Genomic DNA, 57,671 nt, shown 5'->3' on the forward strand with positions numbered 1-57,671 from the left:
CCACGGCGCGGACGATCACGCGCTCCTCGTTGAACGCGGGGATCATCACCGTGACGAACCGCGATGGATCGATCGCGGGGAACACGGTCTTCAACTCGCGGCGGGCCTGGATCAGTGCGAGCGCCGACAGGGCCAGCGCGCGGATGATGCCGATCGTGATCGCGATGCCGAAGATCCAGCGTAGCGCGACGACGATACCGCCGAGCGTGCTGAACAGCGCGAGATCGGCGACCGCGGCGACGCGGTCGCTCGACGAGATCACGGGCATCGACTGGTTGCGCGACAGCCCGGCAAGCGTCGAGACGGGGACGAAACTGTAGCCCTCCGCGCGCAACCGCTCGATGATGATCGGGAGTGCGGCGACCGTTTGGGCGCGGTTGCCGCCAGCGTCGTGGAGCAGGATGACGTTGCCGCTGCGCTCGGGATTGCCTGCCTCGACGCCGGCGATGGTGCGGTCGATGATCGCCTGCACGCCGGGGCGCTTCCAGTCGTCGGGATCGACGTGGAGGCCGACGGAGATGTAGCCGCGCTGTTGCGCTTCGAGTGCGGGCAGGATTTCGTCCGCGGTGCTCGGCTCGGCATCGCCGAAATAGGGCGCGCGGAAGAGCCGGAGCGAGCGCCCGGTGAACGCCTGGAACAGCCGCTGCGTGGTGTTGAGCTCGTACTTCACCTGCCGCGTCGACACGTTGGCGAGGTTCGGATGCGTATAGGTGTGGCTGCCGATCTCATGGCCTTCGTCGACCATGCGCTGAAGAAGCGGCCGCTCGGTCAGCGCGTTCTCGCCGATCACGAAGAATGTCGCCGGTGCATGCTCGCGCTTCAGGATGTCGAGGATCTGCGGCGTCCATTCGGGATCGGGGCCGTCGTCGAACGTGAGCGCGAGCTGCTTCGGGCGATAGCCGGTTCGTGCTACGACATAGGGCGACGGCATCCGTTTGAAGACGACGTCGGCGATCGTGCCGTCCTTGGCAGGCACCGCGTTGCGAATGCCGGTGACGGGCTCGGCGGCGATCTTCAGGATCTCGCCGCTGCCCTCGATATCGACGTTGGTACCGGCCGGCATCGCGTCGATCGCGGCTGGCGGGGGCAGCTTGCGGTGGTTGCGCCCCCAGATCGACCAGAGGCCTGGATCCTCGGAGCCGAGACGCCACAGCGCGACGCTGCCGAGACCCGCCTTTTGCAGGAACGCGATCTGGTTGTAGGCCGATGCCGCGTCGAGCAGCCAGACCTGATGCTGCGTGCCGCCTTCCGAATAGGCGAAGCTGCTGTTGCCGCTGGTCTTGTCGAAGGTCGGGACGGTGCCCGAATCGGCCGCCGCCTGCCACGCTTCCTCGACGTCGAGCGCATCGCCGTTGCCGCTGTCCGCGCCCGCGTGCCAGTCATAGGCATAGGAGCCGATCGCGACGACCAGCTTCGACGGGGGAATGCCGCGCGCCGCGTCGGCGACCATGTGCGCGAACCAGCGCTGTGACGCGATCGGCCCCGCCGCGCCGCTCGTCTCGTGCTCGTCATACGCCATCAGGAAGATCTTGTCGGTCACCTTGGCATAGGTGGGCAGATCCCAGTCGGGGTTGGCGACCGGCGCCGCGATCGCGACGACCCAGCCGCGGGACGCGAACCGCGCGCGCGTTTCGGCGAGGAAGGCGCGATAATTCGGTTGCGCCGATGCGGGCAGGTCCTCGAAATCGTAGAACACGCCGCCGGCATGGTTCGCGCCGAGGAACGGGACGAGCTTGTCGAGGAAAGCCGCGCGTGCCTTCGGATCGGCGAACAGAGCTGCGCTGCCTGCGCCGTCCCAGTTCCCGTCGACCGCGTTCTGCACCATCGGCAGGATCATCGGGCGGTGCACCGCCTTGTTGAGGATGTCGCGCCCGGCCTGGTCGCGGAACACCGTGATGTGATGATCCTTGCCGGTGATCGAGACCCAGCCGGGGATCAGCCAGTCGAGTTGTTCGACGTGCCGCGCGAGGCTGGCCGTGCTCGCGTCGTCCCACGGCGCGTGGAAGGCGATCGCGAGCGGTGGACTGGCGCCATTGCCGACGCCGGGCTTGGCGGCGCTCGTCCCGAACAGCTGCTTGGCGTAGTAATCGAGGTCGCGCCGGGTCTCGCGAAGGATGCCGCCACGCGGCGCCGGCAGCTTGTGGAGCGCAGGGTGCTCGGGCTCGATCGGCAGCAGCGGCGCGGTCGGCACCGCGCCGATAGAGACCGCGAACACCGCGATCGACAACAGCAGCAACGCGATGAACGCGGCGACGCCAAAGGTGAACCGCCGACGCCGGCGGCCGCTTGCATCATAGAATACGGGATTGAGCGACATGAGGAGGGTATCAACCGGCGGAAGGAAAACGGCAAATTGCTATTTCACGTCGCTACAGCGCGTTACCGGGGGACGCTGCTGAAAAATGCGTCACGCGTGGTTTCGGGATGCGCCCGTCATTCTTTCTGCATCCCCTCCCGCATGCGGGAGGGGACCGAGGGGTGGGCGCCCGGCCCGGACGCACGCTGCGCTTGGCGATAGCGCGAGCCCACCCCTAACCCCTCCCGCCTGTGGGAAGGGAAGTCAGATCAGCGGAACTTGCCGCTGAGCGATACGCCGATGATCCGCGGTTCGTTGAACACCGCCGCCATGTAGTTCTCAATCACGCCCTTGAGGTTCTTCTCGCCGGTGATGTTACGGGCGAACACAGCCAGTTCATACGCATCGCCCGGCGCCGCGTAACCGATCTTCAGGCCACCCTCGAAGTTGCCGTTCGCGGTGAACTCCTTGGTCTTGTACAGCACGAACTGCGTATAGCCCTGGATGTTGAAGTCGCCCGCGATGAACGCGCGACCGCCATTGCCGAGCGGCTGGTCGTAGCGCGCAGTGAGGTCGACGTTATACTCCGGTGCGTTCGGCAGCGGCTCGCCGTCGATCTTGACCAGATACGTCGTCCCGAACGCGCCGGGCACTGCGCGGGGCACGCGCGACGGCGTGCAGACCACGACGTTGTTGAGCGCGCAGACCTGCACCTCGGTCGTCTTGTCGCGGATCGCGCTGTGCAGCAGGCTCAGGCCTGCACCCAGGGTAAGGTTCGGGACCGGCTTCCAGTTCGCCTCGGCTTCCATGCCATAGGCCTCGGCCTTGTTGCCGTTGAACAGGATGCCGTTGCCGTTGAGATCGTTGCCGTTGAGCTGGATGTCGTTGACGCGGTAGCCGAACACCGTCGCGTTGAGGCTCAGCGTGTTGTCGAGCAGACGCGTCTTGATCCCCGTCTCCCACGACAGGATCGTCTCCGAGTTCGCCGTCGAGAAGTCGGAGTTGAACACCGCCGAACGCCCCTGGATCGTCGGTCCGCGGAAGCCTTGGGCGATGCGCGAATACAGGCTGACGTCGGGGTTCGCCTGATACAGGATGCTCGCATCCCAGCTCGGCTTGGTCGACTTCAGCGTGACGTCGCGACGACCGCGATACGTTACGGCACCATTGGCTTGGTCCGCCGTCTTCAGCAGTTCGGTACGCTTCTTATCATCGGTGATCCGGCCGCCAAGCGTCACGGTCAGCTTGTCCATCAGCTCATAGCTGACCTGGCCGAAGCCCGCCCATGAGGTGTTCACATCATGCAGCCGCACCCAGTTGTTCGGGTTGCGCGCCGTGCCCGTGAGGAAAAACGCGCGCTGGTAGAAATCGGTGATGTCACGATTGTCGAAATACAAGCCACCGATCTGCCAGTTGAACCGCCCACCGGGGGTGCCCGCGACGCGCAGTTCTTGCGACCACTGATCGAGATCACGGATCTGGCCCTGCGACTGACCAAAGCCGTTGGCGACACCGCGGACTGGGAAGTTCGCAGCAGCCCCGCCGTCGGTGTCGCCGCGGCTGAACCCGGACGTGGTCTCGTACGCGGTGATCGAGGTCAGCGTGGCCGGACCGAAGTCGTAGGACCCGCGCGCCGAGCCGCCATAGGTGTTGTAGCTCTGCGGGTTGTCGTTCCCCTCGTCGAGCGACACGGTGTTGCGCGGCTCGGCCGACACGTCGTTCGACCCCTTCTTCAGCGCGCCGCGGTGGAACAGCGTCGAGGTACCGTCATACCAGCGAGCATGACCCGACAGGTCCAGCGTGAAGCGCTCGCCCGGCGTCAGCGCGAGCTGCACGCGAACGTTGCGATCGTCGAAGCCGCCCATCGCGTCCTTGCGCGGCGTCGCGGTATTGTCGGCACTGACGCCGGTAAAGGCGTTATCGACATAGTTCTCGCGGTGCTGGATCAGTGTCGACAGGCGGATCGACAACAGGTCCTTGATCAGCGGACCACCGACACCGGCGTCCAGGCTGACGCTGTTGTACGAGCCGACCGAGACCGAGGCGCGGCTCTCGAAATCGTTGGTCGGTTTGTTGGTGTCGAACTTGATGATGCCGGCGGTGGTGTTGCGCCCGAACAGCGACCCCTGCGGCCCGCGCAGCACTTCGACCTGCCGGACGTCGAACACCGGGTTCGACTTCAGCACGACATGCTCGAGGATCACGTCGTCCTGGATGATCGTCACCGGCTGCGAGGCGCCGAGGTAGAAATCGATGTTGCCGAGACCACGGATGTAGAAGCGCGGGAAGATGCGGCCGGTGGTCGATTCGACATACAGGCCGGGCACGCGACCCGACAGCGCGAGCAGCGTGTCATCGCCGCCGGCAGTGTAGGCGCGCAGCGCATCGCCCGAAGCGACGCCGACCGACAGCGGCACCTTCTGGAGGTTCTCGGAGCGACGCTCGGCGGTAACGACGATATCGCCGAGACCTTCCGCCGGAGCAGCCTGCTCCTGGACGGGCGCCGCATCCTGCGCGAACGCCGCCGAACCCACCAGCACCGAACCACACGCGACGCCGAGCATCAGCGCCGACTTAACGACCGAAATCTTCACGATGATATTCCCCAATCGTGCGGCGCCGTCCCTGACGACCGGCCGCACATCCCAATACGCAACGCCGCTACGCGCCATCGACCGCCCTCCCCGGACGGCACGACGACGCCTCGCGACGCTCACTCCCCGATCGGGCGGTTAGGCCGGGATTGTGTTAGGATGATGACAGTTGGTTGCAGCGTTTTGGGGCTGGCGCCGGTTTGCAACATGATGCGATATTTTTGCCGATGGCGACGGAGCGAAACCCTTCTCCGTCATGCCAGCGAAAGCTGGTATCTCCCGGTTCGAGCCGGACGCGCACCCCGGGGATACCCCAGCGTTCGCTGGGGTGGCGGCGATTGGCGATTGTCTATCCAGCGGAAGCAAAAGCATGTTTCCCCGCGAAGGCGGGGACCCAGACTGGGCTCCCGCCTTCGCGGGAGAACACGGAAGAGCGGATTGTCGTTCGAACGCTCTCATAGTCGTGCCGCGGCAAAGCCGCGTCGTCGGAGGACACGGCCGAGTACGAGCTCGGCCGGTCTTCGTCCGGCTTGGCGCTAGCCTCAGCTAAGCGCTGCGCCGCTCAGCTTTGTGCACCTACGCGTCGTCGCCCATCCTCAGCGCCGCGATGAACGCCTCCTGCGGGATGCTGACCGAGCCATACTCGCGCATCTTCAGCTTGCCCTTCTTCTGCTTTTCCAGAAGTTTCTTCTTGCGGCTCGCATCGCCGCCATAGCATTTCGCGGTCACGTCCTTGCGCATCGCGCTGATCGTCTCGCGCGCAATGACCTTGCCGCCGATCGCCGCCTGGATCGGGATCTTGAACAGATGGCGCGGGATCAGCTCCTTCAAGCGCTCGACCATGCCACGGCCGCGCACTTCGGCGGTGCCGCGGTGGACGATCATGCTCAGCGCGTCGACCGGCTCCTCGTTGACGAGGATGCCCATCTTGACGAGATCGCCCTCGCGGTAGCCGATCTGGTGATAATCGAAGCTCGCATAGCCCTTCGACATCGACTTCAGCCGATCGTAGAAATCGAACACGACCTCGTTCAGCGGCAGCTCGTAGGTCGCCTGCGCACGACCGCCGACATAGGTCAGGTTCTTCTGGATACCGCGGCGGTCCTGGCAGAGTTTCAGGACGCTGCCGAGATACTCGTCGGGGACGTAGATCGTCGCTTCGATCCACGGCTCGCTGATCGTCGCGATCTTGTTCGGCTCGGGCATGTCGGCGGGGTTGTGCAGCTCGATATGCGTCGTGCCGGACGGATCGGGGTGGGTCAGCTCGATCTCGTATACGACGGACGGCGCGGTGGTGATCAGGTCCAGATCATATTCGCGCGTCAGCCGCTCCTGGATGATCTCCAGATGCAGCAGCCCGAGGAAGCCGCAGCGGAAGCCGAAGCCCAGTGCCGCCGACGTCTCCATCTCGAACGAGAAGCTCGCATCGTTGAGGCGCAGCTTCGAGATGCTCTCGCGCAGCTTCTCGAACTCGGCGGCATCGACCGGGAACATCCCGCAGAACACGACCGGCTGGACTTCCTTGAAACCCGCGAGCGCTTCGAGCGCAGGCCGCTTCGCATCGGTGATCGTGTCGCCGACGCGAGTCTGCGCGACCTCTTTGATCTGCGCGGTGATGAAGCCCATCTCGCCGGTGCCGAGCTCGGTCAGCTGCTCGATCTTCGGGCGGAAACAGCCAACCCGGTCGACCAGGTGCATCGTCCCCGTCTGCATGAACTTGATCTGCTGGCCCTTTTTCAGGACCCCGTCGATCACGCGGACAAGAATGACGACGCCGAGGTACGGATCGTACCAGCTGTCGACGAGCATCGCCTTCAGCGGCGCCTCCGGGTCGCCGCTGGGTGGCGGGATCTTGGTGACGATCGCCTCGAGGATCTCGACGATGCCGATCCCCGACTTCGCCGACGCGAGCACCGCCTCGGACGCGTCGATGCCGATCACGTCCTCGATTTCCTTGCGGACCTTCTCGGGCTCGGCGGCGGGCAGATCGATCTTGTTGATCACCGGCACGATCTCGTGGTCGTGCTCGATCGACTGGTACACGTTGGCAAGCGTCTGCGCCTCGACGCCCTGCGCGGCATCGACCACCAGCAGCGCGCCTTCGCACGCGGCGAGGCTGCGGCTCACTTCATAGGCGAAGTCGACATGGCCCGGCGTGTCCATCAGGTTGAGGACGTAATCGAGGCCGTCCTTGGCGTGATACGCAAGGCGCACGGTCTGCGCCTTGATCGTGATCCCGCGCTCCTTCTCGATGTCCATGTTGTCGAGCACCTGCTCGGACATTTCGCGCGCGGTCAGGCCACCAGTTTCCTGGATCAGCCGGTCGGCGAGCGTCGACTTGCCATGGTCGATATGGGCGATGATGGAAAAATTGCGGATGCGGTCGAGCGGAGTCATGGCGCGCTCCTAGCAGCGACGCCGCGTGCGCGATAGATCGCCGCGACAACCGTTCGACGAGGGCCGTTCGACCAGGGCCGTTCGATCAGGGCAGTTCGATCAGGACGATAATTGTCTTGAACGTTCGGGATGTCGCGGCTAGGGCGCTCACCGGCAATGTTGTCGGGGCGTGGCGCAGTCTGGTAGCGCACTGGTCTCGGGGTCCAGGGGTCGTAGGTTCGAATCCTATCGCCCCGACCATTGCCGATTTCACGGTACTTACCGTGTTTTCCCCGAATTTGAGATGCGAGGCGATCGGCTCCCCGATCGCAGCTTCGCCTGGCAGCGCGATTACGCGTCGGCTAGAATGCGCCGGCAATCCGCCTCTGCAGCGATAGAGCCGGGCTGGCGATCGTCTCCGGCATGCCCTGCGCAGTATCCAGTAACGCTACTCGGCGATGGAGGTCGGCGCTCGACTCGATCAGTCCGCGCGCGCGCCCCGGCAGCAGATCAAGCAGGATGTCGTCGGTGACCGGTGCGTCGCCCAGTCGCCGCATCGGATCGAGCGCGTCGGATGCGCGAAGCTCGCCGCTCTGGACCGCACGCTGGGTGAGCAACCATGCGATGATGTGCATCAGCCGGGTCGTCACCTTCAATGATTCGCAGCTGAAACTCACGCGGATCAATGGATCGAGTGCCTCGCGCTCCATCCTCCCCACCTCGTCGAAATACGCGCGAGCCTCGTCGGCCAGCAACATCGCCTCGCTGTAAAGCGTGTCGGTCAAGCGGCGCTGCATCCGCAATTCGTGTCCGGCCTGGGTCATCGATCGACCAGATGCCATACCGCCTTATGCTCGCCCAGTAGGGTAAACACGCTGGTAACCACGATCTGTCCCGAAACGGGCAAATCGATCGAATTTCGTGCTAATCCAGCGAGTTCAGGCGATGATGTCCGGGATCAGTAGGTCCTCCAGCGACGCGATCTCGTCACGCAGACGAAGTTTGCGCTTCTTGAGGCGAGCCATCAGCAACTGGTCATGCGTCGGTACCATCGCGAGCGCGGCGATCGCGTCATCAAGATCGCGATGCTCGATCCGCATCCCGTCGAGTCGAACTCTGGTTTGTGCGTCTTCCACTCGTCCCCCGGTTCAAGCCGCCGTATTCAGCGTCCTTAGCAAATGCGGCGCGGTGCGCGAGCAAGAAACCGACACACGAAACTGCCAAGGGCCGGTCCGCGTGCTCCGGGGGGAACACCATCCGTCCGTCGCGCCAAATCGCTCATTCAATCGATTTGGTCGGTTTCCGATGAAGACATTTTCGTGACGGAGTGGTTTACTCAGTCCCCCAACCCGAATGCAGGAGGTATCCCACCGTGCAGACGACGCATCAGACAGCTCTGGAAACCAAGCACGCCGTGCTCGATCGGCGGATCGCCGATGAGACTCACCGGCCCATGCCCGATGCGACCATTCTCGCCGGGCTGAAGAAACAGAAGCTGCGACTGAAAGAAGAGATCGTCAGCCTGTAACGACGGCGTACGGCTCCCCGGATCCAGTCCGGGGGGCCACAGCCTGTCGGTGTCAGCCCCACCCACTTCGCCCTGCCCCGATGTATTCCAGCGCTCCGCCTTCGCTCCGAGCGAGGCGATACGATGCGACAGTTCAGAAAATTACCGGCCTAAGCGCCACTTACCGGTTTGCGCGCCAGTTTCGGATCGATTGGCGAATCGAGCGCGATGCCGATCCTGCCCGCGGTGCACCAGGCTACTTTGCCCGTCACATCACCGATACCGCGCAGTTCGAGCGCCACCGGCGTGCCGACCTCGGCCACCTTTGCCAGTTCGACCATGAGCCCGCCCTCGGACAGGTTCCTAACCCGCACCTCGCGAAGCCGCGTTTCGCTACCCAGGCGCATGAGCGCGGTAAGGAACAGGCTGTCGCGCGTTCCCGCCCGCTTGCTCGGCGCGTCGTCGGTCACTGTACCGCCCCGTCCGATTGCATCGAAACTGATCGTCGCATGATTGGCGCCTATCCACGCCCCTGAAGCGCAGCCCTTCGCTGCACCACGTTGGCCGTTCGTCCGGTCCATAGCCTGGAAAGCCGGCGCCTGAACAGCGCCCGACGTCAGTCCTCGCGCGAGACCTTTTCGTTACGCTCGTGGCGTTCCTGCGCCTCGACCGTCATGGTCGCGATCGGCCGCGCCTCCAGCCGTGCCAAGCTGATCGGCTCGCCGGTCACTTCGCAATAGCCGTATTCACCCTCGTCGATCCGGCGAATCGCCGCCTCGATCTTCGACACCAACTTGCGCTGACGATCGCGGGTGCGCAGTTCGATCGACCAGTCGGTCTCGCTCGACGCGCGATCGGTCAGATCGGCCTCGCGCAAGGAGTCCATCTGCAACTGCGACAGTGTTTCCAGCGACTCCCGCAGGATCGCTTCCTTCCAGGCCTGAAGCTTGCGCCGGAAATACGCCTGCTGCCTCAAGCTCATAAAGGGTTCGTCGGCATCGGGCCGATAGCCTTCGTCGTCGCTGTCGTTAGCGGCGTTTCGATTGGTAGTCCCGGTATCGTCCATACGATTCATTACGGTCGCCATACCACTCTCCCTCTGGCTCCGTCGTATCAGCCTCGCTGATTTCCGGGAGCCGCCCCCAAATGGTGAATGCGCCTATAGTCACACGCGATGGCAACCACAAGCGACAGGACTTGCGCATTCGATTGCGGATCTGACATTTAGTTGCGGGGAGCGCCAAAACGATTTCGCGGGCTTCGACCGAACCGGATCTGTCGACTGGCCCGGCCGCGGCCAACATTGTGTCCCAGCCCGGCACGTTAAGGCTAAGCCGACTGCCCGCGGCTCGGTAAATCGTCATTTAACCATGCCGAATATGGTTAACACACTTGCACTTAACGGTTTGTTTTGCAGTTAGTCGGATAGCGGTAATCCAATGCTGCAGACGGGGATCCGGCAACACGAGGGTGCCGGCAACGAGAAAGAAACGATATGTCGGTGCGGATGGCCTTGGCCAAATTGTGCGCGTGCGCATGCGGGGGTGCCCTGATCGGTGGTGGCGCCGTGCATGTCGCCGAACGCCCGGCGCGAACCGCGAACGCCAAGCGCGTTCTCGTCAAGAGAATCGCTCGCCCCCAGATCGCCGCCGTATCGCGACCACGCGTCCGCCGGGTCACCACGACCACGCGGACGACCTGCGCCCCAACCGTCGTGACCGTCGCCAATGCGGCACCGCCGGTGCCGGTCGGTGACGGCTATCTCGGTGGCGGCGGCGCAGGTCCATTCGGTGGCAGTAGCGGTGGCGGCGTTCCCGTCGTGGTCGGCGGCAGCGGCGGCTTCTTCGGAGGCGGTTTCGGCGGGGGCTTTGGTGGTGGCTTCGGCGGCAGCGGCGGCTCGGGCGGCAGCGTCGTGATCTCGTCGACGTCGAGCGGTGGATCGACCTCGACCGGCGGGTCGTCTACGAGCACCGGCGGGTCTTCGACCAGCGCCGGCGGATCGTCGACCAGCACGGGTGGCTCCTCCACGAGCACGGGCGGCGCCGAGATCTCGAGCACGTCATCGTCGAGTGGGAACATATCGTCCGCGTCGAGCAGTGCGTCATCGGCCTCCTCCGCCTCGTCGGCATCGTCGGCCAGCAGTGGCAGTTCGTCGGGCTATGGATCGAGCAGCAAGGGATGGGGATCGAACGGCGGCTGGAACTCGACCGGCGGCTGGAGCTCCAACGGATCTTCGGGAAGCTCGGCCTCGTCGGGCAGCAGCGCCTCGTCGGCCAGTTCCAGCGGGTCGAGCGCCAGCAGCGCGAGTAGTGCCAGCAGCGCTAGCAGCGCGAGTTCCAGCGGCAGCACGGGATCGAGCGGCGGTCCGCCCGCCCCCGTTCCCGCACCGCCGATGGTGTTGCTGTTCGGTGCGGCGGCGGCGGCGCTGGTCGCACGCAAGCGCTTTGCAAAGCCGAAGGCGATTGCCGCCTAAGCAGTCGAATACCGTATCGAAAAGGCCCCGCCGGATATTTCCGACGGGGCCTTTTTCGTTTATGCGGTTCAGGCGTTCTTTAGCGCCTTCTCGATGTCCTTGATTGGATGCCCGGTCAGGTCCTTGTCGAGCTCGCCCTTGAGTCGGCTGCTCACTTCCTTGTGATAGTGCTTGCGCAGTTCGCCGAGCGTCTTGGGCGGTGCGATGACGATCAGCGAGTCATAATCGTTCTTCAGCGCACCGGTCTTCAGGAAGTCGGCCGCGTCGGCGGCGAAGCGGTCTTCCTCGATCTGATGGAAATCGGTCGGCTCCACCGAACTCTGCGCGCCGCCCTGTGGCGACGAGGCGCGGCCTGCGGAATCGGTCGCCTGGTCGCGCGTTGCCGGGTTAGCCTGCTCCTGCGCCTTCTCGACGACCAGATTGGGGAATTCGGCGTCGCCCTCGTTGCGCAGGAACAGCATTTTCCGGCCGTCGGCGACAAGCACGACGGAGTTGTGAGGAAGATGCATGCAGGTTTCTCCTTTTCGCTATGCGTATGCCTGAAGAACGCGCCGCGAACGCGAGAGGTTGCGAACCCTTGGTCGTCTCCCGCCAAGGGGGAGGTTTCAGAGGGCCTGCCTTGCGTACGCTCGCAGCCCTCGGCATAGCCCAGCCATGCACGACATACGCCTGATCCGCGACGATCCCGCCGCCTTCGACGCCGCCCTTGCCAAGCGCGGTGTCGCACCGCAGTCCGCATCGCTGGTGACGCTCGACGAGCAGCGCCGCGCGACGATCGCGGACTCGCAGACCGCGCAGACCCGCCGCAACGAACTGTCGAAGGCGATCGGCCAGGCCAAGGCGCAGAAGGACGAGGCCAAGGCGCAGGCGCTGATGGCTGAAGTCGCGAGCCTGAAGGAGGCGCTGCCCGCGCTGGAAGCCGATGAGGCGCGGCTTGGTGGCGAACTCCAGGCCATGCTTGCCGCGATCCCCAACCTTCCCGCGACCGACGTGCCCCAGGGCGGCGGCGAGGACGACAACGCGCTCGTCCACACGCGCGGCACGCCAACGACGTTCGCCTTCGCGGCGCGCGAGCATGACGCGATCGGTCCTGCGATCGGCCTCGACTTCGAGACCGGTGCGGCGATGTCAGGCGCGCGCTTCACGCTCGTCCGAGGGCCGGCTGCCAAGCTGCAACGTGCGCTTGGCCAGTTCATGCTGGATCATGTGGCAGAGGCAGGCTTCGAGCAGGTCTCGCCGCCGCTTCTAGTCCGCGACGAGGCCGTGTTCGGTACCGGCCAGCTGCCCAAATTCTCGGAGGATCTGTTCCGGACCACTGACGGCCGCTGGCTGATCCCGACCGCGGAAGTGAGCCTCACCAACATCGTCCGCGAACAGATTCTCAGCGAAGCCGAACTGCCGCTGCGCTTCACCGCGCTGACGCCGTGCTTCCGATCCGAGGCGGGCGCTGCGGGTCGCGACACGCGCGGCTACATCCGTCAGCATCAGTTCGACAAGGTCGAGATGGTGTCGATCGTCACCCCCGACATGTCCGAGGCCGAGCATGAGCGCATGACGGCGTGCGCGGAGGGCGTTCTCGACGCGTTGCAGCTACCGTTCAGGCGGATGCTCCTATGCACCGGCGATATGGGTTTCACCGCGGCACGCACCTACGATCTCGAAGTCTGGCTGCCGGGCCAGGCGCGCTATCGCGAAATCAGCAGCGTCTCGACCTGCACCGATTTTCAGGCGCGGCGGATGAATGCGCGATACCGGCCCGAGGGCGAGAAGGGCACGCGGTTCGTCCACACGCTCAACGGCTCCGCGCTCGCGGTCGGGCGGACGCTCGTTGCGGTGCTGGAGAATTACCAGCAGGAGGACGGCTCGGTCGCGGTACCGGCGATGCTCCAGCCATATCTCGGCGGGCTGACCATATTGGAGCCCAGGCGCTGATGCGGATCCTGCTGACAAACGACGACGGTTATCATGCGCCCGGCCTGAAGGTGCTGGAGGCGATCGCCCGGACCTTGTCCGACGATGTCTGGATCGTTGCACCCGCCGAGGAACAATCGGGCGCCGGCCATTCGCTCACGCTCTCGCGGCCGATCCGGGTGCGGAAGCACGGCGAGAAGCGGTATGCCGTCGCGGGCACACCGACCGACGCGGTGATGATGGCGCTCGCCAAGATCATGAAGGATTGCCCGCCCGACCTGATCCTGTCGGGCGTCAATCGGGGCGCGAACCTCGCCGAGGATGTGACCTATTCGGGCACCGTCTCGGCGGCAATGGAGGGCGCGCTCGGCGGCATCCGGTCGATCGCGCTAAGCCAGATCTACAGCCGCGAGGGCATGGGTGACAGCGTGCCATTCGAGGCCGCCGCTGCCTGGGGCGAGCGCGTCCTGCGGCCGCTGGTCGACGCACCACTGGCCCCGCGCACGCTGGTCAACGTCAACTTTCCCGCTGTCCCCGCCGATGCGGTGAAGGGGGTTCGCGTCGTCGGCCAGGGTTTCCGCGACTATGGCCGGTTGCAGATCGTCAGCAACACCGATCCGCGCGGCTACGAGTATCACTGGTTCGCGCTTGGCCGGACCGTCGAGACGCCGGCGCACGCGACCGACCTGGAGGCCACGGCGGACGGGTATGTATCGGTCACGCCGCTGCACCTCGACCTCACGCATTTCGAGTCGATGGACATGCTGACGCAGGCCTATCGTTGATGCGGCGTGCGGGCGTCCTGGTTCCACTGGCGACGCTCGCGCTGACCGCGTGCATTCCGCACGTCGATCGCCCCGCCGGCTACGGTAACCCGCCACAGCGTCCGTACCGTTCCCCGCCCCGCCGCGACGATCCGCCCCGCCCCCGTGAGGATACGCCGCGCGAGAACACGCCGCGAGACGACAGGCCGCCGCAGGACATTCCCGGACGCGATACCGGCGAGGTCACCACCCTGCCCGCCCCGCGCCCCGCCTGGGAGGCACGCCCTGTCAACGCCGACGCGAAGACGATTCCCGACGCGACCTATGTCGTCCGGCCCGGCGATACGCTAAGCCGCGTGGTCGACCGCAGCGGTGCGAGCCTCGAAGCGATCGCGCGCGCGAACGACCTCGAATCGCCCTATTCGATCCGCACTGGCCAACGATTGCAGATCCCCGGCGGGCGCTATCACCAGGTCCGCCGCGGCGAGACCGGCATCGCGATCGCGCGCGCGTACGGCGTCGAATGGTCGCGGATCGTCGCCGCCAACGCGTTGGTCGAGCCGTACGTGTTGCGCGCCGACCAGCGGATCCAGATCCCTGGTGAGCCTAGCGGCGGCACTGCAAGCGCATCGGAACGCGCGCGCGCTTTCACACTCGACATCGACGACATCCTGACCGGCGGCGAACCCGCGCTGGCCAGCAATCAAGCGCCGGCAAGACCGATCGCGACACCGCGGCGCGTGCTGCCTTCGAATGCCGTCGTCACCGCACCCGCGCGTCTCGCGAGCGGCGGGTTCCTGTGGCCGGTCGACGGCAAGGTCGTGAAACGCTTCGGCCACGGTGCGAGCGGCGAACGCAACGACGGCATCAAGATCGCCGTACCGGTCTCGACGCCGATCCATGCGGCCGCAGACGGCGTCGTCGCCTATGTCGGCGACGGCATCGCTGCGCTCGGCGGGCTGGTCATCATCAAGCACGGCGGCGGCTGGACGAGCGTTTACGGCCACGCGTCGAAGCTGCTCGTCCAGCGCGGGCAGAGCGTCAAGCGAGGCCAGACCATCGCGCTGTCGGGCGACACGGGATTCGCGGACCGCCCCGAACTGCACTTCGAACTGCGCAAGGGGCGGACTCCGGTGGATCCAACGTCGCAATTGCCTCGAACCTAGCCGCGCAAACAAAACCGTCATCCCAGCGAAAGCTGGGATATTGCCGTTCGAGCCGCAGCACCCGCCCCATAAAGATCTTAGCTTTCGCTGGGATGACGGCGGTGGGAGCGCATGCTAGTCGCGCTCCCATGACCTACCAGTCCGACCTGCTCACCACGCTGACCTCGCGCGGCTATGTCCACCAGATGACCGATGCGGGTGCGCTCGATGCGCTCGCGGGCAAGCAGGTCGTGCCCGGCTATATCGGCTTCGATCCGACCGCGCCGTCGCTGCACGTCGGCAGCCTGGTGCAGATCATGCTGCTCCGCCGGCTTCAGCAGACCGGGCACAAGCCGATCGTCCTGATGGGCGGCGGTACCGGCAAGATCGGCGACCCCAGCTTCAAGGACGAAGCGCGCAAACTGCTCGGCGAGGACGGGATCAAGGCAAACGTCGCCTCGATCCGTCGCATCTTCGAACGCTTCCTGACCTTCGGCGACGGGCCTACCGACGCGGTGATGCTCGACAATGCCGAGTGGCTCGACGCGCTCGAATACATCCCGTTCCTGCGCGACGTCGGCCAGCATTTCTCCGTCAACCGGATGCTGGCGTTCGACTCGGTCAAGCTCCGCCTCGACCGCGAACAGTCGCTGAGCTTCCTCGAATTCAACTACATGATCCTCCAGGCCTACGACTTCCTCGAACTGTCGCGGCGCGCCGACTGCCGGTTGCAGATGGGCGGCTCGGATCAGTGGGGCAACATCGTCAACGGTATCGAACTCGCGCGTCGGATGGATTCGACCGAGGTCTACGGCGTCACCACCCCGCTGATCACCACGGCGGACGGCGGCAAGATGGGCAAGACGATGTCGGGTGCGGTCTGGCTGCACGAGGACCAGCTGCCGCATTTCGATTACTGGCAGTTCTGGCGCAACACCGACGACCGCGACGTCGGCCGCTTCCTGAAGCTCTTCACCGACCTCCCGCTCGACGAGATCGCACGTCTCGAAGCGCTCGAAGGCGCGGAGATCAACGCCGCCAAGATCGTCCTCGCCAACGAAGCGACCGCGATGTGCCGCGGTCGCGATGCTGCCGAACAGGCCGCCGAGACTGCGCGGAAGACGTTCGAGGAAGGCGCGTCGGGCGACTCGCTGCCGAGCTTTGCGGTCAGCGGCGGCACGATCGGTATCGTCGAGGCGCTCGTCGGATTGGGCTTCGTCGCGTCGAACGGCGAGGCCCGCAGAAAGATCGCGGAGGGCGCGGTTCGCGTCGATGGAGAGGCCGTCCGCGAAACGACGGCAACCATCGACGTCAGCTCGCCCGTTCGCCTCAGCCTCGGCAAAAAACGACACGGGATGCTAACCCCTTCGTAATAGACGCATTCTCATTTCGAAGAACGCCGCGTTAAGCATGACCGTTCGCACCCGGTTCACGCCATCCGTCATAAGTTAACGTTGATGGTCACAACCGGAGAACGATCGATGCCAGGCTCTGCAACGGCCGTTCGGGACGCACGGGGCGCTCCCCGCGACGAGGTAATGCATCGCACGCGAGCGATCGACGCGGCGGGGAACAGCATCAAGCTGGTGCTGGTGAACATGTCGGCGAACGGCCTGATGGCGCGATGCGAAGGCAATGCCGTTGCGGGCGCTGTCTTGCAAATCCATCTGCCGATCCTCGGTAGCGTCGACGCGGTGGTACGCTGGTCGCTGGGCGGCCGGATTGGCTGCGAACTGGACCGGACGATCCCGCTTTCCGAGTATTACGGCATGCTGGCGGTGATGACCCGCAACAGCTGACGGATCAACCGGCGCGGACCAGCACCACGCCACCTATCACCAGCGCAACCCCCGCCAACCGCGCCACGCTGATCGGCTGCTGGCTGAGCCCGAGCAGCTCGAACCGGTCCAGGATCAGTGCTGTGACGAGCTGGCTCGCAACCGCCAGCGTCAGAGCCGATGCGAGGCCAAGCCGCGGTGTCGCATAGGCGAGCGCGGCAACGAAACACGCACCGTACAGGCCGCCCAGCCATGCCCAGCCCGGCGCGCCCTTCAATGCCGCCGGCATCGTCCGATCGGTTGCCGCCCAGACGCCCAACAGCGCGATCGTCCCGACCGCGAACGACACCAGCGACCCGAGCCACAGCGAGCCGGACGCCTTGACCAGTGCAGCGTTGGTCGGCGGCTGGATCGCAAGCCCGATACCCGCGAGAAGAACGACGAGAATGGGGAGCAAGGCAGCCATGGCGGGTCCGTGAGCGCTTGCCCGGTACAGGTCAACCCGAGCGGAGCAGCGCCACGCCCGCGTCTCGATCGAACAGGTACAGCACGGTGCGCGCCGCCTGCCCTCGCGGCCCCTCCAGTCCGCCATCGCGATCGATCAGCAGGCGCGCGTCGTCGTGCGCGCATTGTAGGAGGTCGGCCATCATGTCGGGGGTCGCGAGCCGGAACGCCATTTCGCCGGACTGCTTGGTGCCGAGCAGTTCGCCGGCTCCGCGGAGGCGGAGATCCTCCTCGGCGATACGAAAGCCATCGTTGGTCTCGCGCATCAGCGCGAGGCGCGCGCGGGATGTCTCGCTGAGCGACGACCCGCGCATCAGCAGGCAAATCGATCGCCCGGTGCCGCGCCCAACCCGCCCGCGGAGCTGGTGGAGCTGGGCTAGGCCGAAACGGTCCGCGTGCTCGATCACGATCAGCGTCGCGTTGGGGACGTCGACGCCGACCTCGATCACCGTCGTCGCAACGAGGACGGACGTGCGGGCGGCGGAGAACTCGGCCATCACCGCGTCCTTCTCCGCGGGTTTCATGCGGCCGTGGACGAGCGCGACCTTGTCCCCGAAGCGGGCGCGCAGCATTTCGGCACGCATCTCGGCGGCGGCGAGGTCGCTTTTCTCGCTCTCCTCGACGAGCGGGCACACCCAGTATGCCTGCCCGCCATCCGCCAGATGCCGGCCGAGAGCGTTGACCACGTCGTCGAGCCGGTCCTCTGAAATGACGCGCGTTTCGATCGGCTGGCGGCCGGGCGGCATCTCGTCGAGGCGGCTGACGTCCATCTCGCCATATTGCGCCAGCGTCAGCGTGCGCGGGATCGGCGTCGCAGTCATCGCCAGCAGATGCGGCGGCGCGACACCCTTGGCCTGCAACGTCATGCGTTGCGCGACGCCGAAGCGGTGCTGCTCGTCGACCACCACCAGACCCAGGTCCTTGTAGCCGACCGCATCCTGGAAGATCGCGTGCGTGCCGACGAGGATATCGATCTCGCCGCTCGCCAGCGCCATCAGCGTCGCCTCGCGCACGCGGCCCTTGTCGCGACCAGTCAGCACGCCGATCTCGATCGGCAGGCCGGCGAGCGTTTTCCGCAGCGTCTCGTAATGCTGGCGCGCGAGGATCTCGGTCGGCGCGAGCATCGCCGCCTGGGCGCCGGCCTCGACCGCGATCAGCATCGCCATCGCCGCGACCAGCGTCTTGCCCGAACCGACATCGCCTTGCAGCAGCCGCAGCATCGGCGCGGTCTGCGCGAGATCGCCCTCGATCTCGCCGACCGTCCGGGATTGTGCGCCGGTCAGCGTGTAGGGCAGCTTCAGCATCTCGCGCAGCCGCCCGTCGCCTTGCAACGCGCGGCCTCGGCGCTTGCGGGTATCTGCGCGAACGATGGTCATCGCGAGCTGGTTTGCGAACACCTCGTCATACGCCAGCCGCTCGCGCGCCTTCGCGTCCGACGGGTCGGCGTGGATGCGCTCAAGCGATTCGTGCCAGCCCGGCCACTCGCGTTTCGCCTTCAGCCCAGGTTCGATCCACTCGGGCAGATCCGGCGCGCGCGCGACCGCCTGCGTGGTCAACGCCGCCAGTCGCCGCGACGTCAGGCCTTCCGACAGCGGATAGATCGGCTCGCGCTCGCGCAACTCCTCGTCCGGCTCGACGATGTCGGGATGGACGATCTGCAATTCCTGGCCGTATTCGTCGAGCCGGCCCGAGACGCGCTTTGCTTCGCCGATCGGCAGCAGCTTCTTCGCCCAACCCGAACTGCCGCCGAAGAATACGAGGCTAACGTAGTTGCCCAGCTCGTCGGTCGCCTGCACCCGCGTCGGACCACGACCGGCGCTGATCTTGTAGTCGCGCGGGGTCAACGTGATCGTAATGATCCGCCCGGCATCGCTCGACATCAGCTCGGTGCGCGGCAGGCGATCGACGTAGCCGGTCGGCAGATGGAAGGCCACGTCGACGACGCGCGCGAGCCCGAGCCGGTCGAGCGGCTTGGCGAGCGCGGGCCCTACCCCCTTCAGGACGAGGGTTTCGGCGAACAGCGGATTGAGGATTTCGGGTCGCATGACTATCTGGCCTCTATAGCCTAGCCGACGGCCGCCGCCAGCGGTCGCCGGCTGTTCGTGTTTGGAGTTCGAAATGGACCACGAGACCCGCCTCAAGCGCCTGGGCTTTCGCAGCTCGCACCGCGGCACGCGCGAAGCCGACATGATGATCGGCGGCTTCTTCGCGACCTATGGCCGGACGTGGACGCCGGAAGAGCTCGACTGGTTCGAGGCGCTGCTGGAGGAACAGGACGTCGACATCATGGGCTGGGCGATCGGTTCGATCGTGTGCCCGCCCGAATGGGATGGCCCGATGATGCAGGCGATGCGCGACATCAATTACGTGACGGTCGTGAAGTAACATACTCCCTCTCCCCTCCGGGGAGAGGGTCGGGGTGAGGGGCAGCCAAGCAGCGCAGCGCCTAGAACAGCCCCTCACCCAACCCTCTCCCCGACAGGGAGAGGGCTTTAGGAAAACAATGCCAGACCTCAAGACGATCCTTTCCGCGAAGACCCCGCTGATCCTCTCCGGCGTGCCGTCCGGCTTCCAGCCGTCGCTGCTCGCCGACCTCGCGCGTGCCACGAAGACGCGTGCGGTTTTCATCGCGCCGGACGATGCAGCGATGCGCGCGATCGCATCGACCGCAGCGTATTTCGCGCCCGATCTCGAAGTGCTGAGCTTCCCGGCCTGGGACTGCCTCCCCTACGACCGCGCCTCGCCGACGCTCCGCATCATGGCCGAGCGTGTCGCCGCGCTCCAACGCCTGCAAGGCAAGCCGAAGGGTCCGCAGCTCCTGCTGACCACTGCCAACGCCGCGACGCAGCGCGTCCTCACCCCGTTCCGCATCCGCCAGCTCGTCGCGCGGCTCGCGCCCGGCGAACGGATCGGCCGCGACAAGCTCGCCATGCTGCTCCAGGCGAATGGCTATGTCCGCACCGACACCGTCCACGACCAGGGCGAATATGCAGTGCGCGGCGGGATCGTCGACCTCTACCCGTCGGGCGAAGACCATGCGCTGCGTCTCGATTTCTTTGGCGACGAGATCGAGAGTGTCCGCACGTTCGACGCGGCCGACCAGCGCACCACCGGCCGGATCGACGGTTTCGTCCTACTTCCGGCTTCCGAGGCTTTGCTCGACGAGGATTCGATCAAGCGCTTCCGCACGCGCTACCGCGACGCGTTCGGCGGCACGGCTACCGGCGATCCGATGTACCAGGCGATCTCCGAAGGCCGGCGCATCGCAGGCATGGAGCATTGGCTACCGCTGTTCGAGGAGAAGATGGCGACGCTGTTGGACCATCTCGGCGCCGACGACGTCGTGGTGCGCGACAACGGCGTCGCCGCGGCGGTGGAGAGCCGGCTCGATTCGATCGCCGACTATTACGAGAACCGCAAGCGCGCCGAGGCCGCTCAGCCCGGCAGCTATCGTCCGATGCCCGCCAAGGCACTGTATCTCGACGCGCAGGAATGGTCCGGCGGAGTCGAGGCGTTCGCCGCGCATATCACCTCGCCGTTCCACGAACCGCCGAGCGACACCGTGCTCGACTTCGACGTCGATGGCCCGCGCGATTTCGGACCCGAGCGCGCGGCGCAAGCGAACATCTACGAAGCCGTCGCGGATCATGTTGAGAAACTGCGCAAGCAGGGGCGGAAACCGATCCTTGCCAGCTACTCGATCGGCGCACGTGAACGCCTGGGGAGCCTGCTCGCCGACCACGGCATGAAGGGCGGCAAGCACGCCGAGACCTGGCAGGAGGCGCTCGGCATCGCCGATACCGCCAAGAGCTTCGGCGTCGCGCTGATCGTCCTGCCGCTCGACCACGGCTTCACCGCGCCGGGGATCGCGGTCCTCACCGAGCAGGACATGCTCGGCGACCGCCTGGTCCACCGCAAGAAGCGCAAGAAATCCGCCGACGCGTTCCTCGCCGAACTTGCGACGCTGACGCCGGGCGATCTGGTCGTCCATACCGAGCACGGCATCGGGCGCTACGAGGGCCTGACCTCGATCCCGGTCGGCCAGAGCCCGCATGATTGCGTCGCGCTGAGCTATGCCGGTGGCGACAAGCTGTACGTGCCGGTCGAGAATATCGACGTCCTCTCGCGCTACGGCTCATCGGAGGAAGGCGCGACGCTAGACCGTCTTGGCGGCGAGGGCTGGCAGCGCCGAAAATCGAAGATGAAGGAGCGGATCCGCGAGATCGCCGGCGAACTCATCGCGACCGCCGCCGAACGCGCGCTGCATCCGGGCGACGTGCTCGAACCCGATGCGAGCGGCTATCCGAGCTTCGTCGATCGCTTCCCGTACGAGGAAACCGAGGACCAGGATCGCGCGATCGAAGACGTGCTGGGCGATCTCGCCGCGGGGAAGCCGATGGACCGGCTGGTGGTCGGCGACGTCGGCTTCGGCAAGACCGAGGTCGCGTTGCGCGCCGCCTTCGTCGCGGCGATGGGCGGCAAGCAGGTCGCGATCGTCTGCCCGACGACATTGCTCGCGCGCCAGCATTACAACAACTTCGTAGCCCGCTTCGAAGGCTTCCCGATGAACATGGGCCGCCTGTCGCGGCTCGTCACCGCGAGCGAGGCGAAGGCGACCAAGGAGGGGCTGGCGAACGGCACGATCGATGTCGTCATCGGCACGCACGCGCTGCTGGCGAAGACCATCGACTTCAAGCGGCTCGGGCTGGTGGTGGTCGACGAGGAGCAGCGGTTCGGCGTGACGCACAAGGAGCGGCTCAAGGCACTGCGGGCGGACGTCCACATGCTGACGCTGACCGCGACGCCGATCCCGCGCACGCTTCAGATGGCGATGTCGGGCATCCGCGAGCTGTCGGTGATCCAGACCCCGCCGGTCGATCGCCTCGCCGTGCGGACCTACATCATGCCGTTCGACCCGGTCGTGCTGCGCGAGGCGTTGCTGCGTGAGCATTACCGCGGCGGGCAGAGCTTCGTCGTCACGCCTCGCGTCGCGGATCTGCCTGAGATCGAGGATTTCCTGCGCGAACAGGTGCCCGAGATCCGCTTCGTCGTCGCGCACGGCCAGATGTCGCCGACCGAGGTCGAGGAGCGCATGTCGGCGTTCTACGACAAGAAGTTCGAGGTGCTCGTCTCGACCACGATCATCGAGAGCGGGATCGATATCGCCTCCGCCAATACGATGATCGTCCACCGCGCCGATCGCTTCGGTCTCGCGCAGCTATATCAGTTGCGTGGGCGCGTCGGGCGCTCGAAGACGCGCGCCTACGCGTATCTGGTGACCCCGCCCGAGCGGCAGATGACGGTGACGGCCGAAAAGCGCCTGAAAGTGTTGTCCGATCTCGATTCGCTGGGGGCTGGCTTCCAACTGGCGAGCCACGATCTGGATATCCGCGGCGCGGGCAACATGCTCGGCGACGAGCAGACCGGGCATATCAAGGAGGTCGGGTTCGAGCTCTACCAGGCGATGCTGGAGGAGGCGATCATGGACGCCAAGGCCGGCGGCATGACCTCGTCGCGGCCGCGCGACTTCTCGCCGCAGATCACGGTCGACGCGCCGATCCTCATCCCCGAGGACTACGTCCCCGATCTCGACCTGCGGATGGGGCTGTATCGCCGCCTCAACGATCTCGACGAGGGCCAGGAGATCGAGGCGTTCGCCGCCGAGATGATCGACCGCTTCGGCCCGCTGCCGGATGCGACCGAGAATCTGATCAAGGTCATCGAGATCAAGCTGAACGCGAAACGCGCCTGCGTGTCGAAGATCGACGTCGGACCTAAGGGTGTGCTGGTCTCGTTCCACGACGACAAGCCGCCGAACATCGACAAGCTGCTGGCGTATGTCGAGCGGCTGAACGGCGTCGCGCGGTTGCGGCCTGACAGCAAGCTGGTGCTGCAGCGGGCTTGGGGCGATCCGAAGGCTCGGCTGCATGGCGCGTTGCAGCTGTCGAAGGGGCTGGCGAAGGCGGCATCTTAAGCCCTCTCCCCTCCGGGGAGAGGGTTGGGTGAGGGGCGCCGCGAGCGCTGCCCTCTGCAACTGCCCCTCACCCCAGCCCTCTCCCCGAAGGGGAGAGGGAGCAGCGTAACAAAAAGGCCGGACTACCCTGGGGTAGGCCGGCCTTTTTACTGTTTCGAAATCGACAGTTTACTTCGGCAGCACGACGCTCGGTCCGATGCTGTCGACAACCTTCCGCGCATCGAACGCGCGGATGTTGTCGCGTGGGATCGGGCCCTTGCGCATCACGATCTCCGCGGTCGCTTCGTACCGATCGATCGTGCGGACATCAAAGTCGTTGCCCCATGGGCCACCACCGAAACCGCCATAGCCGCCGCCGAAACCACCGCCGAAGCCACCATAAGGGCTCCAGTTACGCCAGCCGAAGCCGCGGCCGTAATAGCGCCACGACGGACCCCAATAGCCGCCAAAGCCGCCATACCCGAACCCGCCACCGATCCCCGGCGTCGTATAGGTGCGCGACTGAAGGTTGGTGTCGCGGTCAGCCATCAGGTAATAGTCATAGCCATTCTGCAACGTCAGCTCGGCGGCGCGGAAGAACAGGTAGCGCTCGACGGTATCGCGCGACGTCACACTGTTGCCGGCGAAGCTGACGAGGAAGCGGCCTGGCTCGACCATGCGGTCGCTGTAGCCGGTGCGGCTGAACCCCTGGCCCGTCGCCGGCCGATAAGTGGTCTCGGTCGCGCAACCGGCCAGCAACAGAGCGCCCGTTGCGAGCGCTGCCAATGCGACCTTGCGACCAGGTTTCATGAACATGGTATGTCTCCGTTCGCGGCGAGTGCGGCGAAACGCCTCTTAATAGCCGTCAGTGGTGGAACGGTTGATGAACGGGTTCGCTCCAATACGCCACCTTACTGACTCATTTTTCACGTTTCGACTAAATGCCGATCAAGTGCAGCGCCAACGTGCGGCGATGCGGGCGCCGGCGATGCTCGAACAGGTAGATGCCCTGCCATGTGCCGAGCACGAGTCGGCCGTCGATCAGCGGGATCGAGAGTTGGACTTGAGTGAGCGCTGTGCGGAGATGGGCCGGCATGTCATCCGGGCCTTCGTCGTCGTGGAGATACTCGCGCGACTCGGGGGCGATGCGGGCGAAATAGGCTTCGAGGTCGGTTCGCACCTCGGGCGCAGCGTTTTCCTGAATGAGGAGCGAGGCGGAGGTGTGGCGGCAGAATACCGTCAGCAGGCCTTCGGTAAGGCTTTGGTCACGGGTCCAGCGGGCGATCTGGGCGGTGACGTCGACGAGGCCTTGGCGGGTGGTGTCGATAGTTAGGATGGTGGAAGCTTGGTGCATGGGGTCCTAACGATCGGTCGGACGGGTTGCTCCACCGTTCCCCCGCGAAGGCGGGGGTCCAGGAGTCCCATAGGCCATCGCCAGTAGCCTGGACTCCCGCCTTCGCGGGAGAACAGTTGGAGGCGGCCCGCATCCCATTAACCACCCCGGCGGAGGCCGAGGCCCAATTGGGGAACGTCGCTAACGACGGATGCGCTTCGTTACTTCGACCTCACCAATTGGGCCCCGGCCTTCGCCGGGGTGGAGACAGGTTCAGTCCTAAAAGCTCAAACAGCCCCGTGGCACTGCTTGTACTTACGCCCCGACCCACAAGGGCACGGCGCATTACGGCTGACCACGCCTTCCCAGTTCGCCGGATCCTCGCCGATGTCGGCTTCCTGCGGCTGGGGTATCTGCAACGGCGGCATCGTCGACGTGATGTGGCCGCGCGTGCCGCCATCAAAGTCGTTCGAATCATCCTCTCCCGTGAACGGGTCGAAATGCGTCGTGATGAAGTCCGGCAGCTCGGGCAGCCCGACCGGTGCCTGCATCTGGAATTGGGCATGCGCGATCGTCTTGGTCACGTCCTCGCGGATCGTCTCGAGCATCCGCTGGAACAGCGAGAACGCCTCCTGCTTATACTCGTTGATCGGCGTCTTCTGCGCATACGCACGCAGATGGACGACCTGGCGCAGCGCATCGAGCGTCGCCAGATGCTCCTTCCAGTGATGGTCGAGATTCTGCAACAGGATCGACTTCTCGACCGACGTCCACGTCTCCGCATCGAGATCCGCCGACTTCTGCGCGATCGCCTCGTCCGCCATCGCGCGGACGCGCTCCTCGATCACCTCGGGGTCGACCGACTCCTCTAGCAGCCATGCGTCGATCTGTGGCTCGAGGTTCATCACCTCGGCAAGCCGCGTCTTCATGCCGGCAACATCCCACTGCTCGGGATACGAGTTGGGCGGGCACGCATCGCCGACGATCACGTTGACCGTCTCCGCGCGCATGTCCGTCACCACGTCGCCGACCGTATCGGCATCCATGATGTCTGCGCGCTGCTCGTAGATCACCTTGCGCTGCTCGTTCATCACGTCGTCATATTCGACGACTTGCTTGCGGATGTCGTAGTTGCGCGCCTCGACCTTCTTCTGCGCGGTCTCGATCGCCTTGCTCAGCCACTTGCTGCCGATCGCCTCGCCGTCCTCGATATTGTTGCGCATCATCTTGGCGAACAGCGTGTCTGGCCCGAAGATGCGCAGCAGATCGTCGTCGAGGCTGAGATAGAAGCGCGACAGCCCCGGATCGCCCTGACGCCCCGAGCGCCCGCGCAACTGGTTGTCGATACGCCGGCTCTCGTGCCGCTCGGTGCCGAGCACGAACAGGCCGCCCGCGGCGAGCACCGCCTGCTTCTCCGCCTCGATCTCGATCGTGATCCGCGCTGCTGCTTCGTCATACTCGGGCGTGCCCTCGACCAGTTCGGGATGCTCGTCGAGCATGCGGAATTCGAGGTTGCCGCCGAGTTTGATGTCGGTGCCGCGGCCCGCCATGTTGGTCGCGATCGTCACCGCGGACTTGCGCCCGGCCTGCGCGACGATGTGCGCCTCCATCTCGTGGAAGCGCGCGTTGAGCACCTTGTGATCGACGTTCTCGCCGACCAGGAACTCGCTCAGCATCTCGGACTTCTCGATCGACACGGTGCCGACCAGCACCGGCTGGCCCAGGTCCGCGTGATGCTTGATCTTCTTGGCGATCGCCGCGAACTTGTCCTTGGTGTTTTTGTAGAACTCGTCTTCCTCGTCGACGCGCTTCACCTCGACGTTGGTCGGGATGCTGACGACGTTGATCTTGTAGATGTCGTAGAACTCGGCCGCCTCGGTCGCCGCGGTGCCGGTCATGCCGCCGATCTTGGGGTACATGCGGAAATAGTTCTGGAACGTGATCGAGGCCATCGTCTGGTTCTCGGGCTCGATCTGGACGCCCTCCTTCGCCTCGACCGCCTGGTGCAGGCCGTCCGACCAACGCCGGCCGTCCATCATGCGACCGGTGAACTCGTCGATGATGATGACCTTGCCGTCCTTGACGATGTAGTCGATGTCCGACTTGAACATCACGATCGCGCGCAACGCCTGGTTGAGGTGATGCACGACCTGCGTGTTCTCGAAGTCGTACAGGTTCTGCCCCTCGAGCAGCCCGGCGGCCTCGAGCATCCGCTCGACCTTCTCGGTGCCGTCCTCGGTGAGGATGATCGTCTTCTGCTTCTCGTCCTTGTCGTAGTCGATCGGCTCAAGCTGCTTCACGACCGCGTCGACCTGCATGTACAGTTCGGACTTGTCGTCGGTCGGACCCGAGATGATCAGCGGCGTACGGGCTTCGTCGATCAGGACCGAATCGACCTCGTCGACCACCGCGAAGTTGAACGCGCGCTGCGTCATCGCGCTGCGCTCGTACTTCATGTTGTCGCGGAGATAGTCGAAGCCGAACTCGTTGTTCGTGCCGTAGGTGATGTCGGCGGCATAGGCGGCGCGGCGTTCCTCGTCCGACAGGTTGGGGATGATGACGCCGATCGTCATGCCGAGGAAGGTGTAGACCTGCCCCATCCACTCGGCATCGCGCGCCGCGAGGTAGTCGTTGACGGTGACGACGTGGACGCCATCGCCGGGCAGCGCGTTGAGGTAGGTCGCGAGCGTCGCGACCAGCGTCTTGCCCTCGCCGGTCCGCATCTCGGCGATCTCGCCGCGGTGGAGGACGATGCCGCCGACCATCTGGACGTCGTAATGGCGCTGGCCGAGGACGCGGTGCGCGGCTTCACGGACGGTCGCGAACGCCTCGGGAAGGAGGTCGTCGAGCTTTTCGCCCTCTGCGAGCCGCGCGCGGAACTTGACGGTCTGCGCGGAGAGCTCCTCGTCCGACATCGCCTGGAGCGACGGCTCGAACGAGGCGATCTTGGCGAGGATCGGGTTGAGCGACTTGACGTAGCGGTCGTTGGACGAACCGAACAAGGATTTGGCGAGGCCACCGAACATGGGCTGATTTTCCTGAATTTGAGACGCGGCGGCACGCAGGGGGCGCACGCGGAAACGGATCACTCGGATCCAAAGGTTACGATAAGGTCACACCAAGACGCTATTCGCGGCGGCGCTCTGCCCATAGCGGTAACGAGACGACGGCGATGGTGCGCAACGTGGTGGCGACGGCGACCTGCGGCAGCGCGGGAAGGCCAGGAACGGGCCTTATCAGCACTTTGGCCGGCGTTGCTGCTATCGACTGCGAGCAGACGTTGCCTTGCACCACTGCTTGGGCAGACTGCCCACGCATACCCGGTACCGCGCCCGTCAGCGCGGAGAGCAGGGCAGAGAGGAGCAGCAGCAGGTTCATGCGGGACCGGCTGTATTCGAGCCTGCGCGGAAAATCTACCGTTCGTCTCAGGGCAGCGCCCATCGAACGCGCGGCAATTCGATGCGCGAGGGGATTGCACGCCCCTTCGCGTCGCGCGCGGGGGTGAACTGGCCATGGCGAACCGCGCCGCGGCACGTTCCTTCATCGAGTGCGCTAGTCCCACTCCCCACGAGGACCTCGCACGCCTCGACCGATCCGTCGGCCGCGACGAGCAGAGCTGCTTTGACGGCACCTTCCTTGCTGGCCTGTCGCGCGGACTCGGGATAATCGTCGGCATCGAACCAGTCGGCATAGCGTCCGATCGGCTTGGCTGGCGTGGTAGCCAAAGGGAGGTTCCGCGGGATCGTCGTCGGGAACGGTGCGCGCCACCAGCGATAGCCGTTGCTCGCGATCAACAGAAGGCATGCGGCCAAGGCGAAGCCGAGCGCGACCATCGATCCGACGACGACAAGCATCACGCGGGTGGTCCTGCCGTCGAACCGGCCGACAGGCCCTGCGCTCATGCCCTCGTCGATCATGCTGCATCCTTCTCCCCACGGCCTTGGACACCGACGAATGTCAGCGGGTCAAGCGCAACCGGCGATCTTGCCCGCCGGATCGCAGAGACTATGAAGGCGTCATGCAGACCTCGCCACTTGCCATGCCCTTCCCCGCCGCCCCTTCGATCGACGGCGTCACGTTGCATGTCGCACGTGCGCAGTACAAAGCGTGGGATCGGTGCGACCTGACGTTCGTGACGCTGGAGCCGGGGACGGTCGTTGCGGGGGTGCTGACAACGAGCAAATGCCCTTCGCCCGAAGTCGAGTGGTGCCGTGCGGCGCTGACACTCGGTCAGGCGCGGGCGCTTGTCGTGAATGCGGGCAATTCCAACGCCTTCACCGGGTCGCGTGGGCGGGCGGCGGTCGAGGCGATCGCGGCGCGGACGGCGGCGCATCTCGGGTGCCAGCCTTCGGACGTGTTCGTGTCCTCGACCGGCGTGATCGGCGTGCCGTTGCCGATCGACAAGGCCGAGGCCGGGCTCGACGCCGCCTTTGCCGCCGCGCCGTGCGGGTGGGAAGATGCCGCCGCAACGATCATGACTACCGACACCTTCACCAAGGGCGCGGTGACGACCGCGGTGATCGGCGATCGCACTGTCTCGCTGGTGGGGATCATCAAGGGCTCGGGGATGATCGCGCCGGACATGGCGACGATGCTCGGCTTCATCTTCACCGACGCCGCGGTCGAGCCGGAATTCCTGCAGGCCGCGCTGTCGAAGGCGAACGCGCCGAGCTTCTCGTGCATCACCGTGGATAGCGACACCTCGACCAGCGACACGGTGCTGGCGTTCGCGACGGGCAAGGCCGGTAATGTCGCGCTGGCGGAGGATGACAGCGTGGGGGCGGACGCCTTCCGCGCTGCGCTGGCGGATTTGTGCCATCAGCTCGCCATGCTCGTGGTTCGCGACGGCGAAGGGGCTCAGAAGCTGATCGAGATCCAGGTGACCGGCGCGGACAGCGATCGCAGCGCGCACCGCATCGCAATGAGTATTGCCAACTCGCCCCTGGTAAAGACAGCGATCGCCGGGGAGGACGCCAACTGGGGCCGCGTCGTGATGGCGGTCGGCAAGGCCGGTGAGCCTGCCGATCGCGACACGTTGTCGATCCGGTTCGGGAATACGCAGGTTGCGGAAGGTGGTTTGGCGCTGAGCGGCTACGACGAGGCGCCGGTCGCTGCGCATCTCAAGGGCCACGAGATCGAAATCGGCATCGATCTGGCGCTAGGCGAAGGCCGGGCGACGGTTTGGACCTGCGACCTCACGCATGGCTACATCTCGATCAACGCCGACTATCGGAGCTAAGCTCTCCCGAAGCAGAGCTCTGTCGAAGCCAATCTTCAAACCCGTCACCCCGCCTACGTCCGTCACCCCAGCGAAAGCTGGGGTATCCCCGTTGGCGAGCGGTGTGGCTCGAACCGGGAGATCCCAGCTTTCGCTGGGATGACGGAGGGGGCTGTAGGGGCGGGTAGGCGAAGGCCTATTTTACGCCAGTTCGCCTTCGAGCCACGCCTTCAACCGACCCTTGGGCTCGGCGCCGACCTTGGTTGCCGCCGGTGCGCCGCCCTTGAACAGGATCATCGTCGGGATGCCGCGGACGCCGTACTTGCCCGGCGCGTCGGGGTTCTCGTCGATGTTGAGCTTGGCGATCGTCACCTTCTCGCCGAGTTCTTCCGAAATCTCCTCGAGCGACGGCCCGATCATCTTGCACGGGCCGCACCATTCCGCCCAGAAATCGACGAGCACGGGGCCGTCGGCGTTGAGTACGTCCGCATCGAAGCTGGCATCGGTGATCTGCTTGGTCGCCATTGTGAATTCTCCTTGGTTGAGTCGTATCTAAGGTCGCCCGCGTGCGCGCTCAACCACTGGGGCGCTAGCTTTGCTCCGTGGGCCGATAGTGCGGCTTGTTCGCGGCCAGCGTCTCGTCGTTCAGCACGATCAACCGCGGGCCGGCCGTGTACAGCAAGGCTGCCTCGACCGACCGGCCGGGGAAGATCACGCCCAAGGCTTCGGCATAGGCGGCCATCTGTTTCAGATGGTACTCCGGCACGTCGTCGAGGCCGCGCGGTGCGCGCCGCCCGGTCTTGAAGTCGACGACGCGGATGCGGTCTGGCTCGATCAGCAGGCGATCGACCGTTCCCGACACGACCATGCCGTTCGCGAGGGTGGCGGCGATCGGCGCTTCGGCCAGCGTATCCGCGCTGAAAAGCTCGGCGAAGCGCGGATCGTCGAGCACTGCGACCACGCTCTGCACGATTTCGGACCGTGCTGCGGCATCGTCGACGCCCCCCGCCTTCGCCAGCCAGCTATCGGCCTTCACCGCGCGGTCGGCAGCAGCAACCGCCGGCAGACGCTCGAACAGCGCATGGATCAACCGGCCCCGCTCCGCCGCGACGCGCATCGCCGGCGTCGGTGGTGGATCGGACACCGCGTCGTCACCCAGCGCAGACGGTGACAGCGGACGAGGCGGACGCGCTTCTTGCGGTGCGGGTTCATGCGCCCATCCCGGTAGCTGCGCGTTCGCCGCACTCTCGACCGAAGCCGAAACCTTGGCGATCACCGCAGGCTGAGGCTCGACCCCGGCAAACGTCCGCGCGCCCTCGCCCACCGGGACATCAAGCGCCGTCAGTGCGCGATCGGCAGCAGCATACCAGCTATTCTCTGGCGGCACGCCCTGCGAGCGTGTCCCAAGCTTACCGGCGATCACCAGCCGCTCTTCGGCGCGCGTGGCGGCGACGTAGAACAGCCGCCAATGCTCCTCCAGTTCGCGCTGCTCGGCGGCCGACACGACCGCATCCAGCGGCCCGCCCCGCTCGCTCGACCGCGGCCGGAATACCGGAATCGGCGCGGCACCAAGCTCGGGCGCCCATTTCAGGATCGAGCGCGGCGTCGCCGACGGGTCCGCGGTCGCATCCGCCAGGATTACCAGCGGCGCCTGCAACCCCTTCGCGCCGTGTGCGGTCATCACCCGGACCGCATCGAGCGGCGCCGACGGATCGCGGACGATCTCGACATCGCCGCGGTCGAACCAGTCGAGGAAGCGCTGTAGCGACGGCGTCGTCGTGCTCTCGAAGGTCAGCGCGGCGTTGAGCAGCTCCTCGATCGGATCGCGTGCCTCGGTTCCCAGCCGGCGGATCAGTTTGCAGCGTCCGTCGAGCGGGCCCGACAGCAACTCCTCCAAGAATTGGTACGGCGTGGCGATGTCCGCGCGCGCCAACATCGCCAGCAATGGGGCGAGCCGCGTCGCGGGCTGCGTGCGTTGCAGATGCCGCCACAACGGGCCGGCCTCGCGCGGGGCGGCGGCCATCAATTCGTCCTGGGTCCAGCCGATCAGCGGCGACACCAGCAGTGCGGCGACGCTCAAATCGTCCTCGGGCTGCAACACGAAGCGAATCGTCGCGAGCAGGTCCTGCACCGCGAGCGGCGCGTTCAGCCGAAGACGATCTACGCCCGCCACCGGCACGCCCTCGGCATAGAGCCGCGCGACGATCAGCGAGGCGAGGTCGCCGCGTCGCTTCACCAAGATCATGACGTCCTCGGGCCGCAACCGCCGCCCCTTGCTCTCCAGCATCAGGCCGGTTTCCGGCGCGAGCCACCCCTTCACCGCACGCGCGATATCGCTGGCGAGTTTGCGCACCGCGTCGTCGACCCAGCCTTCTTCGTCGTCCTCGCTACCGCCAGCCGAGACCGGCGGCCATAAGGTCACAGTGCCAGGCCCAGCCACCTCGCTGGCGTGCCGTTCGACCTCTCCCGCGATCCCGAGCCCCGGCTCGCCGATCGCGTCGATCGCTGCATCGACGAACTCCAGCACGGTGCGCGTCGACCGGAACGAGTGGCGGAGCGACAGTCGCGCCAAGGGAAGCCCACGTTCCTCCTCGGGCCAGTCGTCGTCGCCCTCGGCCTCGCTTGCACGGCCGCCGAAATACTGCTCGGCTGCCCGGAAATTGAGCGGATCGGTGCCCTGGAACCCGAAGACTGCCTGCTTGTAATCGCCGACCGTGAACAGCGTCCGCGTCGACGGCGCATAAATGCCGCGGCCGACGAAGAACTCGTCCGCCAGCGCGCGGACGATCCGCCACTGGTGCCCGTTGGTGTCCTGCGCCTCGTCGATCAGCAGGTGCTCGGTCGCCTGGTCGAGCTTGTAGCGCACCCATTCGCCGATCCCCGGCTGGTCGAGCAGCGCCACCGTCGTCGCGATCAGGTCGTCGAAATCGACAGCGCCCGCGCGCCGCTTGGCCAGCGCATAGCCGCGAGCATAATCACGCCCGACCTCCAGCCCGTCGGCGAGCAGGTCGCAATAGGTCGCGCGCTGCACCATCGACAGCACGTCGGTGCACGCCTCGCCCAGATCGCGTGCAAGGACTTCGTAGTCGGGCTCGGCATCGATCAGCTTCTTCGAGGCTTTGCGCTGGGTGCCCGTGCCGGTGAGCACGACGCTGGCGAGTTCGTCTAACGTCGCCGCGCGATGCTCGGAGTCGAGCCAACGCTGCACGGTTGCCGCCGCGGCCTGACCGGTGGCAGTCCCCCAGGCGCGATTGGCTGCGGCGATGCGCGTGATCGCGTCGAGGTCGAGCGCGTCACACCATTCGGCGATTGCTTCGTCGATATCTCCGGACGGAAGCCCGAGTTCGCGGCGGAGCCACGGCTGGATCCCGACCGGCAACGCCTCCAATGCTGGCAACGCACGCGCGCAGGCGAGGAGGAACGCCTCCGCCCCGCCCTCTCCCATCCGCAGCGACAGGCGGCCGACGATCTCGACCGGACGCTCGCGGCCCTCGCGCTCGGCGTCCGACAGCATCGTCGCCAGTGCTTCGCGCGCGAGGCCTGCCTCTTCGCGCGCTTCCAGCGGCCGGAAGCCCGGCGTCAGGCCGGCCTCGACCGGGAACGCTGCCAACAATCCCTGGCAGAAGCCGTGGATCGTCTGAATACGGAGCCCGCCGCCGGGCGCATCGAGCACCTTGGCAAACAGCGTGCGGGCGCGATCCTGCAACGCCTGTACCGGGCTCTCGCCAAGCGCGATCAGGTCCGCCGCGAGCGCCGGCGCGGGCATCCGCACCCATGCGGCGAGCCGCCCGTTGATGCGCTGCGCCATCTCCGCCGCGCCTGCCTTGGTGAAGGTCAGGCACAGGATCGCGCCGGGATCTACGCCGCGCAACAGCAGTCGGAACACGCGCGCCGCCAGCACCTGCGTCTTGCCGGTGCCGGCCGACGCCGACAGCCAGACGTGCGACGCCGGGTTGCTCGCATCGGCCTGCGCGCCCCTCAGCCGGGGCAGCGTGGCGAGCGCGTCACCGCTCACGGCCATACCATTCGTAGCGTCGCATCAACTGGTCATACTCGGCATAGGGGGCGTATTCGGGGACGAGTTTGGCGGTGAACGCGGCGCTGCCGGTCAGCCATTCGCCGACGACTTCGGTGAAGTTGTGCGCGGCGATTGACGTGAATTCGGCGGTCGGGATCTTGTCGCGCTTGCCCTCGGGATCGACCGGGCTCTCGATATAGCCGAACGCGTCGCGCTTCTTGCCGAGCGACCAATATTCGAACGCGCCCGCAGTACCGCGCACATCCTCGAACCCGCCGCGCTCGGCGATCAGGCCGAGCAGGCCGAGCTGGAGGCTGTAGCCGGCGCGGACGGCGGTCGGCGAAGGCGGCTTGCCGGTCTTGTAGTCGATCACGGCGAGGCGCCCGTCGGGCAGCTTGTCGATGCGGTCGTAGCGACCCGACAGGGTCACGCCGGCAATCTCGATCTTGCCCTTGCCCTCGGCACTGGCGACCGTGCGGCCGTCTTCGCCTTGCGCGACGATGGCACCGGCAATCCAGTCGATCGCTTCGAGCAACCGCGGCTGCCACAACGCGCGCATCATCGGGTGCGTCCGCTCGTCGTCGAGCATCGCCTTCGCGCGCGTCCGCAGCGTGTCGACGGTGCACCCGTCCTGCTTCCACCATTGCTCGAGAATGTCGTGCACCGCGGTGCCGCGCCACGCAGCACTGGGATCGGCATCGACCGGATCGAGCGGCATCAGCCCGAGCACGCGGCAGGCGTAGAAGGCGTACGGGTCGGCCTTCAGGCGATCCACCTCGGTGACGGAGATCGCCTTGGGGCGGAGCAGCGCTGGCGGCGAAGGCGCGGGACGGTCGGCCGGCAGATGCTCGCCCGGATCGTCGAGCGCGCGCGTCCAGCCTTCCAGCGCCGACGCGCGTTCGAACCGATCTCCTGCGAGTGCCTGCAACCGCAACCACAACCGCGAGGCCAGAGCCGGCGACTTCGCATCCCGCCGCGCCCGCGTGACGACTGCCCGCGGTGCGCCCAGCGCCTGCGCGAAATCATGCGCCGCGGTACCGACACGCCGCTCCAGCCCCGGCAGCCCGAGTTCCATCCTGATGCGCGGCGCCAGCCAAGGATCGGGCGCGGGCCGCCCCGGCCACACGCCTTCGTTCAGCCCGCCCAGCACCATGACGTCGGCGGTCTGCAACCGCGCTTCGATCAGGCCGTAGATCGCCAGCCGTGGGTGGCCACCCGGTGCCGGTCGCACCGCGACTTCGTCGAGCAACGTTCGCAACAATTGTGGCAATTCGCGCGGATCGATCCGGGGCGGTCCGGCAGGGGCTTCCGCTTCCAGATCGGCGAGGAACTCCGCGGCCGCACGCCCTGCGAGGCCGGACCAGAGATTGTCCCCGCACAACGTCTGCGCCGTCTCGCGCAGGCAGGCGAGCACCGACGCCAGAGGCTGCGGCCCCTGATCGAACGCGTTCGCCAGCGGCGTCAGCAAAGGCTGGACGTCGGTCCACCATGTTGCCGCCGTGCCTTTGCGCTCCTCCAGATGTCCGGCGATCCCGTCGAGCCCCGCCGCCGGCCTTGGCCCGCGCAACCGTCGATCGAGCGCGCGCGCGCCGTCGAGCCATAGCAAGCGATCCTCGCCCGCGCGGACCAGCGGATGCTTCAGCAACGCCAGCAATGCGAGCGGCGAGAAGCGCTGCGCGGCCGCTTCGGCCAGCGCGAGCAGGAGCGTGCCGGGCGGCAGGATCGACAAGGGCCGCCCCGCGCTGTCGTCGATGCCGATGCTCCAACGCCCTAGATGCGCGGCTACCCGCCGCGCCAGCGCGCGATCCGGTGTGACGAGCGCGGCGGTCCGCTCGGGCACCTCCAGCGCCTCGCGCAGGACAAGCGCGATCGCTTGGGCCTCCTCCGCCGGGGTGGCGAGTTCGGCGGCGGTGACGCCTTTCAAGCGGCGATCCTCTGCCGCGATCTGGGTCCATTTGCCGGTGAAGTCCGCGGGTGCCAGCGCGTTGGCGATCGCCCGACCGCGCGCGGGGTCGGCGTCGTGCCCGCCGCCCTCGCGCCAAGTCTGCACCTCGCCTCGGGCGACGCCCATGCGCAGGAGCATCAGCTTGGCATCGAACTGCGGATGCGTCTCGATCGAACGACGCGTGAGGCCGGTGACCGGATGCGGATCATGCGGGCCGAGCGCGTCCCATTCTTCGTCTGGCAATGCCAAGTCTAGCCCGGCGAACACTACCATGCCCTGCGGCATGTCGGCGATGCAGCGAAGCAAGCGCGCGACCGCTGGCGCGGAATCGGTCACGCCCGCCGCGCAGACGATCCCGGCGAGTGGTGCATTCCGCCAGCGCTTTGCAAGCCTGTCGAGCAACGCCGAGCGCCGTGTTGCCGCATCGATCCGCTCAAGCCGCGCGAGTTCGCCGGGCCAGCGTTGCAGGACGATCTCGAACGTCGCCAGCGCGCGCCGCCAATGCTCGGTCAGTTCGGGGCCGAGCTCGATATCGCGCAGCTTGGTCGGCGGCACTTCCTCGACCAGAAGCTGATCGAGCGTCCGCGCAAGCTCGCCTGCGAGCCGAACCGCTTCCGCCGCGTCGACCGGATGGCCTTCGCGCGCGCGCTCTTCGGACACTAGCCGCGCGAGGATCATGCGGCGCTGGTACGGCGGTACCGCGGGCAGCGGCGGATCGATGTCGTCCGCCGGGTCGAGCGCGGCGCCGACCGCTTCGCCCATCTCCGGATCGCCCAAGGCCACAAGCCGCGGGAGGACGAGCCCGCCGCCACTCGCGCGTACGAATGCTTCCGTCACCGCCTTCACCGCGCGGTTGTTCGGCAGCACGACGAGCGCTCGGGCGAGTGCGAGCGGATCGCGCCCGGCCCGTCGCGTCAGCCCGGCGACCAGCGCGTCTGCAAACGCCCGGTGCGCGGGGATCGTGTAGAGCGTCGGGTGATCCGTCGCGACGAGATCAGCCATCCGCGAGGATCGCCTCGGTCTTCGGGATCGCGGCGGGCGTGCCGACGTCAAACCACAGGCCCTGGTGGACCTGACCGTAGGCGCGGCCGGCTTCGATCGCGCGGTTCCAGAAGAGGTTCGTCGAGAACGGCCCCTCCGGCCAGTTCGCGATCAACCGCGGGTGGAGGATCTGGATGCCGGTATAGGCGAACGGCGCGACCCGGCCGGGCTTGCGGCGGCCGACGATCCGCCCGTCGCTGCCGAGATAAAAATCGCCCGTGCCAGAGTGATTGTTGGCACGCGCGAGCGGCACCATCAGCAGCAGCGCGTCCATCTTGGCGTCGTCCCAGCGCGACGCGAGCAGCCTGATCGCGTCGACCGGGCCGTCGATCCAGAGGTTGTCGCTATTGACGACCAGCACCGGCGCATCGCCGAGCAGATGCCGCGCCTGGACGAGCCCGCCGCCCGTCTCCATCAGCATTTTCCGCTCGTCGGAGATGACCACGTCGATCCCCGCGAACCGGTCAGTGACGTGGGCCTCCAGCGTGTCCGCGAGGTAATGCACGTTGACGACGGCGCGCTTGATCCCGGCCGCCTGCAAGCGTTCGAAGACGTGGTCGATCAGTGGTTTCCCTGCGACCTGCACCAGTGGCTTGGGTCGCGTCGCGGTCAGCGGCCGCATCCGCTTGCCCAAGCCCGCCGCCATCACCATCGCCGTCTCGGGCACGATCCCGCGCGGGACAGGGCGGATAGTCTGCTGGCGGCTCACGCGCTCAAGGCCAGCGGATCGCCGCGTAACTCGGCCGGCACGTTCGCCGCGAACCACGCCGCGACCGGCGCCATGACCGGCTGCGCCAGATCGCGCTCCAGATACGTCCACACACGCGGACACATCGTCGCATAATGCGGCTTGCCATCGCGCTTCCACAGCCGCGTGAAGATGCCGAGGATTTTCGCATTCCGCTGCGCGCCGAGCACGTGATACGCGTTCATGAACTCGTCTCCCGCATCCGCCGCCGCACGATATCGCGCCAGCATCGCCGCCTCGACCGCCGGATCGACCGTCCGCCGCGCATCCTGCAACAGCGACACCAGATCATAGGCCGGATGCCCCGCGAGCGCGTCCTGAAAATCGAGCAGGCCGAGCGACCGCGCCGGTCCGACGAGCATCAGGTTCTCGGCGTGATAATCGCGCAGTACCGTGACCGGCGTCTCGGCGATCGCGTGATCGAACACCGACTCCCAAGCCGCGTCCCATCCTGCGAGATCAGGCTCGATCCCAACTGCGGGGCAATACCATTCGACGAATAGCCCCGCCTCGCGCTTGAGCACCGGACGATCATAGGGGGGGACCGGCCCAGCCGGCTCGGCACGCAACCGCACCAACAGGTCGATCGCCGGCGCATACAGCGATAGTTCTTCGTCCGGTGAAGCGTCGACCGCCTCGCGCAGCCGATCGTCACCGAAATCCTCGATCAGCACGAGCCCTTGGTCGAGATCGCACGCCAGGATCGCCGGTGCCGCGAAGTCGCGTTCGACGAGCCATTCGGCGACCGCAATGAACGGGCGGGGATCTTCGTGCGGCGGCGGCGCGTCCATGAGGATCGCTTGCCGCCCTGCTTCGATCGCGCGGAAATAGCGCCGGAACGACGCGTCGCCGGCGACCGGGAGGATCTGTGCTCCACCCCAGCCATGAGCGTCGAGAAAAGCGGCGGCGCCGGGCGGCGGGGTCATGTCGGCCATCGCGACCTCCAAGCTTCCGGCACGCCGATAGTCAAGCCGCGCGTGCCGTCCGGCTCGATCGTCAGACTGAGCCGAAGCGCATCCGGCCAGTAATCCGGGCCTGCGCGCTCGGGCCATTCTATGAGCAGCAGCGAATCGTAGCGCGCATCGTCGAGCGCCAGTTCTTCAATTTCTGTCGGGTCGTCGATGCGGTAGAGATCGACGTGGAGGACGGGGAAGCGCACCTCGGGCGGCTCGTAGGGCTGGACGATGGCGAAGCTGGGCGATGGCGCTTCGCCGGCAAGTCCGAGTGCGGAGAGCAGTCCGCGGGCGACACTGGTCTTGCCCGCGCCGAGCGTGCCTTCGAGGGTGATGACGTCGCCGGGGCGGACGCGCTCGGCGAGCAGCGCCCCAAACGCCTCCGTTGCTTGCGGATCGGAAAGGTGGATCATGTGCATTAGCCCTCTCCCCCTCGGGGCGAGGGTTGGGTGAGGGGCTGTTCCAGGCGCTGCACTGCTTGGCAGCCCCTCACCCCGACCCTCTCCCCGGAGGGGAGAGGGAGCAGAAGATTGGCGCTCATCGACGTGGCAATTCTACGGTGATCAGCGTGCCGGCGCCGGGTTCGGACACTAGTTCGATCGTGCCGCCATGCGCCTCGACGAACTGCTTGGCCAACGGCAATCCCAAGCCAAGCGCCCGATCCCCCATAGGCTTCGACTCCGCGAACCGGTCGAATGCATGCGCCACCGCCTCCGCATCCATCCCGACCCCGTCGTCCGACACCACGATCCGCGCGGTCGTAGCGTTGCCGTCGGTGTGCAGCAGCACGCGCCCACCATCGGGCGTCGCCGCGACCGCATGCCGCAGGAGGTGCTCGACGACCTCCTTCAGCCGCTTCGGGTTGCCGTTCACGCGGCCCGTCGAGCGCGCCACCTCGATCGCGAAATCGAGTTTGCGTCGCTTGGCCGACGGCAAGATCGTCTCCGCCGCCGCGCGCACGGTGGTCGCCAGATCGACGTCACTGCGATCGGTTTCCGCACGATCGCTCTCCGCGCGAGTCAAATCGAGCACGTCGTCGACCAGCAACCCCAGCCGCTCGACGGACTCGAGGATCGCCCCGACATAGCCCTCGGCCTGCGGCGTCAGCGCGCCGGCATATCCGCCATGCAGCATCTCCGCGAAACCGCTGATCGAGGTCAGCGGCGTGCGCAGCTCGTAGCTCATGTTGGCGACGAACGCGGTCTTCACCTTGTCGGTCGCCTCAAGCGCGTCTGCCCGGTCACGCAACGCCTGCTCCGCGCGACGGCTGTCGGTGATGTCGAGCATCGTGAACAGCGCATTCCCGTCGGGCAAAGGCACGCCCGCGAACTCGAAATGCCGCCCGTCGGCAAACGCCACGCGCCCGCCGCGCTGCTGCCGCCCGACCGTCGCCGACCGGACAAGATCGGGGATCAGCGCCGAGCGGCCGGGCGTCGCGAGCTTGGCTCCCGCTGCCTCGGCAAACGCATCGACGCGGGGATGCGAGGCGAGGAACTCCTCCTCCAGGCCCCAGAGCGCGCGGAACCGGTTGTTCCAGAGCTGCAACCGGCCGTCTGCGGCGAACACGCCGAGCGCCTCGAACAGGTTGTCGAACGTCGCGGTCCGCACCCGCAGCAGGGTGTCGCGTGCGCTCGCCAGCTGGACCTGCTCGGTCCGGTCCTCGAAGATCAGCAGCAAGCCGCCGTCCGGCAAGGGCTGCGCGACGACGCGCAGATGCGTGCCGCCGCGCAGATGCCAGTTCTCCTCCATCGCGCCGCCGCCGGGGGAGCTGTTCGTCTGCATGAACCAGTCGCGCCGCTCGGCCTTCCAGCTTGGGAAATCGCGCACCTCGGGCAGGCGGTTCGCTTCGCGCATCCGCTCCAGCACGCGATCGAATTCGGGGCGATCGGCGAGCCATTCGCTCCGCATCGCGAACATCCGCCGGAATGGCTGGTTGCAGAAGACGAGCGAGCGATCACCGCCGAACTGCGCGACGCCTGCCGACAGACGGTCGAGCATCGCGCGCTGGGCTTCGGCAAAGCGCTTCGCCCCCGACCGCGCCTGCTCCAATTCCTCGATATCGATCGCGAACCCGGCGACGCCGCCGCTCGACAACGGCACGTCGTAGATCTGCAACGACCGCCGCGCGCCATCGATCGTCGCCGGCAAGACCTGCCGGTGCGGCCGTCCCTGCTCGCGCGCGACCGCTGCACCAGCCAAAGGCCCACCGCGCCCCGATCCCTCGACCAGTTCAAGCCCACGCGCGACGACGTCGGCGGCATCGCGCCCCTCGACCGCATCGACATACGCCGTATTGACCATCGCCAGCCGGAGATCGGTCGCGCGGTACCACATCGGCATCGGCGCCGCCTCGATCAGCCCGGTCAGCGATTCGTACGCGGCACCCAGCCGCTCGGTCTCGGCGCCGAGCCGCGCAATCTCCGCCTCGCTGTCGGTCGCATCGAACGCCCAGAGCAGTACCGCGCCGGCCGCGCCCATTTCGCCCGGCGCGCGGCCGCCGCGAAACGTGATCGCGCGCGTCGACCCGATCAGCCTGACCGAACGAACGAACGGCCGCCCCGACCGCTGCGCCGCGGTGATGTCGGCAATCAGCCGCGCGGCGTCTTCGGGAGAGAGTCCCGTCCCGCCCGCCGCCAGCTCGGCCAGCGACCGAGGTGGCGTATCCAGGCCAAGCCAGTCCGCCATCCGCTGCGACATCTCGATCCGCCCACCCGAACGGATCACCGTGACGAGCGCGGGCGAACCGTCGAGCAGCGCCTGCATTTCCGTATTGGTCTCGACGGTCTCGGCCGCCGACGCCCGTGCACGCAGCCCCAGGAACAGCAGCGCACCACCCGCCACGACAAACGCCAGCAGGAGCGCGCCCGCCAGCATCACGACGCCGAAGCCGAGCGTGATCATCGTGGAGACGACGGGGTGCGAAGCAAGGTCATGATCCTCGTCTAGGACAGATCGAACCTCACGGGGAAGCCATCCGATCCGAAAACCTTCAACATACGAAAAGGCGGGACCGGTGGTTACCAGCCCCGCCTCGTAGCGGCCTCGTAGCGAATGTGTCCTTCGTGACGCCTGCGAAGCTTAGAGCTTCACCGAAGCCCCGATGTACATCGCGCGACCGATGTTGTCGTAGATCGCATCGCCGTCGCCATTGCCGAGCAGGCCGTAAGGCGGCTTCTTGTCGGTCAGATTGTCGACGCCGCCGTACAGCGTGAAACGCTTGTCGACGTCGACCGATGCGCGAACCGCATGGTAGAACACCTTGGGGAAGTACACGACGTCGGCATAGTTCGGGTTGAGCGCCGGAACGCCGTTGGTGTCGTGCTGCGCTTCCCAGTCGGTGATCGACTGACGGCCGATGTAGCGAACCTGATAGCCGAGCGTGAAGTTCTTGTGCGTCAGGTCGACCGATGCGTTGACGTTCCAGATCGGATCGCCGAGCTCGCCCTTGACCCGATCGGGCCGGCCTGGCTCGTCGAGATACGGGAAGTCGGTACGGTCGCGGACCCACGTACCGACGACACGGACCGCCGCCTTGGTGTCCGCGCCGAACCGGCGGTTGTAGCTCGCGTCGAAATCGATGCCCTTCGCCTTCAGCGCGGCAAAGTTGACTGTGCTCTGCAACAGGGCTGGTCGTGCGAACAGACCGTTGGCCTGGCGCGGATTGATCAGGCTGCAGAAGCTGTTGCCAAGCGTCGGAGCGTCGTAGCACGCATCCAGGATGGTCTGTGCGTCGACCGCCTGGATGACCTTGTTGATCTTGATATCATAGTAATCGACCGTGAGCGCAAAGCCCGGGAGGAAGCTCGGCTGGAAGATCGCCCCATAGGTCCAGCTCCGCGACTTCTCGGCCTGCAGAGTGGGGTTGCCGCCCGACAGGATCTCCGTGGAGCCTGCGCGTGCCACGCTGTTGACGAAGTTCGTGGGGACGCCCGCTGCCGCGCAGTTCGCCGCCCGCGTCGACCGGCCGGTGTTGATGAAGTTGACGTCGCACGGATCCTCGAGCTGCGCGAAATCCTGGCTGTTCGAGGCGTACAGATCGCCGAGGGTGGGTGCCCGGACCGATCGGGAATAGTTCACGCGGAACTTGATGTCGTTGATCGGCGCGTAGATCCCGCCGAAGTTGTAGGCGTAGACGGTTCCCGTGGAGCCCTTGTAGTCGGCGACGCGACCCGCCGCGTTGACCGTCAACTCCTTAGCGAAGCTGATGTCCTTGAGCAGGGGAATTTCCAGCTCGCCATACGCTTCCTTCACGGCAAACGCCGGCGGACGGAAGTCGGGGATGACGTTGAAGAACGTATCACCGCCCTTGATCGTATCATCATAGGCATTGCGCGCGGTTTCACGACGATACTCACCACCAATCGCGAACCGGACCGGGCCGCCGGGCAGTTCGAAGAGCTGCGAGCTGTCGCCGACGACGTTGGCATTGACGTCGAACTCCGTCGCCTTGCCAACGCTGCTCGATGTGGTGTTGATGTAGTTCAACGCAGCCTGGCTTGCGCGGCCCTCGCCCAGAATATCGAGCGGCGCGCATGACGGGTCGGTCACCGCAGCCTGGTTGATACGGCATACGATCTGGCCTGCACCGTTCCGGACGGCATCGATGGCGTTGTAGAAGCGCGACTGGAACTGGTTGTTGTAGAATTTCGATTTCGTGCGGAATTCGCCGTAGTTCACCGAGAAGTCGTACTTCCAGTCGTCGTTGAAGTTGCCCTCGGCACCTACCACGATCCGATACGTGTCGCGGCGGTCCGCCTCGTCGCGCGTCCCCAGGTCGGAATTGTTGCGGTTGAGACGGAAATACTCGGAACCGGCGGGCATCAACGAGCGGATCGTCGCCGCAGCCTGAGGATTGAGGAACGCGTTGTCGAAGGCGATCGGGATACCACCGGCGAGATACGTCTCACCTTCGGCATCGGCGCCCTGCGTTCCGCCTTGGTTGAACGTACCCGTCGCCTGCGCGAAGCTCTCGACACGAACGAACTTCGCCTCGAAAAATGGCTTGAACGCGTCCGACACGTCGTAATGGCCGATCAAATTCGCGACGTAACGCTTTAACGAAGGGTTCAGCGTACCCTTGTCGCGCAAGGTAGCGCCGCTGCCGTTCTGATTGCTGTTGTTACCGACGGGCCGCAGGTCCGTTCCGTAATTATATTCGGACAACGCGCCGGTCGGACTGAAGCCGAATACGCGTGGCGCGCCGTTCGCGCGACAGGCTCCCGCGACGTCGTTGCAACCGAGTAAGTTACCATCGGCGTAGGGAATGAAGTTGCCGCCATTGTCATAGCCGAAGCTGCGAATCCCGTTCAGGAACGTGCGCTGCGGCTGGCCCGACGCGTTGGTCGCGACGCGCTGGAACTGGCTGCGACCGGCGTAGATGCCCGTCAGCTCGGGGCGGTCGGCATAGGTAAGCAGGTCGGCCTGGTTATATTCGAGACCGAGCGCGATGTTGCCACGACCATCGGCGAAATTCTTGCCGACAGTGCCCGACAGGCGATACGTGCCACGGTTGCCGCGGTCAGCGATCCCACTCTGGGCGTTGAGCGACACGCCGTCGAAATTGCGCTTCAGCACGAAGTTGACGACGCCTGCCATCGCGTCCGAGCCATAGACTGCCGAGCTACCGCCGGTGACGATGTCGACACGGTCGATCAGGTCAGTCGGGATGGTGTTGGTATCGACGAGGAACTCGCCGGTCGAACCCGTGATGTGGCGGCGGCCGTTGACGAGCACGAGCGTACGCGATGGCCCGAGGCCGCGAAGATCGAGCAGGTTGATGCCGGCGGTGCCGATGAACTGCGTCGAGTTCGCCTGGCTGTAGGTCGAGCGCAGCGACGGCAGGTCGTTGAGCACGTCGCCGATGACGATCGCGCCGGTTCGCGTCAGATCGGCCTGGGTCACCGTCGTCACCGGGATCGGCGAATTGAGCGTCGGGCGCGCGATACGCGAACCGGTCACGACGATCTCGCCCCCCGCATTCGCGTCTGGTGCAACCGTCTGCGCTACCGCGCCAGTCGTCGTATCGGAGCCAACCGGGGCAGCGGTATCGGTGCCCGGAACCTGCGTCTGCGCGTCTACGGGCGTTGCCGTCTGCGCTGCGGCTGGAACCGCCGAGGCCAGTACGAACGCGACCGTGGACGCCGTAACGAACAACCCGGACTTCCGGATCGAGATGCCAACCATACTAAAGAACCCTCTGAACCTAAGCGTTTACTATGGGTCGGAAGGACACCTTTCCTGTCGGCTTTTCAATCCGGGTAGCAAAACATTACAAATATGTTGCAGAGCTGCAACACGGATGCGTAACGAAAATTCACGCCCCGTGGCGATGGGCATGGCTTTCCAAAGCCCGCCCCGCGCGCCCCCGAAAATCGATAGCACTCGGACCTGCATGGGCCATCGACGGGGGCGCGGTGGAAACCCCGCCTGCCCGGCGACGTTACGCCGAAGCTGATGCAGGCGCGGCGTCGGGCTGGCTGCTGCCGGGGTCAGGCAGCGCTGTTGCGGCGGCCGTATGCAAAGTACAACGCCAGCCCGGCGGCATTCCAAATCACGAAGCGCGCGAGCGTCGAGACCGGCAGGCTCGCGAGCAGGTACAGGCAACCGAGCACGGTGACGGTACCGACGACGTACGCGGCCGGGCAACGGAACAGCCGCGGCCGGTCCGGCGCGGTGCGGCGCAGGACCATCAGGCACACCCCGACCGAGATGAATGCGATCAGCGTGCCCGCATTGGCGAGCTCGGCGATCTCGTCGAGCCGGAAGAACCCCGCGACCGCAGCGATAGACAGGCCGGTCAGCAACGTGATCAGCGTCGGCGAGCCGGTCCGCTTGCTCACCTTGGCGAGACCGCGCGGCAGCAGGCCGTCGCGCGCCATCACGAAGAAGATCCGGCTCTGGCCGTACATCATCACCAGGATCACCGACGGCAACGCGATCACCGCCGCCAGCGCGATCAGCTGCGCCGCGAACGGCTGGCTCAGCTGGCGCAGGACCAGCGCCAGCGGCTCGGGCGAATTGGCGAGTTGCGTGAACGGCAGCGCGCCGATCGCGCTGACCGCCACCGCCATGTAGATCACCGTGCAGACCAGCATCGAGCCGACGATCCCGATCGTCAGGTCGCGCTTCGGGTTCTTGGTTTCCTCCGCCGAGGTCGCGACCGCATCGAAGCCGTAGAATGCGAAGAATACGATCGCCGCCGCCGCCATCACGCCGCGCTGGTGCCCGCCGATATCGGTCGAGACGAAGCCGTAAGGCATGAACGGATGCAGGTTGTCGGCCTTGAACGCGGGCGCGGCGTAGACGACGAAGATGGTCAACGCGACCAGCTTGATGACGACCAGCACGATGTTCAGCGTCGCGCTCTGTCGCGTGCCGAGGATCAGCATTCCCATCACCGCGAGCGACACGAGCACCGCCGGCATGTTGACGATACCGCCACCGTGCGGGCCGACCAGCAACGCGTGCGGTAGATGTATCCCGATCGCCTCGATCCAGCCGACCAGATAGCCCGACCAGCCGACCGCGACCGTCGAGCAGGCCAGCGAATATTCGAGGATGAGGCTCCAGCCGACCACCCAGGCGATACCCTCGCCGAGCGCCGTGTAGCTGAAGGTATAGGCACTGCCCGCCGCCGGGATCAGCGTCGCGAGTTCGGTGTAGGCGAGCGCTGCGCACGCGCAGATCACGCCGCAGATCACGAACGCGAGGATGACCCCCGGCCCCGCGCGCTCGGCCCCCACGCCGACCAGCGTATAGATGCCGGTGCCGACGATGGCGCCGACGCCGAGCGCGATCAGATGCGGCCAGCTCAGCGTCTTGGCGAGACTGTGTTCCTGGCTATGGGCAGACGATTCGATCGATTTACGCGGTCCAAACATTACCCATCCCCGGAAGATATGATCGTTATTCGCGCGCTGTGTCGAACTGCATGCGCAGATCGGTGAGCGTCGATTGAATGTGGCTCGTCAGCAGCGTCAGCATGCGCACGTCGTCGCGTGCCAGCCACGCGTCGAGCAACTGCCGATGCTCGAGATGCGCGCGGTCCTCGCGCCCCGCGGGCCGCAGATGCGCGACGACATACCGTTCGGCGAGGATCGCGAGCCGCTCGACCATCTGCGTCGTCAGCAACCGGCGCCCTGGCCGGACCAGCGCGGTATGGAAAATCCGATTGCGGATCGCGACCTCCGCGAGCCGTTCGCTCGCCGCGCTGTCGAGTTCCTCGAACGCGAGCGTCGCGATCGCGCGGTCCTCGTCGTTTGCGACGGTCGAGGCAAAGGCGGCGGCCTGCGGCTCGATGCTGAGACGGAGGGCGAAGATGTCGTCCGCCTCGTCCGCCGACATCGGCTGGACCGCATAGCCACGGTTCGCGTGGCTGGTGAGGAGGCCTTCCTGCTCGAGCCGGGCGAGAGCCTCGCGCAACGGAATCTTGCTGACGCCGAGTTCGGTCGCGAGCGCGTCCTGACGGATCGCGGTATGGCCTGCGAGCTTGCCTGTGACGATCTGCTCGCGAACGATCTCGAACACCTGTTCGGACAAGGTGCGGACGACGATACTCATGACGGGACGGCTCCGGAAACGGGAATACCGCACCGGCATAGCCGAAGTGTCATGAAACTTGGAAACCTTCCCAGAACGGATCCTCGCGATCGATCCAGATCGTGTTGAATCCGGTCGCGATCGCCGATCCTTCGATCGACGGGATGATCGCCGCGGTACCGCCGAGCGTGGTCTCGGCTTCGACACGCCCGATGAAGCGGCTGCCGATATAGCTTTCGTGGACGAACCGGTCGCCGACGGACAGCCGGCCACCGTCCGCCAGATGTGCCAGCCGTGCCGACGTCCCGGTACCGCACGGGCTGCGGTCGATCGCCTTGTCGCCGTAGAACACGGCGTTACGGCCATTCGCGCCGTCGCTGCGCGGTACGTCGGCCCACAGGACATGGCTGACGCCGCGGATCGTTGGGTCGAGGGGATGGACCGGTTCGAACACCGCCCGGACCGCCTCGCGGACACGACCGCTGAGCGCGACGATCTCGGCCGCGCCCAGCGCGTCGAGGCCGGTATAGCGCCCCTGCGGCTCGACGATCGCATAATAATTGCCGCCATATGCGACATCGATGCTGAGCGGACCGATGCCCTCGACATCGATGTCGATCCCGCGCGCCGCGACGTAAGCGGGGACGTTGGTGATGCGTACCGACGTCACCTTCGCCCCCGACGTCTCATACGCGACGTCGATGATGCCGGCGGGGACTTCGATCCGCAGCCGGCCCGGTATCGCCGGCTGGATCAGCCCGTGTTCGAGCCCGAACGTCACCATTCCGATCGTGCCGTGCCCGCACATCGGCAGGCACCCGCTCGTCTCGATGAACAGGATGCCGATATCGGTATCGTCCCGCGTCGGTGGATACAGAAAGCCGCCCGACATCATGTCGTGGCCGCGCGGTTCGAAGCAGAGTCCGGTCCGGATCCAGTCGAACCGCGCCAGGAAATCCTGCCGCCGCTCCGACATCGACGCGCCCTTCAGCAACGGCGCCCCGCCCGCGACGAGGCGAACCGGATTGCCGGCGGTGTGGCCATCGATGCAGAAGAAGGTGTGGCGCATGGCTGTCAGGCCGAAGCCAGCACGGGCTCGGCGGCCGCAAGCGTCGGCCGCGTCGCCGCTGCCTGCTCGACCATAGCGATCACCTCGGCCCTGCGCGCACCGACCAGCGGATAGCGTGGCGGCAGAACCCGCTCGGAACCGCGACCCATGACCTGCTCGGCCAGCTTGATCGACTGGACCAGGTCATGCTCGGCATCGAGATGGAGCAGCGGCATGAACCAGCGATAGATCTCCATCGCCTTGGCATGATCGCCACGCTGGAATGCGTTGACCAGCTCGACCGATTCCCGCGGGAATGCGTTGGTCAGTCCGGACACCCAGCCCTGCGCCCCGAGGAACAGCCCTTCGAGCGCGACGTCGTCGAGCCCCGCGAACAGCACGTACCGATCACCGAAGGCGTTCTTCACGTCGGAGAAGCGCCGCGTGTCGGGTGCGGATTCCTTGACCGCGACGATGTTCGCGACGTCGACCAGCGCGGCAAGCACCTCGTTGTCGATCAGCGTGCGATACGCGGGTGGGTTGTTATAGAGCATGATCGGCAGGCCGACCTGCTGCGCCACGCCCTTGAAATGCTCGACCAGCTCGTGCGGCTTGGGCACATAGACCATCGGCGGCAACAGCATCAAACCGTCTGCACCGACCTTCTCCGCGGCCTGCGCATAGCGGACCGCGCGGCGCGTATCATATTCCGAGACGCCGGTGATGACCGGCACGCGCCCGGCAACGGCCTCGACGATCGCGGTCAGCACTTCGACCTTTTCATCATATTCGAACGAGTTATTCTCGCCCACCGTGCCGAGCGCGATCACCCCGGTCACGCCGTCGCGGATCAAGTCGTCGACGACGCGTTGGGTATCCGCGAGATCGACGGTCAGGTCCTCGCGGATCTGAGTCGTTACGGCCGGAAATACGCCCTTCCATTCGACAGACATTCGGTATCGACCTTCCTGTATTTCAAGATATATATCGTATACGAAAATGATTGATGCGGTGCAACAGGAGAATGACGTGGCGGCAATCGGACCGACGGTTGGAATAGTCGGCGGCGGCGTGGTCGGCCTGTGCTGCGCCTTGGCATTGCTCGATCGCGGCCATGCGGTGAGCGTGTTCGAACGCGACGCGGATTACAACGCGGCATCCTGGGGCAACGCCGGGCACATCGCGGTGGAACAGGTCGAGCCGCTCGCTTCGCCTGCCGCGTTGCGCTCGGTCCGCAAGCGGTTGTTCGGCGTGGGAGGCGCACTCGCGCTGCCGCCATCGATGGCAGCGCACTGGCTGCCGTTCGCCGCGCGGCTGGTCGCTGCATCGACGCCATCGCGGTTCGCCGCGGGAACGGCTGCGCTGACGCCGCTACTGGCCGGCGCGATGCCCGCCTGGCGCGCGCTGGTGGAGACGCTGGGCGCGCGAGACCTGCTGCGTGAGGACGGCCATGTCGTCGTCTGGGATACGCCGCTACAGGCACAAACGGGTCGCGAACGCTGGTCCCGGACCGCGATCGGTACGGCACGGATCGCGGACGCCGAGCCCGCGTTGCTCGACCGGCTTGGTTTCCTCGCCGATCCGGTCGGCGGCGCGATCCGGTTCACCGGCAGCGGACAGATCGACGACCTCCGCCGCCTCGCCCTGACGCTGGAGGCTGCCGTCGAAGCGCGCGGCGGCCGGATCGTTCGACAGGACGTGCGGCTTGCCGACGATGACGGGCGGATCGTCATCGCCGGACACAAGGTCGACCGGGTCCTCGTCACCGCCGGCGTCCGGTCGCGCGCGCTGCTCGAACCGCTCGGCTACCGCGTGCCGATGATCGCCGAGCGCGGCTATCATATCCGTGCCCGCGCCGACGGCTGGCCCGCCGACCTGCCGCCACTGGTGTTCGAGGATCGATCGATGATCGTCACGCGCTACGCAGACTGCGTGCAGGCTGCCAGTTTCGTCGAGCTGGGCGATCCCGATGGTCCGCCCGATCCGCGCAAGTGGGCGCGGCTGGAGCATCATGTCCGCGCACTCGGCCTGCCGATCGAGGGGCCGTTTACGCGCTGGATGGGCGCGCGCCCGACGCTACCCGATTACCTCCTGGCGATCGGCCGCTCGACCAGACGCGCGAACCTGTATTATGCGTTCGGGCATCAGCATCTCGGGCTGACGCTGGCACCGGTAACCGCGCAACTCGTCGCCGCACTGATGACGGGCGAGCAACAGCCGCTGCTTCGGCCCTTCGATCTCAATCGCTTCGGCAAAAAAGGACGTCACGTATGACCATCGGCGGATCCACTGCAGCCGACGAACTGGCCACTCTCACGCCTTGGGCCAACCCTGCGCCGCGGATCGCCGGGGCCGAACGCACCGCGCGCCTCGACAAGGCGCGCGCGCTTACCGAGGCGGCGGGTGCCGACGCGATCCTGATCGGCGCAGGGGCGAGCCTGCGCTATTTCGCGGGCGTCCCCTGGGGCGCGACCGAGCGCCTGGTCGCACTGTTGCTGCCGGTCGACGGCACGCCGATCCTGATCTGCCCGCGCTTCGAACAGGGTTCGCTGGAGGCGGCAGTCGAAATCGGCGCCGATCTGCGCCTCTGGGAAGAAGATGAGAGTCCGTACGCGCTGGTCGCCGACGCGGTCAGCGGTCGGCTGTTGCTCGATCCGCAACTTCCCTACGGCATGGCGACCGCGCTCGCCGCCACCGGTCTTGATCTCGGCGACGGCGCGTCGGTGATCGACGCGTGCCGGATGATCAAGAGCCCCGCCGAACTCGCATTGCTCTCGCAAGCCAAGGCGATGACCCTCGAAATCCAGCGCCGCGCCGCGCGCATCCTCCACCCCGGCATCGCCGCCAGCGCAGTGATCCGCTTCATCGACGAAGCACACCGCGCGATCGGATCCTCGGGTTCGTATTTCTGCGCAGTGCAGTTCGGGCTTGCGACCGCCTTCCCGCACGGGCTTCCTGGTGACCAATGTCTCGAGGAGGACCAGCTCGTGCTGATCGATACCGGCTGCCAGGTCGAGGGGTATCATTCCGACATCACCCGCACCTATGCGTTCGGCCAGGTCGGCGACGAGGCGCGCGCGATCTGGGATATCGAACACGAGGCGCAAGCAGCCGCGTTCGATGCCGTAAGCCCCGGCGTCCCGTGCGAGGCGATCGATGCCGCCGCTCGCATAGTGTTGGAGAAAGCCGGGCTCGGTCCGGATTACCGCCTGCCGGGCCTGCCGCACCGTACCGGGCACGGCATCGGCCTGTCGATCCACGAACCCGCCTATCTGGTCCGCGGCGACCGCACGCCGCTTGCACCGGGCATGTGTTTCTCGAACGAGCCGATGATCGTCATACCGGATCGCTTCGGGATCCGGCTGGAGGATCACTTCCACGTCACCGAAGGCGGCGCGGCATGGTTCACCGAACCGCAGCCCTCGATCGACCGCCCGTTCGGTTGAGGACCGGCAGCGCCTGATCGCCGCGAGGGGGTCAGGCGAGTTCCGGGTCGGGTACGCCCATACTCCGTACACGCTCTTCGATCAGGTCGTAGAGGTGGAGTACCGCGGGCGCGAGCCGGTCTCGCCGGCGCAGGACGTAGGAGACCGACGGCAGCGTCGGCAGCACCTGCCCGGTGATCTCGGGTAGCCCCTCGAACAGATCCGTACGGCACGTGATGCCGACCCCGCTGCGTACTGCGGCGCGCAGGACCGAAAGGCTCGGCGTCTCGACGACCAGTTGATAGGGTCGGCCCGCTGCATCGAGCGCCGCGATCGCCGCATCCCGAAAGCGACACGGTCGTTCAAGAACCGCGAGCGGGATCGTTTCGCGCGCCGGCAGGCCGGCATTCCCGAACCAGCGCATCGGCTCCTCGCGGATCGCGGTCGGATCCCCAGCCACGCCCATGCCGAGGATGATGTCGAGCCGGTCGCTGTCGAGCAGGTCGAGCAGCTGCGGCGTACCACCGACCCGTACTTCGAGCCGTGCGTCGGGATGCAGCGCCACGAGCTGCGCCAGCAGGCCCTGCAACAGCGTCTCGGCGAAATCCTGGACGAATCCGATCCGCACGGGCCCCGCCAGTGCATCGCCGGTGAGCGTGGCGACGATCGAATCGTTGAGCGCCAGCATCTCGCGCGCAAGGACCAGAACGTCGTCGCCCTGCGTCGTCAACACGAGCCGCCGTCCCTCTCGCCGGAACAACCGGATCTGCAGCAGCTCCTCCAGGCGCTTGATCTGCAAGCTGATCGCAGGCTGGCTGAGGAACACGCGCTCCGATGCGCGCAACATCGACCCGCCATCGACCACCGCCACGAAACTGCGCAACACATCGATAGGGAGATTGAGGGCCATGCCGCACTCATAAGCCCAATCAATCAGGACAGTGAGCAAATCTATATTGATCGGATAGGAGTTAAGCTGTTGTTGGCGCCATACGCACTGGCATCCCGCCGGCGTCGGAGGCGACATGACGATAGCTGGACCGTCTGACAAACGACCACCGCCGCAACATTCGCGCAGATCGCAGCTCGTATCGGCGACCTACGCGCGATCGGCGGCTTCGAAGCCCGGCACTCTCCCATGACGGCCCCCATCCCGCTCGCGGGTTCGACTGCCTCGTCGATTTCGCTCTACTTCGCCCCGAACAGTTCGGCATTCGCACCACTCGTTCTGCTCGAGGAGGCCGATGCCGAGTACCGGGCCGTCTCCATCAGTCTCGCAACCGGCGAGCAGCATGGTCCGGCCTATCGGGCGATCAATCCACAGGGCCGCGTCCCGACGCTCGTCGTCGACGGTACGCCGATTCCGGAGGTCGTCGGGATCGTGACGTGGATCGCGCATCGCTATCCGGGGGCAGCCATACTCCCCGCCGATCCCGTCGACCGTGCACGGGCCTATGCCTTGATGAGCTGGATCGCGAGCACGGTGCATGTCGCGCTGGCGCAGATACGGCGTCCCGAACGCTACGCCGACGATCCGTCGATCCGTGCCGCGCTCGAGGCACCGGGCCGCGCAGCCTTCGCCGCGGCGCTCGCCGATCTGGAAGCCCGATCGAACGCCACGTCGTCGCCCTACCTGATCGCCGACCGGTTCGGCGCGGTCGATGCCTATGCGCTGGTCGTTCGTCGCTGGGCGGACGGGCTCGGTCTGGATCGCACCGGTTTCCCGAGTTTCGCCGATCGCACCGACGCGCTGTTCGAACGCGCATCGGTGCGCAGGGCCCGCAACCGCGAGACGCTCACACTCTCGGCCGCGGCCTGAAAGGATGGTGACGACCGGCCTCGGCCGTCCCGAGCAGCGGGCCGACTAGCCGACCTCTAGCCGACCTGCTGCGCCTCGCACCGGCACATACCTCGCCTCGCGGCAGCCGCCGCGGGGAACGGAGACGCGCGTCCGATCAACGGCGGCGCTCCCACCGCTAAATCAGGGATCATCAATGCACGCTCGCCATCATCAAACCGTTGCTTCGAGCCTTGCGGTGCTGATCGCCATGACCGCGTCCGGGATCGCCCAGGCGGCTGACAGGGCGAAGGAGCCGGCCAGCGCAACGACCGCGCTGCCGTCACCTGCGGACGCGGCGGCCGACGCGCCCAACGACGACATCGTGGTGACCGCCCGCTACAAGAACGAGACGCTGCAGACCGTGCCGATCGCGATCACGGCGTTGTCGTCGGCGCAGATCGAGGCAGTGGGTGGGCAGACCAGCCTCAAGACGCTTGCCGTCTTCGCGCCCAGCGTCAGCATCCAGGGCTTCAGCGGCCGCAACCAGACGATCACGATCCGCGGCCTCGGCACCAACTCGGGCGGTACCAACGACGGACTGGATCAGGGCGTCGGCCTCTACATCGATGGCGTCTATCGGCCACGCACGGGCACGGTCATCAACGACCTGCTCGATCTCGACAGCGTGCAGGTGCTGCGCGGACCACAGGGCACGCTGTTCGGCAAGAACACCGTTGCAGGCGCGATCGACGTCCGCACCAAGCTGCCGAGCTTCGCGCCCGAGTTCGCGTCCGACATCACCTACGGCAATCACAACTACATGCGCACGCAGGCGTCCGCCTCGGGCGGGCTCACCGACACGCTCGCGCTCCGCCTGAGCGGCCTGGTCAGCGCGCGCGACGGGCTGGTCTACAACACCACCCAGCATCAGGACTGGGACAATTACGAGAACGTCGCGGTCAAGGCCGACCTGCTGTGGAAGCCCAGCACCGCGCTGACCTTTCGCCTGACCGGCGATTATGCGCGCCAGACCGGCAATATGGGCTTCTATCTCTCCGGCCAGGTGCTTCCCACCATCCGCGACAACGGGGTGCCCGTAAAGGGGTTCTACCAGCATGCCGCGGAGGTCGGCTACACGCCGATCGCAATCGATCCCTATCGACGCCAGACCGATATCAACGGGTCGCAGGCGATACGGATGCCGAGTGGCGGCGTCACCGCACGGATCGACGCGACGCTCGGCGGGCATACGCTGACCTCGATAACCGCGGGGCGCTTCTGGAAGTGGATTCCCAATTGGGACGGCGACCAGTTCGGCGCCGACGTGCTGGGCCAGGCAACCGTCGCGACGGACCAGAAGCAGTTCAGTCAGGAACTCCGCCTCACCTCACCGAGTGGCGGCAGCATCGAATACACCGCCGGCCTGTATTATTTCTGGCAACGCGCGGACCTGACGCAGGAATTGTCGTTCGGGAAGGACGCCGCCAAATGGTATCTTGGCGCCGCAGCACCCGATGCGCTGCTGAACGGCCTCGATACGTTCAGCTATCTCAACCCCTCGACCAACAGCTACGCCTCCTATGGGCAGGCGACGTGGCACGTCACGCCGAGCACCAGCCTGACCGGCGGGCTGCGCTATACCTATGAAAAGAAGGCGGGCAGTTACGATGCGGTACAGGTCGGCACGCCTGCGCCGATCTCCAGCCTGCCCGTCGCCTATCAGGCGACCGCCGCCGCGGTCCGCGCCGCCTATGCCCCGTCCGGCGGTGCGTACGAAGCCAGCCGATCAAAGGGGACGGTGTCCTGGCTGCTCAGCGCCAACCAGGACATCGGCGACGACGTCCACGCCTATGCCAGCTACTCGCGGGGCTATAAGTCGGCGGGGATCAATCTCGTCCGCCAGAGCGCGGGCATCAACATCTTCGTCGAGCCGGAAAAAGTCGATTCGTACGAAGTCGGGTTCAAGACGCAGCTCCTCGATCGCCGGGTGCAGTTCAACACCGCCCTGTTCTGGACGATCGACCAGAACTACCAGGCCAATCTCTACGACGTCTCGAACCGGATCAGCTATCTTGGCAACGCGGGCAAGGTACGCAGCCGCGGCGTCGAGGTCGATCTGCGCGCCAGTGTGGCGCGCGGACTGACGTTCAGTGGCTCCGGCAGCTTCACCGATGCCAAGTATCTCCGATACACCAATGCGATCTGCCCGTTCCTGCAATCGTACCAGCCGTCGTGCGACATTTCGGGCCAGCGCCTGTCCGGGACCTCGAAATGGGCGGGCGCGGTGCAGGCCCGCTACGAGGCGCCGGTCAGCGATCGGCTGATCGGCTATACCGCCGCGGACGCCAGCTATCGCTCGTCGTTCTTCTCGGCCGTCAACGACGATCCGTTCTCACGCATCAAGGGCTATGCGCTGGTCGGTGCGCAGCTCGGGCTGCGCGCCGCCGACGGTCCCTGGGACGTTTCGGTCTGGGGCCGCAACCTGTTCGACAAGGACTATCTGGTCACCTCCACGGTCAACGCGACCTGGGGCATCACGCAGGTCGGCGTCGGCGAACCGCGCACCTACGGCGTCACGCTGCGCACGCGCTTCTGACCGTGCATCTCCCTCTCAAACCTCAGGATACCGCCATGCTCGACCTGCGTCTCACCCGCCGGAGCAGTCTCGCTGTCGCAGCGGCAGGCCTGCTCGCCGCCTGCACGAAGGCCACCGCAAGGACGCTCGTGGTCGGCGACCAGCGCGGCGGGGTGCAGGCGCTGCTCACGGCATCGGGCGAGCTGAAGGACGTGCCGTATCCGATCGAATGGGCGCAGTTCCCCAACGCCGCGCCGCTGATCGAGGCCCTCGCCGCGGGCGCGATCGATACCGGCGTCGGCGGCGATGCGCCGTTCATCTTCAGCCTGCAATCCAACGCCGGCGTGAAGGCGATCGCGGCGTTCCGATCACAGGGCCCTTCGACCACCATCCTGGTACCCGGCAGATCGTCGATCCACGCGTTCGACGATCTGCTCGGCAAGCGCGTCGCCACGCCGCGCGGTTCGATCGGCCATCACCTGCTGCTCGCCGGCTTGCAGCGCGCAGGCAAACCGTTCGACGCGATCGACATCAAGTTCCTGTCACCGGCGGACGGCCGTGCCGCACTGACCAGCGGCTCGGTCGATGCCTGGTCGATCTGGGATCCCTATGCGGCGATCGGCGAACTCAGCGACGGCATGCGCATCCTTCCGGTCGATCGCGACCTGGCGCCCGGGATCGGTTTCGTCTTCGGCACCGAAGCCGCGCTGCGCGACAAGCGATCGCAACTGGCCGACCTCGCCGCCCGCTTCGCCCGTGCCCGCCGCTGGGCCGAAACGCACCGCGAGTCCTATGCGCGGATGCTGACGCAGCAGACCGGCGTGCCGATCGAGGCGACGCGGCGCTACATCGGCCGCAGCGTCAACGTGCCCGTGCCGATCGACCCGGCACTGATCGCCGAGGAACAGGGCATCGCCGACCTGTTCCATGCCGCCGGCCTGCTCGCGAAGCCGGTGCAGGTCGCACCGCATTTCGCGCAACTCTGACACCCGACGGCGAAGGACCTTCCCATGACCAAGCGACAGTTGAAACTCGGGCTCGTGACGACCGGCGTCGGTGGGCCCGGCGACAGCAACCGGTGGCTCGATCCCGAGATCCCCGTGGATGCGAGCGTGAACATCGACTGGTATATCGATATCGTCCGCCAGGCCGAGGCGGCGAAGTTCGATCTCGTCTTCATCGTCGACAGCCAGTTCATCACCGCGGATTCGCCGCCGCACTATCTGAACCGGCTGGAGCCGCTGACGTTGCTGTCGGCGCTCGCCGTCGCCACCAGCCATATCGGTCTCGTCGGAACGCTGACGACCTCGTACAACGATCCGTACAACCTCGCGCGCCGGTTGGCTTCGCTCGACCTTATCAGCAAGGGCCGCGCCGGGTGGAACGTGGTGACCACCGGCGATGCCGGCACCGCGGGCAATTACGGGCGCGACGAGCATTACGACTACGCCACGCGCTACGGTCGCGCGTTCGAATATCTCGATGTCGTGCGCGGGTTGTGGCGATCGTACGAAGACGGCGCACTGGTTCGCGACCGCGACACCGGGGTCTTTCTCGACAAGACCAAGCTCCATGCGCTGAACCACAAGGGCGAGCATTTTTCGGTCGTGGGCCCGCTCAACATCCAGCGCTCACCGCAGGGCGAACCCGTGATCTTCCAGGCCGGCGATTCCGAACAGGGCCGCGATCTCGGCGCGAAAGTGGCCGATGCCATCTTCACGCACGCAAAGACGATCGAGCAAGGTCAG

Annotated in this window: 45 protein-coding genes and 1 tRNA gene (2 of these 46 cut by a window edge); 16 read left to right on the plus strand and 30 right to left on the minus strand. The window is 66.2% G+C overall.

Annotated features, from left to right (window positions below; genetic code table 11):
- The 3 genes from IFR23_RS09050 to lepA all read right to left on the minus strand — a co-directional run.
- Window positions 1-2,317, minus strand: the 5' portion of a protein-coding gene (locus tag IFR23_RS09050; RefSeq protein ID WP_192975580.1) for a polysaccharide deacetylase family protein. Its footprint begins 1,052 nt before the window's first position; 2,317 of the gene's 3,369 nt are visible here — the first part of the coding sequence; the start codon lies at window positions 2,315-2,317; its stop codon lies off the left edge, out of view.
- 248 nt (window positions 2,318-2,565) lie between these two features.
- A complete protein-coding gene (locus IFR23_RS09055) occupies window positions 2,566-4,860 on the minus strand; it encodes a TonB-dependent receptor (RefSeq protein ID WP_192975707.1) in 2,295 nt (764 codons plus the stop codon).
- 606 nt (window positions 4,861-5,466) lie between these two features.
- A complete protein-coding gene (lepA, locus tag IFR23_RS09060; protein ID WP_056049136.1) occupies window positions 5,467-7,287 on the minus strand; it encodes a translation elongation factor 4 in 1,821 nt (606 codons plus the stop codon).
- A gap of 163 nt (window positions 7,288-7,450) precedes the next feature.
- Here lepA and IFR23_RS09065 point away from each other — a divergent pair.
- A tRNA-Pro gene (locus tag IFR23_RS09065) sits at window positions 7,451-7,527 on the plus strand.
- Between the two features lie 101 nt (window positions 7,528-7,628).
- On the opposite strand, the gene IFR23_RS09070 is transcribed toward IFR23_RS09065, so the two are convergent.
- Together IFR23_RS09070 and IFR23_RS09075 are read right to left on the minus strand one after the other, a co-directional pair.
- Entirely contained in the window at window positions 7,629-8,051 is a 423-nt protein-coding gene (locus tag IFR23_RS09070) for a DUF1465 family protein (RefSeq protein WP_446740899.1), read from the minus strand.
- Window positions 8,052-8,204: 153 nt separating this feature from the next.
- Complete coding sequence (locus IFR23_RS09075) at window positions 8,205-8,366, minus strand: YdcH family protein (RefSeq protein WP_192144606.1); 162 nt, start codon at window positions 8,364-8,366, stop codon at window positions 8,205-8,207.
- A 272-nt stretch (window positions 8,367-8,638) separates the two neighbouring features.
- On the opposite strand from IFR23_RS09075, the gene IFR23_RS09080 reads away from it, so the two are divergent.
- On the plus strand, window positions 8,639-8,794 hold the full coding sequence (locus IFR23_RS09080; RefSeq protein ID WP_107962500.1) for a YdcH family protein: 156 nt from the start codon (window positions 8,639-8,641) through the stop codon (window positions 8,792-8,794).
- Window positions 8,795-8,943: 149 nt separating this feature from the next.
- On the opposite strand, the gene IFR23_RS20170 is transcribed toward IFR23_RS09080, so the two are convergent.
- The 5 genes from IFR23_RS20170 to IFR23_RS09105 form a co-directional block, all read right to left on the minus strand.
- On the minus strand, window positions 8,944-9,243 hold the full coding sequence (locus IFR23_RS20170) for a PilZ domain-containing protein (RefSeq protein WP_342344913.1): 300 nt from the start codon (window positions 9,241-9,243) through the stop codon (window positions 8,944-8,946).
- A 146-nt stretch (window positions 9,244-9,389) separates the two neighbouring features.
- Window positions 9,390-9,860, minus strand: coding sequence for an RNA polymerase-binding protein DksA (dksA, locus tag IFR23_RS09090; protein ID WP_107962502.1), 471 nt, complete (start codon window positions 9,858-9,860; stop codon window positions 9,390-9,392).
- 671 nt (window positions 9,861-10,531) lie between these two features.
- On the minus strand, window positions 10,532-10,852 hold the full coding sequence (locus tag IFR23_RS09095; RefSeq protein ID WP_192975582.1) for a hypothetical protein: 321 nt from the start codon (window positions 10,850-10,852) through the stop codon (window positions 10,532-10,534).
- 78 nt (window positions 10,853-10,930) lie between these two features.
- The gene (locus IFR23_RS09100) at window positions 10,931-11,212 is read right to left on the minus strand and encodes a hypothetical protein (protein ID WP_181321135.1); all 282 of its coding nucleotides are present in this window, start codon (window positions 11,210-11,212) and stop codon (window positions 10,931-10,933) included.
- 102 nt (window positions 11,213-11,314) lie between these two features.
- Window positions 11,315-11,755, minus strand: coding sequence for a host attachment family protein (locus IFR23_RS09105; protein ID WP_192975583.1), 441 nt, complete (start codon window positions 11,753-11,755; stop codon window positions 11,315-11,317).
- Window positions 11,756-11,900: 145 nt separating this feature from the next.
- Here IFR23_RS09105 and serS point away from each other — a divergent pair, with 145 nt between their 5' ends.
- The 5 genes from serS (at window position 11,901) to IFR23_RS09130 (ending at window position 16,865) form a co-directional block, all read left to right on the plus strand.
- Complete coding sequence (gene serS / locus IFR23_RS09110; RefSeq protein WP_192975584.1) at window positions 11,901-13,178, plus strand: serine--tRNA ligase; 1,278 nt, start codon at window positions 11,901-11,903, stop codon at window positions 13,176-13,178.
- Window positions 13,178-13,942 (plus strand): 5'/3'-nucleotidase SurE, encoded by a 765-nt coding sequence (gene surE, locus IFR23_RS09115; protein ID WP_192975585.1) that lies wholly within the window; start codon window positions 13,178-13,180, stop codon window positions 13,940-13,942. Before serS ends, surE begins: the two co-directional genes overlap by 1 nt.
- Entirely contained in the window at window positions 13,942-15,087 is a 1,146-nt protein-coding gene (locus IFR23_RS09120) for a M23 family metallopeptidase (protein ID WP_192975586.1), read from the plus strand. The genes surE and IFR23_RS09120 overlap by 1 nt, the downstream gene beginning before the upstream one ends.
- 128 nt (window positions 15,088-15,215) lie before the next feature.
- Window positions 15,216-16,439 carry a tyrosine--tRNA ligase gene (tyrS, locus tag IFR23_RS09125; protein ID WP_192975587.1) on the plus strand — a complete coding sequence of 408 codons (1,224 nt, stop codon included), beginning with the start codon at window positions 15,216-15,218 and terminating at the stop codon, window positions 16,437-16,439.
- Between the two features lie 165 nt (window positions 16,440-16,604).
- Entirely contained in the window at window positions 16,605-16,865 is a 261-nt protein-coding gene (locus tag IFR23_RS09130) for a PilZ domain-containing protein (protein ID WP_244655542.1), read from the plus strand.
- A gap of 4 nt (window positions 16,866-16,869) precedes the next feature.
- On the opposite strand, the gene IFR23_RS09135 is transcribed toward IFR23_RS09130, so the two are convergent.
- Complete coding sequence (locus IFR23_RS09135) at window positions 16,870-17,310, minus strand: DMT family transporter (RefSeq protein ID WP_192975589.1); 441 nt, start codon at window positions 17,308-17,310, stop codon at window positions 16,870-16,872.
- Between the two features lie 31 nt (window positions 17,311-17,341).
- Window positions 17,342-19,393 (minus strand): ATP-dependent DNA helicase RecG, encoded by a 2,052-nt coding sequence (gene recG, locus IFR23_RS09140; protein ID WP_192975590.1) that lies wholly within the window; start codon window positions 19,391-19,393, stop codon window positions 17,342-17,344.
- Window positions 19,394-19,466: 73 nt separating this feature from the next.
- Between recG and IFR23_RS09145 the strand changes: the two genes are divergently transcribed.
- Together IFR23_RS09145 and mfd are read left to right on the plus strand one after the other, a co-directional pair.
- Complete coding sequence (locus tag IFR23_RS09145; protein ID WP_056048683.1) at window positions 19,467-19,733, plus strand: FAD assembly factor SdhE; 267 nt, start codon at window positions 19,467-19,469, stop codon at window positions 19,731-19,733.
- A 118-nt stretch (window positions 19,734-19,851) separates the two neighbouring features.
- Window positions 19,852-23,322: a transcription-repair coupling factor gene (mfd, locus tag IFR23_RS09150; RefSeq protein WP_192975591.1), complete on the plus strand. Its 3,471-nt coding sequence runs from the start codon at window positions 19,852-19,854 to the stop codon at window positions 23,320-23,322.
- 168 nt (window positions 23,323-23,490) lie between these two features.
- On the opposite strand, the gene IFR23_RS09155 is transcribed toward mfd, so the two are convergent.
- The 5 genes from IFR23_RS09155 to IFR23_RS09175 all read right to left on the minus strand — a co-directional run bounded on the left by IFR23_RS09155 (window position 23,491) and on the right by IFR23_RS09175 (window position 28,551).
- Window positions 23,491-24,111 (minus strand): CC0125/CC1285 family lipoprotein, encoded by a 621-nt coding sequence (locus IFR23_RS09155; protein ID WP_192975709.1) that lies wholly within the window; start codon window positions 24,109-24,111, stop codon window positions 23,491-23,493.
- Between the two features lie 127 nt (window positions 24,112-24,238).
- Window positions 24,239-24,655 carry a secondary thiamine-phosphate synthase enzyme YjbQ gene (locus IFR23_RS09160; RefSeq protein WP_192975592.1) on the minus strand — a complete coding sequence of 139 codons (417 nt, stop codon included), beginning with the start codon at window positions 24,653-24,655 and terminating at the stop codon, window positions 24,239-24,241.
- Between the two features lie 266 nt (window positions 24,656-24,921).
- Window positions 24,922-27,660 carry a preprotein translocase subunit SecA gene (gene secA, locus IFR23_RS09165; RefSeq protein WP_192975593.1) on the minus strand — a complete coding sequence of 913 codons (2,739 nt, stop codon included), beginning with the start codon at window positions 27,658-27,660 and terminating at the stop codon, window positions 24,922-24,924.
- A 100-nt stretch (window positions 27,661-27,760) separates the two neighbouring features.
- Window positions 27,761-28,012: a hypothetical protein gene (locus IFR23_RS09170; RefSeq protein ID WP_192975594.1), complete on the minus strand. Its 252-nt coding sequence runs from the start codon at window positions 28,010-28,012 to the stop codon at window positions 27,761-27,763.
- Between the two features lie 47 nt (window positions 28,013-28,059).
- On the minus strand, window positions 28,060-28,551 hold the full coding sequence (locus IFR23_RS09175; RefSeq protein ID WP_192975595.1) for a TonB family protein: 492 nt from the start codon (window positions 28,549-28,551) through the stop codon (window positions 28,060-28,062).
- A gap of 101 nt (window positions 28,552-28,652) precedes the next feature.
- On the opposite strand from IFR23_RS09175, the gene argJ reads away from it, so the two are divergent.
- Window positions 28,653-29,873, plus strand: coding sequence for a bifunctional glutamate N-acetyltransferase/amino-acid acetyltransferase ArgJ (gene argJ / locus IFR23_RS09180; protein WP_192975596.1), 1,221 nt, complete (start codon window positions 28,653-28,655; stop codon window positions 29,871-29,873).
- Window positions 29,874-30,053: 180 nt separating this feature from the next.
- Here the strand turns inward: argJ and trxA are convergent, their stop codons facing one another.
- The 12 genes from trxA to IFR23_RS09240 form a co-directional block, all read right to left on the minus strand.
- Window positions 30,054-30,377: a thioredoxin TrxA gene (gene trxA / locus IFR23_RS09185; RefSeq protein WP_055877560.1), complete on the minus strand. Its 324-nt coding sequence runs from the start codon at window positions 30,375-30,377 to the stop codon at window positions 30,054-30,056.
- A 64-nt stretch (window positions 30,378-30,441) separates the two neighbouring features.
- Window positions 30,442-33,873: a double-strand break repair helicase AddA gene (gene addA, locus IFR23_RS09190; RefSeq protein ID WP_192975597.1), complete on the minus strand. Its 3,432-nt coding sequence runs from the start codon at window positions 33,871-33,873 to the stop codon at window positions 30,442-30,444.
- Window positions 33,857-36,817 carry a double-strand break repair protein AddB gene (addB, locus tag IFR23_RS09195; protein WP_192975598.1) on the minus strand — a complete coding sequence of 987 codons (2,961 nt, stop codon included), beginning with the start codon at window positions 36,815-36,817 and terminating at the stop codon, window positions 33,857-33,859. The genes addA and addB overlap by 17 nt, the downstream gene beginning before the upstream one ends.
- Window positions 36,810-37,508, minus strand: coding sequence for a nucleotidyltransferase family protein (locus tag IFR23_RS09200; protein ID WP_192975710.1), 699 nt, complete (start codon window positions 37,506-37,508; stop codon window positions 36,810-36,812). The genes addB and IFR23_RS09200 overlap by 8 nt, the downstream gene beginning before the upstream one ends.
- 53 nt (window positions 37,509-37,561) lie before the next feature.
- A complete protein-coding gene (locus IFR23_RS09205) occupies window positions 37,562-38,530 on the minus strand; it encodes an aminoglycoside phosphotransferase family protein (protein WP_192975711.1) in 969 nt (322 codons plus the stop codon).
- Window positions 38,527-38,970 (minus strand): tRNA (adenosine(37)-N6)-threonylcarbamoyltransferase complex ATPase subunit type 1 TsaE, encoded by a 444-nt coding sequence (gene tsaE, locus IFR23_RS09210; protein WP_244655543.1) that lies wholly within the window; start codon window positions 38,968-38,970, stop codon window positions 38,527-38,529. Before tsaE ends, IFR23_RS09205 begins: the two co-directional genes overlap by 4 nt.
- Before the next feature lie 124 nt (window positions 38,971-39,094).
- Complete coding sequence (locus tag IFR23_RS09215; RefSeq protein ID WP_192975600.1) at window positions 39,095-41,458, minus strand: sensor histidine kinase; 2,364 nt, start codon at window positions 41,456-41,458, stop codon at window positions 39,095-39,097.
- A 177-nt stretch (window positions 41,459-41,635) separates the two neighbouring features.
- Entirely contained in the window at window positions 41,636-44,740 is a 3,105-nt protein-coding gene (locus IFR23_RS09220) for a TonB-dependent receptor domain-containing protein (RefSeq protein WP_192975601.1), read from the minus strand.
- 305 nt (window positions 44,741-45,045) lie between these two features.
- The gene (locus tag IFR23_RS09225) at window positions 45,046-46,437 is read right to left on the minus strand and encodes an amino acid permease (protein WP_192975602.1); all 1,392 of its coding nucleotides are present in this window, start codon (window positions 46,435-46,437) and stop codon (window positions 45,046-45,048) included.
- A gap of 25 nt (window positions 46,438-46,462) precedes the next feature.
- Window positions 46,463-47,116, minus strand: coding sequence for a GntR family transcriptional regulator (locus IFR23_RS09230; protein WP_107962524.1), 654 nt, complete (start codon window positions 47,114-47,116; stop codon window positions 46,463-46,465).
- 49 nt (window positions 47,117-47,165) lie between these two features.
- Window positions 47,166-48,164 (minus strand): 4-hydroxyproline epimerase, encoded by a 999-nt coding sequence (locus tag IFR23_RS09235; RefSeq protein ID WP_192975603.1) that lies wholly within the window; start codon window positions 48,162-48,164, stop codon window positions 47,166-47,168.
- A gap of 5 nt (window positions 48,165-48,169) precedes the next feature.
- Window positions 48,170-49,096, minus strand: coding sequence for a dihydrodipicolinate synthase family protein (locus IFR23_RS09240; RefSeq protein ID WP_192144580.1), 927 nt, complete (start codon window positions 49,094-49,096; stop codon window positions 48,170-48,172).
- A gap of 76 nt (window positions 49,097-49,172) precedes the next feature.
- Between IFR23_RS09240 and IFR23_RS09245 the strand changes: the two genes are divergently transcribed.
- Both IFR23_RS09245 and IFR23_RS09250 read left to right on the plus strand, forming a co-directional pair.
- Window positions 49,173-50,417 (plus strand): NAD(P)/FAD-dependent oxidoreductase, encoded by a 1,245-nt coding sequence (locus IFR23_RS09245; protein WP_342344916.1) that lies wholly within the window; start codon window positions 49,173-49,175, stop codon window positions 50,415-50,417.
- On the plus strand, window positions 50,414-51,589 hold the full coding sequence (locus tag IFR23_RS09250) for a M24 family metallopeptidase (RefSeq protein ID WP_192975605.1): 1,176 nt from the start codon (window positions 50,414-50,416) through the stop codon (window positions 51,587-51,589). Before IFR23_RS09245 ends, IFR23_RS09250 begins: the two co-directional genes overlap by 4 nt.
- Before the next feature lie 31 nt (window positions 51,590-51,620).
- On the opposite strand, the gene IFR23_RS09255 is transcribed toward IFR23_RS09250, so the two are convergent.
- Entirely contained in the window at window positions 51,621-52,478 is an 858-nt protein-coding gene (locus IFR23_RS09255; protein ID WP_192975606.1) for a LysR substrate-binding domain-containing protein, read from the minus strand.
- 228 nt (window positions 52,479-52,706) lie between these two features.
- On the opposite strand from IFR23_RS09255, the gene IFR23_RS09260 reads away from it, so the two are divergent.
- The 4 genes from IFR23_RS09260 to IFR23_RS09275 all read left to right on the plus strand — a co-directional run.
- Complete coding sequence (locus tag IFR23_RS09260) at window positions 52,707-53,387, plus strand: glutathione S-transferase family protein (protein ID WP_192975607.1); 681 nt, start codon at window positions 52,707-52,709, stop codon at window positions 53,385-53,387.
- A gap of 175 nt (window positions 53,388-53,562) precedes the next feature.
- The gene (locus IFR23_RS09265) at window positions 53,563-55,944 is read left to right on the plus strand and encodes a TonB-dependent receptor (RefSeq protein WP_192975608.1); all 2,382 of its coding nucleotides are present in this window, start codon (window positions 53,563-53,565) and stop codon (window positions 55,942-55,944) included.
- A 35-nt stretch (window positions 55,945-55,979) separates the two neighbouring features.
- Window positions 55,980-56,909: an ABC transporter substrate-binding protein gene (locus tag IFR23_RS09270; protein ID WP_192975609.1), complete on the plus strand. Its 930-nt coding sequence runs from the start codon at window positions 55,980-55,982 to the stop codon at window positions 56,907-56,909.
- A gap of 24 nt (window positions 56,910-56,933) precedes the next feature.
- Window positions 56,934-57,671, plus strand: the 5' portion of a protein-coding gene (locus IFR23_RS09275; RefSeq protein ID WP_192975610.1) for an LLM class flavin-dependent oxidoreductase. Its footprint extends 582 nt past the window's final position; the window shows 738 of its 1,320 coding nt (coding positions 1-738); the start codon lies at window positions 56,934-56,936; the stop codon falls past the right edge of the window.

Source organism: Sphingomonas sp. CFBP 13603 (assembly GCF_014892665.1).
Taxonomy (GTDB): domain Bacteria; phylum Pseudomonadota; class Alphaproteobacteria; order Sphingomonadales; family Sphingomonadaceae; genus Sphingomonas.

Bases quoted from the DNA above. Each gene is read 5' to 3' on its own strand.
- IFR23_RS09055 (WP_192975707.1), bottom strand. From the start codon at position 4,860: ATGCTCGGCGTCGCGTGTGGTTCGGTGCTGGTGGGTTCGGCGGCGTTC.
- IFR23_RS09160 (WP_192975592.1), bottom strand. From the start codon at position 24,655: ATGCACCAAGCTTCCACCATCCTAACTATCGACACCACCCGCCAAGGC.
- IFR23_RS09200 (WP_192975710.1), bottom strand. From the start codon at position 37,508: ATGGTGATGGCGGCGGGCTTGGGCAAGCGGATGCGGCCGCTGACCGCG.
- IFR23_RS09215 (WP_192975600.1), bottom strand. From the start codon at position 41,458: ATGATCACGCTCGGCTTCGGCGTCGTGATGCTGGCGGGCGCGCTCCTG.
- IFR23_RS09255 (WP_192975606.1), bottom strand. From the start codon at position 52,478: ATGGCCCTCAATCTCCCTATCGATGTGTTGCGCAGTTTCGTGGCGGTG.
- IFR23_RS09260 (WP_192975607.1), top strand. From the start codon at position 52,707: ATGACGGCCCCCATCCCGCTCGCGGGTTCGACTGCCTCGTCGATTTCG.
- IFR23_RS09175 (WP_192975595.1), bottom strand. From the start codon at position 28,551: ATGATCGACGAGGGCATGAGCGCAGGGCCTGTCGGCCGGTTCGACGGC.
- IFR23_RS09265 (WP_192975608.1), top strand. From the start codon at position 53,563: ATGCACGCTCGCCATCATCAAACCGTTGCTTCGAGCCTTGCGGTGCTG.
- dksA (WP_107962502.1), bottom strand. From the start codon at position 9,860: ATGGCGACCGTAATGAATCGTATGGACGATACCGGGACTACCAATCGA.
- IFR23_RS09235 (WP_192975603.1), bottom strand. From the start codon at position 48,164: ATGCGCCACACCTTCTTCTGCATCGATGGCCACACCGCCGGCAATCCG.
- recG (WP_192975590.1), bottom strand. From the start codon at position 19,393: ATGCGACCCGAAATCCTCAATCCGCTGTTCGCCGAAACCCTCGTCCTG.
- IFR23_RS09270 (WP_192975609.1), top strand. From the start codon at position 55,980: ATGCTCGACCTGCGTCTCACCCGCCGGAGCAGTCTCGCTGTCGCAGCG.
- IFR23_RS09120 (WP_192975586.1), top strand. From the start codon at position 13,942: ATGCGGCGTGCGGGCGTCCTGGTTCCACTGGCGACGCTCGCGCTGACC.
- IFR23_RS09205 (WP_192975711.1), bottom strand. From the start codon at position 38,530: ATGACCCCGCCGCCCGGCGCCGCCGCTTTTCTCGACGCTCATGGCTGG.
- IFR23_RS09135 (WP_192975589.1), bottom strand. From the start codon at position 17,310: ATGGCTGCCTTGCTCCCCATTCTCGTCGTTCTTCTCGCGGGTATCGGG.
- addA (WP_192975597.1), bottom strand. From the start codon at position 33,873: ATGGCCGTGAGCGGTGACGCGCTCGCCACGCTGCCCCGGCTGAGGGGC.
- IFR23_RS09225 (WP_192975602.1), bottom strand. From the start codon at position 46,437: ATGTTTGGACCGCGTAAATCGATCGAATCGTCTGCCCATAGCCAGGAA.
- IFR23_RS09130 (WP_244655542.1), top strand. From the start codon at position 16,605: ATGCATCGCACGCGAGCGATCGACGCGGCGGGGAACAGCATCAAGCTG.
- IFR23_RS09230 (WP_107962524.1), bottom strand. From the start codon at position 47,116: ATGAGTATCGTCGTCCGCACCTTGTCCGAACAGGTGTTCGAGATCGTT.
- tyrS (WP_192975587.1), top strand. From the start codon at position 15,216: ATGACCTACCAGTCCGACCTGCTCACCACGCTGACCTCGCGCGGCTAT.
- trxA (WP_055877560.1), bottom strand. From the start codon at position 30,377: ATGGCGACCAAGCAGATCACCGATGCCAGCTTCGATGCGGACGTACTC.
- IFR23_RS09105 (WP_192975583.1), bottom strand. From the start codon at position 11,755: ATGCATCTTCCTCACAACTCCGTCGTGCTTGTCGCCGACGGCCGGAAA.
- addB (WP_192975598.1), bottom strand. From the start codon at position 36,817: ATGGCTGATCTCGTCGCGACGGATCACCCGACGCTCTACACGATCCCC.
- IFR23_RS09155 (WP_192975709.1), bottom strand. From the start codon at position 24,111: ATGAAACCTGGTCGCAAGGTCGCATTGGCAGCGCTCGCAACGGGCGCT.
- serS (WP_192975584.1), top strand. From the start codon at position 11,901: ATGCACGACATACGCCTGATCCGCGACGATCCCGCCGCCTTCGACGCC.
- secA (WP_192975593.1), bottom strand. From the start codon at position 27,660: ATGTTCGGTGGCCTCGCCAAATCCTTGTTCGGTTCGTCCAACGACCGC.
- IFR23_RS09220 (WP_192975601.1), bottom strand. From the start codon at position 44,740: ATGGTTGGCATCTCGATCCGGAAGTCCGGGTTGTTCGTTACGGCGTCC.
- IFR23_RS09250 (WP_192975605.1), top strand. From the start codon at position 50,414: ATGACCATCGGCGGATCCACTGCAGCCGACGAACTGGCCACTCTCACG.
- IFR23_RS09095 (WP_192975582.1), bottom strand. From the start codon at position 10,852: ATGTTCCCACTCGACGATGACGTGCTCGAGATCTCGGCGCCGCCCGTG.
- argJ (WP_192975596.1), top strand. From the start codon at position 28,653: ATGCAGACCTCGCCACTTGCCATGCCCTTCCCCGCCGCCCCTTCGATC.
- IFR23_RS09145 (WP_056048683.1), top strand. From the start codon at position 19,467: ATGGACCACGAGACCCGCCTCAAGCGCCTGGGCTTTCGCAGCTCGCAC.
- IFR23_RS09170 (WP_192975594.1), bottom strand. From the start codon at position 28,012: ATGAACCTGCTGCTGCTCCTCTCTGCCCTGCTCTCCGCGCTGACGGGC.
- tsaE (WP_244655543.1), bottom strand. From the start codon at position 38,970: ATGATCCACCTTTCCGATCCGCAAGCAACGGAGGCGTTTGGGGCGCTG.
- IFR23_RS09240 (WP_192144580.1), bottom strand. From the start codon at position 49,096: ATGTCTGTCGAATGGAAGGGCGTATTTCCGGCCGTAACGACTCAGATC.
- lepA (WP_056049136.1), bottom strand. From the start codon at position 7,287: ATGACTCCGCTCGACCGCATCCGCAATTTTTCCATCATCGCCCATATC.
- mfd (WP_192975591.1), top strand. From the start codon at position 19,852: ATGCCAGACCTCAAGACGATCCTTTCCGCGAAGACCCCGCTGATCCTC.
- IFR23_RS09075 (WP_192144606.1), bottom strand. From the start codon at position 8,366: ATGCGGATCGAGCATCGCGATCTTGATGACGCGATCGCCGCGCTCGCG.
- surE (WP_192975585.1), top strand. From the start codon at position 13,178: ATGCGGATCCTGCTGACAAACGACGACGGTTATCATGCGCCCGGCCTG.